This window comes from Pseudoalteromonas sp. NZS37, assembly GCF_015864265.1.
In the GTDB taxonomy this organism is placed as follows: Bacteria; Pseudomonadota; Gammaproteobacteria; order Enterobacterales; family Alteromonadaceae; genus Pseudoalteromonas; species Pseudoalteromonas arctica.
This window is the reverse complement of record NZ_JADYXL010000008.1, coordinates 1-57,671: the sequence shown is the minus strand read 5'-3', so window position 1 is coordinate 57,671 and position 57,671 is coordinate 1. Positions and strand designations below refer to the sequence as shown.

Genomic DNA, 57,671 nt, shown 5'->3' with positions numbered 1-57,671 from the left:
TAAAATCCAACGTAGTACGTCGGTATCAAACATGTTCCAGCTGCTTTCAGGTAATACACGAATACCTTGCTTAGGACGAGAAGAAATTAATCCTTTAGCAGAGAGCATTTTTACCGCTTCGCGGGTGGCGCTGCGACTTACATCATATTTTATACATAAATCGGCTTCAGAAGGCAGGCCTTCGCTTACAGGGTAAACACCACGCACAATAGCAAAACCCAAATCGTGGGTTAATTGTTGTGTTAAATTTTGACGGGGTTGGCTTTTCATTGCGCAGGATTCCGAGTTGATATATTGCTTTATTATATATCATATATCATATTAATGTACTCAAGGATATGATATAAACTTTTAATTAGCTAAATATTTTAACACAGCAATAACAGCTTAGTTTGGCTCTTTATAGTGTAAGTATAAGTTTATAAAGAGTTTAAATGAAATTGAAAATGCGCTGTATGGAGAGTTGAATTTGAACACCCTCGCTCAATATCATAGTCTTTCTGGTAAAGTTATTTTTATTACTGGTGGTGCATCAGGCATCGGCAGAGCAATGGTTAAGTCCTTTGTAAACCAAAATGCAAAAGTAGCATTTATAGATATTGATGATAAGGCAGCGCAATCGCTTATTCGTGATTTACCCAATGCAAAACTATGGTATAGGCAAGTTGATGTAACTGACTCTCATGCACTTCAGCAATCACTTGTGGATGCATGCGCCGCTTTTGGTGCTATTAATGTACTAGTTAATAATGTAGCGAACGACCGCCGGCAAGCGAGCGAAGACGTTACCGTGCAAGATTGGGATCAGTGCTTACAAATAAACTTAAACCCTGCATTTTTTGCCTCTCAAGTTGCTATGTCTTTTATGAAAGGCGATGGAGCCGGCAGTATCATTAATTTTAGCTCTATTAACGCGATTATGGGCCAGCCACAAATGGCAGGCTATGTAACCGCAAAAGCAGGGCTAATTGGTATGACTAAGGCATTGGCTCGCGATTACGGCGAGTTTGGTATTCGCGTTAACGCTATTTTGCCAGGGTGGGTGGCCACCGACCGTCAACTAGCAAGCTGGTTTACCGAAGAAGAGCAAGTTAAGTGGATGGAAGCCATGGCGCTTAAAAAATTAGTAACACCTGAAGATGTTGCTAATTTGGCACTCTTTTTAGCCGCCGATGAAAGCAGTATGATCACCGGGCAGAGTATTAAAATCGACGGTGGGAGGCTTTAAAGCTTGGCTAATTCATCTCTTTTTATTGCTGTTGACTGGGGCACGAGCCATTTACGTGCTTATTTGTGCGAAGTACAAGCGCAATCAACACTTAAATTATTAGCACAACGTGATGGCCCTGGCGTTGTTAAGGCGAATCAAAATTTTGAGCAAACCCTAATCGACACCATTGCAGTGTGGAAGCAAGAATATGGCAGTTTACCTATATATATTGCAGGGCAAATTACCTCAAGCATCGGCTGGCACGAAACGCCTTATTTAGAATGCCCAATTAATCCCGAAGGGCTACTTAATGCTGCGGTTAGCTTTGATTGCGATGGGCATACAATTAAAGCGCTACCAGGCACAAAGTGTACGCTGCAAAATAGCTTATTTGATGTAATGCGCGGCGAAGAGCTGCAAATTTTAGGGTTTTTAAAACAAAATCCAGAGTATCAACAAGGTAAAATATTATTATGTTTACCTGGTACACATACTAAATGGGTGCTTATAAACAACGGCGAAATCATTTGCTTTAAAACAGCCATGACCGGCGAGTTATATGATTTGTTATGTCATCAAAGTGTTTTAATTCCTAACGACTGTGCAGAAGGTGAGTTTGACTTTAAAGCATTTGAGCAAGGCTGTGAGCTAACTTTAGGTAGTGATAGCGGTAACTTGGCACATGGTATTTTTAGTGTGCGTACACGCCAGCTTTCAAAGGAGTTAACGCCAGTACAAGCCAAAGCCTATTTGTCGGGTGTATTAATTGGCAGCGATGTACGAGCAGCTCGCCATGCTAGCGAATGGCAATTATTGAGTGATACACAAGTTGTAGTGATTGGCACAAAGCAGCTGAATAAGTGTTTTACTACGGCGCTTAATCAAATAGGTGTGAAGTGTGTTGAGTTTGATATTAAAACAGCGACGCTTAGCGGTTTTAATTATTTATTTAATTTAGAGTCAAAAAAATAAACCCCTCTATAAAAATTAAATTATAAAGGGGTTAACAGGAAGCTATTATAACTTAATAGTTAAGCGCTTTTAGCTGCTTGGTTATGCTCAATGTAATCATTGAGCGCAGCAACTTGTGCCTCATTAAAACGTAGTCCTAATTTGCTGCGGCGCCATAAAATATTGTATGCGTTTTCTGCCCACTCTTCATTTAGCAAGTAATCTACTTCTGCTGCAAATAAACCATGGCCAAAATCTTGGCCTAAATCACTCAACCCAGTTGCACTACCTAATATATTTTTAGCACGAGTACCATAAGTGCGTACAAAGCGTTTAAGTGTTATTTCAGGTAGCCATTCATATTTTGCTTTTAGCTCTGATTTAAGTGCTTCTACAGAGCTAAAATCACCACCAGGGAGCGAGCTATGCTTGGTCCACGCTTTGCTCATTTGTGGGTAAAAGTCTTCAAGCTTATTAACCGCAGCTTCGGCAAGTTTGCGATAAGTTGTAATTTTTCCACCAAACACACTCAATAGAGGTGCTTGCTTAGCATCACTCGAAAGCTCTAATTTATAATCGCGAGTAACGGCTTGTGCATTAACTGATTCGTCATCAAGTAATGGGCGTACGCCTGAAAAGGTATGTACTATGTCTTCGCGTTTAATCGGTTGTTTAAAGTAGGTATTAGTAATATCAATTAAGTAATCAATTTCTTCATCACTAATTTTAACGTCTTGTGCTTCACCTGTGTGTTCTACATCGGTTGTGCCAATAAGTGAGAAGTCATCTTCAAACGGAATAACAAACACAATACGCTGATCTTTATTTTGTAAAATATAAGCTTGTTTCTCATCGTGAATGCGAGGCACTACAATGTGGCTACCTTTTACAAGGCGAATATTTTGTGGTGATTTTTCTGTTAGGGCTTCATCAAATAATTTAGCTACCCAAGGACCCGCAGCATTAACAATGCCTTTGGCAGAAATGGTGTATTTAGCTTTGCTCTTTTGCTGCTCAAGCGTTACCTGCCATTTACCTTGCTCACGTTTAGCATTTACACACTTAGTTTGTGTGGTAATAACGGCGCCTTTTTCCTGCGCTGCAAGGGCGTTTAAAACGACTAAGCGAGAATCGTCAACCCAGCCATCAGAGTATTCAAACCCTTTGGTAATAGAGGGTTCTAAAACACTATTTTCGCCAAATTTAATGCTTCGAGAACCCGCTAGTGTTTCGCGTTTCGCTAGGTTGTCATACATAAACAAACCAATGCGAATCATCCACGCAGGGCGTAAATGCTTTTGATGCGGCAATCTAAAGGTTAGCGGCCACATAATATGAGGTGCGTTTTTAAGTAGCACTTCTCGCTCTGCTAGGGCTTCTTTTACTAATCTAAATTCGTAATGCTCAAGGTAGCGCAGACCACCGTGGATCAGCTTAGAACTGTTTGAAGATGTTGCACAGGCAAGGTCTGATTGTTCGCACAAGAGTACTTTTAATCCTCTGCCTGCTGCATCAGCTGCTATTCCAGTGCCGTTTACACCGCCACCGATGACTAGTAAGTCATATTCGTTATCTGCTAATTCCACCGAGCTAACCTTTTTATTTGTAATATAAATAAGACATAAGCATCATAAAGCTGCTGTTTTCATTTGACAATAGAAAACCCAGATTTTTATTCGTTAATTTTGACGCCAATCCATTTTCAATTTAAAGCAGTAAAGCATGCTTTTTAAATCTAGCATTTAGCTAAGTTAAAAAAGCAAAGTGGTTAAAGTATTGGCCTTAACCACTTACTATTTACTATGGGCAGTTTTTATTCGTTAAGCATACTTGAGCTACGCAATGCTGCCATTTTGCGTATAGATCGTTACGCTCGTCGGCACTCATGGTTGGCTCAAAACGACGGTCGCATGTCCACATTTTAGATAACTGCTCAGTCGACTCATACACACCTGTTTGTAAGCCTGCTAAATATGCTACGCCTAAAGAAGTGGTTTCGGTCACAGTTGGGCGCTCAACTGTTGCGCCTAAAATGTTTGATAAAAAGGTCATAACCCAATTATTTTTTACCATACCGCCATCTACACGAAGCACACTTGGGCGAAGACCATCACGCTCCATCGCTTTTTGTAAATCTTTGGTCTGGTAACCAACTGATTGCAGCGCTGCGGCAACTATGGTGCTAATACCCGAATCGCGTGTTAGCCCTAAAATAGCGCCACGTGCATTAGGGTCCCAATAAGGAGCACCTAAACCCGTAAACGAAGGCACTAAAAATACACCATGATCGAGCGGTACATCTTTAACCATCGATTCACTTTCGCCAGCATGGCTAAGTAGTTTTAAGCCTTCAACAATCCACTGCATAGTTGCGCCAGCCATAAATATACTGCCTTCAATGGCGTAAGTTGGCTTGCCGTTTAATCTATAAGCAACAGTGGTCAATAAGCGGTTTTCTGAGGTCAGTGCTTTTTCGCCAGTGTTAAGCATTAAAAAACAGCCAGTACCATATGTACTTTTAGCCATGCCTTGTTCAAAACATGCGTGTCCTACAAGCGCGGCTTGCTGATCGCCTGCAATACCACAAACACGAATTGGCGCGCCAAAAATGTCAGCACTGGTTGAACCAAACTCGTCAGCTGAATCCATTACTTCTGGCAACATAGATTCTGGGATATCGAATAACTCTAAAAGCTCTTGATCCCACTGCTGGGTATGAATATTAAATAACATGGTGCGCGATGCATTGGTTGCATCGGTGCGGTGCTCTTTGCCGCCTGTTAGCTGCCAAAGTAGGTAAGTGTCAACCGTACCGAAGGCGAGCTCACCTGCAAGGGCTTGTTCGCGTGCGCCTTCAACGTTATCTAAAATCCAACGAATTTTAGTGGCCGAAAAATAAGGGTCGAGTAATAAGCCTGTTTTTTCGCTTATCGTTTGGCAAAGCTCATCAGTTGTTAGGCTTTCGCAATAGTCACTGGTGCGACGGTCTTGCCATACAATAGCGTTATAAATTGTTTTGCCTGTTTTTTTGTTCCACACCAAAGTGGTTTCGCGCTGGTTGGTGATACCAATGGCAATAATTTCTTCAGGCTTTACATCGTTTTTAGTTAACACTTCGCGACTAGTGCTAAGCACTGTTTGCCAAATATCGTTAGGGTCGTGTTCTACCCAACCATTTTGTGGAAAATGCTGCGAAAATTCTTGTTGTGCTGTACCAAAAACGTCTGCATCTTTTGTAAACAAGATGGCCCGAGAGCTTGTGGTTCCTTGATCAATTGAGAGTATGTATTTGGACATGATATTTGTGTTATTTATCTTATCTTATATATGACTAGATTGCCTTTAACCGAAGTTAATGGCAATGGTTTTTTCTTAAAATAGCAGATTAAAAAATAAACACGCTAATATTTTCTGGTAACTCTTTTATATAAAAGGCGTTTTATTTTTGCATTATTTTAAGGGCGTATGCGGCTATTGATTAAAACAGCCGCTTAAAGTTTATTATTACTTGGTGTGAGGTTTAGCTTGTTGCCAATCCATACCGGTAGAAAAGCGATTATCAAACCCGCGCCACTGTGGCAGCGGTTTACCATCAACAACAGCTTGGTCGCCGTTTTGTGGTAAATCTAAGTATTTACACTCGCTGGCTATGCCTTTTACGTGGCAATCCATCATGGCAAGTACAAAGTGTTTGTTGATTTCGTTTAGTGTGCGCATAGACCACGAAGGCTCATAGTAATGGCCTATATCTAGCTCACTGCTGCTTTGTGCAATAGCAGGGGCTGGGTGCGGTGCAATATTATGGCGTGCATTTTTGTAAGTAAGCATGTACTTATCTTTGCTGCCTGTTTGTTCATAAAGACTTTTAATGCCTTCATAGCCTGAAATGTCATCTAAGTTACCGGCTATATAAAGCGAAGGTACTTTAATATTTTCCATTGCTTTGGCATCAAATATAGCGTGCTGTCCGCCCCATGGTGCAAAGGCCACCATCGCTTTTATACGTGGGTCTACTTTTGGGTTTTGGTATTGCCCACCAGCGCAGCTGTTTAGTAATTGCTGTACTTGTTTAATTTGAGCTGGGTCTTTCATACCCGTAAACATAGCTGTAGTTTGCTCATTAAAAGCGTAACAACCACCTATCGTATTTACAGCGCCATAGCCACCCATTGAGTAACCAATTACGCCTGCGCTTTTGTTGTCTACTTGCTTGCTTGCAAAGCTGTTTTGCTCATTAAAGTAATTAATAACAAACTGCTGATCGCGTGAGCGATTTATAAGCGTGCTAAAAAAGCCAGAGAACGGCGCATTATTAAAATCAACATCGGCATTGGTTGAGTCAGTATGATCAATAGCTACCACAATGTAACCGTGCGACGCTAAGTGCTCGCCAAGGTAGTACATAATTGTACGATAACCGGTATAACCGTGCGAAAGCACTATCACAGGGTAGTGCTCTTTATTATTAATGGCGACATCACGCATTGCATCGGCTTGCAGAGTAAACTCTTTACCTGAGCGAGTTTCATCTGTGTAGCTGGTAAGTGGCGCTTTTGCTGTGTTTACAGCCGGATACCACACCTCTACTTTTAAAGAACGATCTTTTTGGCCTTGTGTAGCGGGGTCAAATTGCGCAGGGTTAACTAAATCAAGTGTTTGCACACCCACATTGTAATTACCTTTTGCCGCAAGTTCTGGAAGTACTTCGCTAGTGATTGGCGGATATAGCTGCTCTGGTTTATTAGATTCAGCAACAGCTACACTGGCAGATAAACTGCACGTAGCAAGTAGTATGGCTTTTGAAAGCGCCTTGAGTGTGTGTGTCATTGTGTGTCCTTGTTGTGTATTTTTATTTTTTAATTAGTCAGTTCAGCCGACTCGACGGCATTGCTATATTGCAACTGCCATTGTGCTCGTAAGGTATCCATTATGTTCATAACTCTTAAGCTAGTACCCAGTGGTAATACGCTGCTTTGGGTTTGTTTTTGTAATATACACTGCGTGACATGTGCAATTTCAAACTTAAAATTTTCATCGTCGCTAAAATCGTATTCAAAGTATTGCGGGTCTTGGTCGTTTATGTGTAGCTCTAGCGTTTTTGCACCTACAAACTGAGGTATTCGAATATAGCCAAGCTCACCATTAATACATGCTTCTGTTGGGCCGTTTTGCTGCAGTGCGCTGGTAAGAGATGCAAATTGCCCGTTACCGTAATCAACTATAGCAGTGCTTCGCTCATCAACGCCGGTTGTGCTTTTATGTACAAAGGATTTGATGTGTTCAGGGGTTTTATTAAATACCACATCAGCAATCGAAATAGGATAAATACCTAAATCGAGCAGGGCGCCACCCGCTGTTACAGGGTTCATTAATCGGTGAGTGTCGGCAAAGCTGCCAGGTAAACTAAAGTTGGCATTAACACTGTGCACATTACCAATAACACCTTCATTTAGGAGTTGTTGTAATTTTACTATGGCTGGTAAAAACCGTATCCAAACGCCTTCCATTAAAAAGCAGTTTTGTTGCCTGGCAAGCTCAGTGAGGTTTTGCAATTGCTTAGCATTAACGGTAATCGGTTTTTCGCTTAGCACGTGCTTATTGTGTTTTAAGCATTGGGCGATAGTTTTAAAGTGTTGATCGTGGGTATTGGCAATATATACGGCATCTATATTTGGGCATTGCATAAGAGCTTGATAGCTCTCATAGCCTTGAATATTGTACGGTGTGGCAAATTCTTTAGCGCGCTGCATACTCGTTGATGCAGCGCCAATAAGCTGTGCATCACTGCAATGCGCAATGCTTTTAGCAAAGGTGTGAGCTATATTGCCACACCCAATAATTCCCCAATTAACCTTTGCCATGCTTATTCCTTAAGTTTATTTAAAAAGACGTAATTTGTAATCCTGAACCCGCTGAACATACGTAAATATCAGCATTTAGGCTAAAACGCTCAAAGTAATGCTTTTCTACCGCAGCTTTAATTAGTGGTACTTCCGCATCGCGACACAAACATACAATAGCACCACCAAAGCCGCCACCCGTCATACGTACTGCGCCGCGATCGCCCATCGCTTCTTTACAAATTTCTACTAGGCCATCGGTTGCAGGTACGGTTACTTCAAAATCGTGTTTAAGCGATTGATGCGATGCAGCCATTAGCGTACGAAGTGCATCCATATCATTATTTTGTAGTGCAGTTGTTGCTGCAATTACACGGTCGTTTTCGCTAATTACGTGGTGTGCACGTTTATATTCGTTTTCGCTTAATGTCGCTTTTACTGCTTGCAGGGCAGTCATGGTTGCTTGGCGAAGTGTTTCTACACCCATTTTTACAGCAGCTTGTTCGCAGTCAATACGGCGCTGGTTGTATTCGCTATCAACTAATTTACGCGGGTAGTTAGAGTTAACAATAACAATATTTAAATCATCAGGAACTTTAACTGATTTAGTTGCTAGGTTTTCACAATCAATTAATAGCGCATGACCGTTTTCGCCTTTGGCTGAAATAAGCTGATCCATAATGCCGCATTGGCAATGCATAAAGTCGTTTTCGGCTTCTTGGCCAAATAGCGCAATTTGCTCTGGCGGTAAACCAAGCTGTGCAATATGGTTAAACATACCGCCTACAGCAACTTCTAGTGCGGCCGATGACGACAAGCCACTACCTTGCGGTAAGTTACTGTCAATTAGTAGGTCGGCACCACGCAGAGTGTAACCCGCTCTTTTAAGAACGTAAGTAACAGCACGAATGTAGTTACCCCATTGCGATTGGCCTTCAGTGATTTCTTCATCAACACTAAAGCTGTCTTTTTCGCCTGGGTAATTTAAAGAATGCACAGTGATAATATTGTCGTCGCGCTCTTTAAACATTACTTGGGTACGAAACTCTAACGAACACGGTAAAACAAAACCGTCGTTGTAGTCGGTAAATTCGCCAATGAGGTTTACACGGCCCGGTGCTGCTGCAATACCTTGAGCAGGCGCGCCATACAGTGACAAAAATTGTTGTTGGAATTCGTTAAGCTTCATCTGTGTGTCCTGCTGTATCTTTATAGTGTGTTGTACTGGCTGCTTTTAAAATAGAAGCAGCGGTTTCTGCGCTTAAATCGCGTTGGCTTTCGCCTAGCATTTCGTAGCCTACCATGTGTTTTTTAACAGTAGCAGAGCGAAGTAGCGGCGGATAAAAATGTGCATGCAAACGCCAATGTTGCTCATCAGAGCCTCTATTAGCCGGTGCATTGTGCCAACCCATTGAGTATGGGAAGCTGCAATTAAATACGTTGTCGTACTTAGTGGTTAATACTTTAAGTGCCTGAGCCAAAGAGTTGGTTTGGACATCGTTTAGCTGGCTAAAGTTTTGAATGTTATCTTTAGTTACTAGCATTGTTTCAAACGGCCATGCTGCCCAAAATGGCACCACAACAAGCCAATGTTCGTTTTCAAATACAACACGTGTTTGATCTGCTTGCTCTTTTTGCGCGTAATCGGCAAGCATGGCTGTGCCATGCTTTTTATAATAGGCGAGCTGCTGGTTATCTTCGGCTTCTATTTCGGTTGATAAATGCGAGTGAGCCCATACTTGGCCGTGAGGATGAGGTTGCGAACAACCCATGATCTCGCCTTTATTTTCAAAAACTTGTACGCATTCGTACTGCTGTGCAAGCTCTGTGTAATTTTGTTTCCAGGTTTTCACTACTTCGTGCAATGCGTTTTGGCTAAGCTCTGGTAGTGTTTTATTATGCTCTGGAGAAAAACAAATTACGCGGCATTCGCCGCTGGCTTCGTCGGCAATAAATAAATCGCTGTCTGATTCTAAGCTTTGTAATTGCTCGCTGGCATTAGGTGTTAATGCGCCAAAGTCATTTCTAAATACGTGTGTGTATTTGTAATCAGGGTTACTGTCGCCATTTGCACGGGTATTGCTTGGGCAAAGTGGGCAGCTTTCATCATGTTTTGGTAATACGTTTTCATTAACGGCTTCTGTTGCGCCTAACCATGGGCGGTTATTACGATGTGGTGACACTAATACCCAACGACCCGTTAGCGGATTTTTACGTCTGTGAGTACTTTCTAATAAAGCCATGTTAACTCTCCAACCCACTTGGGTAATTAGTTTGCCAGCGCCATGTGTCGTTTGTCATGTCGCTAAGTGTTAGTTCTGCGTGCCAGTTAAGTATGTTTTGCGCTTTCGTGGCATCGGCGTAGTTACAGGCAATATCACCTGCACGGCGTGGTGCAATCTTATACGGAATATCTTTATTGGCTGATGCGCTAAATGCCTTAATCATATCAAGCACAGAATAACCTTGCCCTGTACCTAGGTTGTAAGCATGGAAGGCGGTATCTGTTTTATGTTGCATAAATGCCGCAACATGACCTTTAGCTAAATCTAAAACATGAATATAGTCGCGCACGCCTGTACCGTCTTCGGTGTCGTAGTCGTCACCAAAAATATTAACCACGTCGCGTTTGCCTACTGCAGTTTGAGCAATAAAGGGCATTAAGTTATTAGGAATACCATTAGGGCTTTCACCTAATAAACCACTTGGGTGTGCACCTACTGGGTTAAAGTAACGAAGCGCTATGCCCATAAATTTGCTGTTGGCATTACATACATCTTGCATGGCTTGTTCAACCATAACTTTAGTCCAACCATATGGGTTAGTTGCGCGTATAGGGTGTTTTTCGTCAATAGGGAGGTAGTCTGGTTCGCCGTACACAGTAGCCGATGAGCTAAATATAATATGGTTAACGCCTTCATCTTGCATGTTTTGTAGCATGCTTAATGTGCCCGACACATTATTTTGATAATAACGCAGCGGTTGCTCGGTAGATTCGCCAACGGCTTTTAAAGCCGCAAAGTGAAAAACAGCTTCGGCTTTAGTATGTTTTAGGGCGAGTTTAAATTGTTGCTCGTCTTGAATGTCACCCAATATAAACTCAAACCGAGTACCTGTAATCTTTTCGAGTTGGTCAAGTACCCGCGCACTTGCATTAGACAAGTTATCATAAATAACAGGCGTAATACCTGCTTCATGCAATGCAATACATGTGTGGCTACCTATGTAACCCATGCCGCCAGTAACTAAAACTTTCATGTTATTTCTCGAAAAGTGTATTTATATGATAAATACTACTATTAAGGTGGTTTAAAAACAATAGTTATGATTGCTGAGTAATTCAAATAAAAGCATAAAAAACATTCAGCTTAAACACTTACCTGCCTTTTAAAGGAATGCTTTTATATTAACTAACATAGACTTAGCTTTATCAATTGATTAGATAAACTGATTCGATTATTGACCTAATTATCAGCGGTAGGGAGGCTGCTAATATAGCGAAAACAAAGTTAGGAGAGAGCAACATAAATAAAACAGTTTTACTTACCGGTGCTACCGATAGCACTGGCTAGAAACGCAAAGATGTTATTAACCCAAGCACTGTATTTATGAAACCTGTGGGTGGCTTTGTAAGGTTTAGAGAAAATAGCCATTGTTGATCTAAAGAGCTCACTTTATCAGTGAGCTCTTTTTATTTAGTTTCATTACTGCTCTTGCTGCAAGCGCTCGTATAGCCAATCTTTTAATTCTGTACGTTCGTGTTTTAGTTGATGCATTTGCTCATCGCTTATGGGCGCATCTTTGAGTTCTAACACTCTAATCTCTTTATCTAGCTTGTCGTACTTATCTGCTTTTTTTGCAAATTCAGTATCGCTTTCATTTAACTCGGCAATGGTCTTTAAGTACTCTGGAAAGTCATTAGTTAATGAGTGGTCTTCGCCTAACATATTCGCTCCTTAATAGGATATAAATGAGCTCACAAGTAAGTGAGTTGTATAAGTGAATTACTGCCTTTCATATAATACACTGGGGCTTACATAGATATAATTCAACCATTGAGCCGCTAATTTGATGTAGCGCAAACAATCTGTTTATTTTGCTCAGTAAGATATTTCACCAAAGTATTTAATAGAGCGATCAATAAACGCACGTACTTTAGAGGTCAATAATTTATTGTTGGGGTATACAGCCTAAATAGGAGTATTAACTGCTCGTGAAAAGCTTAGGATTCGATATTATTGCTCAAGCTGCAAGGAATCTCTGGCTAGAGAAAATAAATTTAAACATCATCATGATTTAATACGTTAATAAATCTCTTAAGCAGAGTTCGGGTTAAGTAAACCAGTACCCACTAGAGACTTTAAAGAGCTTTTAGCAAAAAGAGTTAATTTTTAACGCTTTTTGCTAATTTATGTTGACTAATTAATAGTGGTAGAATGCAGCGCTTAGTACCACTTGTGTGAAGTAAGTGGTCAATAATTTATAAGGTTTGTTGTGTAATGCTGTTAATGATCGATAACTACGACTCGTTTACTTACAACTTAGTGCAATATTTTCAGCGTTTAGATCAAGACGTTTTAGTGAAACGTAATGACGAGCTAAGCATTGCACAAATAAAGCAGTTGAACCCGAAACACATCGTGTTATCGCCAGGGCCATGCACCCCTAACGAAGCGGGTATTTCACTAAATGTTGTTGAGCAACTAAAAGGGCAATATCCTATTTTAGGAATTTGCTTGGGGCATCAAACTATTGCACAAGCTTTAGGTGGAGATGTAATTCGTGCTAAAAAAGTAATGCACGGTAAAACATCACCCATAGTTCACACTAATAAAGGGGTGTTTAAAGGTTTAGCTAACCCGTTAACAGTATGTCGTTATCATTCTTTAGTGGTTAAAGCACAAACTTTGCCTAAAGAACTTGAAGTAACCGCATGGACTCAGACTGAGCAAGGTGAGTTTGACGAAATTATGGGGTTACTTCATAAAGAACTAGCAATCGAAGGTGTGCAGTTTCACCCCGAAGCTATTCTAACTGATCAAGGCTTAGAACTGCTTGATAACTTTTTAACTCGCTTCTAATGTTATAATACACAGAGCATTTAATACTTTATTAATGGATGTCATGACTGAACTTGTAGCGCAACAGCGTACTGCCAAAATACTAAGCCAACGGGCTCATGACTTATTGCTTGGGCACAGCTTTGCGCATCAGCAAATTGGTTTCATTCATACATTAGATATAGATTACGGCGAACCCATGAAGCAACGTACTTTGCTTCAGGTTGAAGTGGCCGCACAGAATAAACGCCAGCAAAGCAGTACTGCACATCATAAGTACCGCGCTCAAGCGAGTGAGCAACTGCACAAAACAATTGAAACAGCTATATATAAGCAGCTCGAAGATATAGATGGCGTAATTCACAGTACTATAGGTATTGAAGATGGTATTGCCAATATACTCGATATATTAGCGGTAAAGTCAGCGTCGGTAGGGCGTTTAGAGCCACTAGTTAATGATATAAGCTGGTTGGGTAGAGAGTTAGTAACGCTTGTTAATTTACCTTACTATCGTAATCAGCGTAGTAAAAATACGTCTGTAAAAGTAGATAAACCATCGCTTGCCCTTCGTTATATTGGCCTTGATAACTTACAGCTAGTTATTCCTACATTTGCTGCGCGTCATTGGATGCCACATAGCACCGAACCATTTTCATTATTAAAACGCCGGCTACGCGACAGCGCGATGGCAAACGCGATTGCTGCGCAAAAAATTGCACAAATTAATAATGTGAATGACGTACATGCATTTACCCTTGGAATGCTTTTAGATGTAGGGCGAATTGCATTAGTGCGCTTGTACTTAAAAACGTTTGAGAAAGTATGGCAACGCAAAGTGCAGTTAGCCCGAAATGAAAACCAAAAAGATTTACACACCGCATTATTAGAGCTACAGCCCGACCCGCTATTTTTAACCACTCTACTTAGCAATAAGTCGATAGAAGTAAGCGCCAAAGTAATAGACAAAATGGCTTTTAAATATTTACCGTTTAAAGGTGTAATGCAGCAGCTAGTAAATGGGGTAGATAAGGGCGATACATTACTGCCATTAACAGAAGTAATGCTAAAGGCACGTTGCTACTCTCAATATCTTAATTTAAAAGAGCATCAACTTATTGAGCCTGATGAAACTCTAAGCTGGTTTTCGTACTTTAAGTTCACTAAAACGGAACTAAAAACCCTCCAATCGAGTAATTTTACCAATTTAGCTATTCAAATTGACTAAAAATCTGAATTTTTTGTTAATTTTTTTGCGACTAACCATTCATTCTCACTCTATTGTTATATTGCATATTTGCCGATTAAAGCGTGCTTGCCTCTGCGCTCATGCGGTTAGTTGTCTAAAACCAAGTATGAATGGCTATGCAAATAGTTATTCACTATCTATGAAATAATATCTTTAGCCCTTTATTTTCAAGGGATACATGAAAGTTTTTAACGAGACAGATATAAGTAATTCTGAAATAATGTGCGTCTGAAAATTGAACCACAAAGCAATTTTGCGCAATTATCAGGTTACTGATCTTGCCTATAAAGTTGGTTACAAATATTAACCAAACACCTATTTTGATGTTTTGTGTTGCTCACAATTAAGAGGAAATAAAATGACAGTCAATCGCGAATTATTTGATCACGTAATGGTTCCTAACTACGCACCTTCAAGCGTAATTCCTGTTCGAGGCGAAGGTTCTCGCGTATGGGATCAAGAAGGTCGAGAGTTTATCGACTTTGCTGGTGGTATTGCAGTTAACTGTCTTGGCCATTGCCACCCTGCATTAGTAGGCGCATTAAAAGAGCAAGGCGAAAAAATCTGGCATCTATCAAATGTAATGACCAATGAGCCGGCACTTCGCCTAGCTAAAAAAATGGTTGATGCTACATTTGCTGAAAAAGTTTATTTTGCCAACTCAGGCGCAGAAGCAAACGAAGCAGCGCTTAAGTTAGCGCGTCGTTTTGCACTTGATAAGTTTGGCGCAGAAAAATCACAAATCATCGCGTTCAACAAAGGTTTCCACGGTCGTACATTCTTTACCGTAACTGTTGGCGGCCAAGCTGCATATTCAGATGGTTTTGGTCCTAAGCCTGGCGACATTGTACATTGTGATTACAATGACCTAGCTGCTTTTGAAGCGCTAATCAGCGACAAAACATGTGCCGTAATGATGGAACCTCTTCAAGGTGAAGGCGGTATTGTTTCACCAACTGACGAGTTTGCTCAAGGCGTTCGCGATTTATGTACTAAGCATAACGCACTGCTTATTTTTGATGAAGTACAAACAGGTGTTGGTCGTACTGGCGATTTATACGCATACCAAGGCTTAAACATAGTACCTGATATTTTAACTTCAGCTAAAGCACTTGGCGGCGGTTTCCCTATTGGCGCTATGATCACAACAACTGAAATTGCACAGCATCTTAAAGTAGGTACTCATGGTTCTACTTATGGCGGCAACCCGCTTGCGTGTGCTGTTGCAGAAGCTGCATTTGATACAGTAAATACGCCAGAAGTACTTGCTGGCGTAAAAGCTAAAGCAGCATTATTTAATGAACTACTTACTGCGGTTAACGAAAAATATAACGTATTTAGCGAAATCCGTGGCCAAGGTTTATTAATTGGTGCAGTAGTGAACGAGCAATATAAAGGTCGTGCAAAAGAGTTTTTAGTGGCAGGTACTGAGCAAGGCCTTATGTCATTAGTTGCTGGTGCAGACGTAATACGTTTCACTCCATCTTTAGTAATTCCTGATGCGGACATTCGCGAAGGTATGGCACGCTTTGAAAAAGCAGTAGCAAGCGTAGTAAACGTATAAGCGACTTAAGCCAACCAATAAAGGGCAAGCACTGCTTGCCCTGCAATTCCTATTTACCGTTATTTATAAGGGAGCAAGCGGACTCATGATGATCCTTCGCCCAATCCAGCAAAATGATTATTCAGCATTACTGAAAATTGCCCATGAATCAGGGCATGGTTTTACGTCTTTGCCATTAAACGAAGAACTATTGCAAAAAAAGATCGACCATTCAGTAAGCTCTTTTGCTAAACAAACGTCACAACCTGGTGACGAAGGCTACCTGTTTGTTCTTGAAGATAGCGAAACCGGTGAAGTTGTAGGAACATCTGCAATTGAAGCTGCGGTAGGGCTTGATGATGCATTTTATCATTATCACTTAAGTAAAGTGATTCACTCTTCGCGCACATTAGGCGTATACAAAGCGGTTGATATTCTAACGCTATGTAACGACTACACAGGTGCTACAGAGCTTTGCACATTGTTTTTAAAAGATGGTTATCGTAAAAATTGTAACGGTAAGCTACTTTCAAAAGCGCGCTTTATGTTTATAAAACAGCATCAAGAGCGTTTTGCGCAAACAGTAATCGCAGAAATGCGCGGTGTGTCTGACGAAAACGGCAGCAGCCCTTTTTGGCAGTGGCTTGAAGAGCACTTTTTCTCAATGGATTTTCCAACAGCCGATTACCTAACAGGTATTGGCCAAAAGGTTTTCATTGCTGAATTAATGCCTAAATACCCAATTTACGTAAACTTGCTAAGTAAAGATGCGCAAGCCGTAATAGGTAAAGTACACGACAACACTCGCCCAGCAATCGAGTTATTAAAAAGCGAAGGCTTTACGTTTAATGGCTACGTAGATATTTTTGACGGCGGCCCAACGGTTGAAGCAAAAGTAGATAACATTGCGACTATTCGTAATGCAAATCACTTTAACGTTGAAATTGGCGAAATGACTGGCGACACCATGGTGTTACTAGCGAACGAAAAGCTTGAAGGTTTCAGAGCAACCGTTGCACCAATGACATTTGACGAGCGCGCAAAAAGCCTTATTTTATCGCAAGAAATAGCAGATGCACTGCATTTGCAAACTGGCGATATTGTTAGTGCAACCACGATTTAATTTAGGAGAAAGTATATGACTCATCCTGCACAATTTATAAATGGTCAATGGTCACAAGGCCAAGGCACAGAATTTAATTCAGTAAACCCTGCAAATAACGACGTTATTTGGCAGGCTTCATCGGCCACTGCGGCGCAAGTAGACACCGCAATAAATGCAGCGCGCGAAGCGTTTTATGCATGGGCTGATAAAAGCTTTACTGAGCGCTTGGAAATAATTAAAGCATTTGCAGCGCAATTAAAAGAAAACAGCGAAGAGCTCGCTATTACTATTGCACAAGAAACAGGTAAGCCATTGTGGGAAACTCGCACAGAAGCGGGTGCTATGGTTGGTAAAATTGCCATTTCTGAAAAAGCATTTTTAGAGCGCACTGGCGACGTAGAAAACGCAATGCCACTTGGCCGTGCGATGATTCGTCATAAGCCACATGGTGTTGTAGCCGTATTTGGTCCGTATAACTTTCCGGGTCACTTACCTAATGGCCACATTGTGCCAGCGCTTTTAGCAGGTAACACGGTTGTGTTTAAACCGTCTGAACTTACTCCTAAAGTAGCTGAGCTTACGCTTAAACTGTGGGAAAAAGCAGGCTTACCAGCAGGTGTCATTAACCTTGTACAAGGTGAAGTAGAAACGGGTAAAGCCCTTGCTGCTCACAAAGGTATTGATGGCTTGTTCTTTACGGGTTCTTCGCGTACTGGTCATATTTTACATGAACAGTTTGCGGGTCAACCGGGTAAAATTTTAGCGTTAGAAATGGGTGGCAACAACCCACTTATTATTACCGACGTTGAAGACACTAAAGCCGTTGTACACGATATTATTCAATCAGCGTTTATCTCAAGTGGCCAGCGTTGTACGTGTGCACGTAAACTATTTTTACCAACTGGTAGCAAAGGCGATGTGATACTTGAGCGTTTAATCACAGCAACTAAAGCGATTAAAGTAGGTAATTATGACGATGCAGACCAGCCATTTATGGGCTCTATGATCTCATCAGCTGCAGCTGCAGGCATGGTTAAAGCGCAAAACGAGCTTGTTGAGCTTGGTGGTGAAGTATTAGTAGAACTTGAGCACACAGCTAATACTGGCTTTGTAACACCAGGTATTATTGAGTGTACAAATATTAGTGACTTCCCAGATGAAGAGCATTTTGGACCACTTTTAAAAGTATTCCGCTTTGACGACTTTGACCAAGCCATTGATAAAGCAAACGATACAACCTTTGGTTTATCGGCTGGTTTATTAAGTGACAGTGCAGCAGATTACGACCATTTCTTACGTCGTATTCGTGCAGGTATTGTTAACTGGAATCGCCCAATTACTGGCGCATCAAGCGCAGCACCGTTTGGTGGTATTGGCGCATCGGGCAACCACAGAGCAAGCGCGTATTACGCAGCCGATTACTGTGCATACCCTGTAGCTTCAGTTGAGCTTGAAAAAGTTGCTATGCCAGCAACACTAAGCCCAGGCTTAAGAATAGATTAAGTAGTAATACTACTTAATTATTATAAAAGCAGCTTCGGCTGCTTTTTTTGTATTGCTAACGCGCAAAGCTAGCAATCAACAGCGCTTTCTGCTTAAATCAAAAATAATTAATTATACAAAGGTGGTACAAAAATGGTTTTAGATAGGCAAGGGTACGATGATTTGATCATGTATCTAACTCAAAATTTAGCATTGTTTGAGAAGCCAGGCGAAATAAAACCAGGTGCCCCAACAGTAATGGAATTAATCGAAGACGTTATTGCACAAAATGTGATGCTTATTTGCGAGCAGCACACAAACCTCAACACAGAGCAGCGTAGTCAAATTGTACGTGAAGTTGATGGCATAGTTTACGATTTAGAAGAAGTCCTCAGTAGCATCACCTCACAGCCTGTCACGGTTGAACAGCATGCCTTTATAGATGAATTTGCAGGTTTAGTAAAAAACCTCTTTGATAGCGCTTTAACGCAACAATCTTAGTCATTTTATAGCCCTGCGTTGCATTTTCATTTGCAACTACGGCTAACTTGCTTACAATCAAGAAAATATTTTTTTGAGATATAACAATGCAAGCAAATGTAAAATGGGTTGAAGGCGATACGTTTATTGGTCGTTCTAATTCTAACCACAATGTTGTGTTTGATGGCGGCAGCGATAGTGCAGCACCAAGCCCAATGGAAATGGTTTTAATGTCAGTTGGCTGTTGTTCATCAGTTGATGTGGTTAGTATTTTAAAAAAAGCCAAACAAGATTTTTCAGATGTACAAGTACAACTAAGTGCAGAGCGCGCCGAAACAGCCCCACGTGTGTTTACCAAAATCAACTTACACTTTGTTGTTAAAGGCAATAATGTGTCTGAAAAGCATCTTGCACGCGCGGTTTCACTCTCTGCTGAAAAGTATTGCTCAGTTGCATTAATGCTTGATAAAACAGTAGAAATTACGCATAGCCACGAAGTTGTGCAAGATCAAGCAAAATAACGCTTTTTCCACGAGGGAAATTCGTATAAAATCCGCGAACTTTTCATTCTGCAGGTGCAGAACCCACTAATTTATAGGTTGGTTTATTATGAACAAACCCTTCGATAAACTTAAACTTCATGGCTTTAACAATTTAACCAAAAGTTTAAGCTTTAGTATTTATGATATTTGTTACGCAAAGACCGAGCAACAACGTAAAGAATATATTGAATATATCGATGAGCAGTACAGTGCAGATAGACTAACCGACATTTTAGGTGAAGTTGTTGATATTATTGGTGCTAACATTTTAAATGTAGCGCGCCAAGATTATGAACCGCAAGGCGCAAGTGTAACTATTTTGGTTTCAGAAGAACCAGTAGAAGAGCAGCAAAATTACGATGCTGACGAAGCACCAGGCCCATTACCTGATTCAGTTGTTGCGCACCTAGATAAAAGCCACATTTGTGTACACACATACCCAGAAGCTCACCCTGATGATGGTATTTGTACATTCCGTGCTGATATTGAAGTGTCTACTTGTGGCATTATTTCGCCACTTAAAGCGTTAAACTTCTTAATTCATAGCCTTGAATCAGACGTAGTAACAATTGACTACCGCGTTCGTGGTTTTACCCGCGACATAAACGGTGTTAAGCACTACATTGATCATGCTATTAGCTCGATTCAAAACTTCATGACAGAAGATACAAAAGAAGCGTACCAAATGATGGACGTGAATGTGTATCAAGAAAACCTGTTCCATACCAAAATGATGTTAAAAGAAACCGATCTAAACACGTATTTATTCGGCCTTTCTACGGCAGATTTATCAGAGGGCGAAGAAGACGAAATTCGCTCAAAGCTGACCCGTGAAATGCAAGAAATATTCTATGGCCGTAACCTGCCAGATACAGAATAATAGCAACGAATTAAATTAAAAATGGCGCTCAGTGAGCGCCATTTTTTATGCTTTATTTTACAAGCAATAGCTGTGTTTGTCGGCCATTTAAATACCAGATACCGCTTTTATCAAAAATAGCATCTTCCTCTAGCATTATTCTTATTTCTTTATTCCACTGTTTTATAAACACAGCATTGTTAAGCTCAATTGAGTAAGCCGTATTTAAATGCAGCGGATAGTCACCATCTCCCGGTACACCTTGCTGAGAATCCCACATACCTAATGTAGTGCCAGCAGCGTGGCCATGATAGCCAAGAGGATGAGTATAAATAGTGGGTTTTAATCCCTGATCAATAGCGGCTTTTCGTGCTGCAGCTAAAACCTCATTACCGGTTTTACCTACCGCAAATTGACTGGTAAATATGTCTTGTAGTTTATTACCGCTTTTTAGTGCTTCAACTAAGTAACTAGGCGCACTCGTTTCGTTTTCTTTGAGCACATACGCATGCTGCTGCGTGTCGGTATTTAAGCGTAAATAAGTAATCCCAAAATCTACATGAAGCAAGTCACCGGCTTGTATAACGTTATCATCGTAGCCATTGGTAAAGCTTTCTTCATGATCGAACGACTTCGCATCGGCGCGCTGAATAGCAATACTTGGGTGAAACCATGTTTGTAGTTTTAGCTCTTTTACGCGCTCTCTAAACCACCATACCAAGTCATCGCTAGTTGTTTTACCCACCGTAATAGTTTTACCCGAAAACCCCTCTGCAATAATATGATGGGCAATAGCGACAATATGTTTATACATTTTAACTTCTTCAGGAATGCGTTGCTCTAACCACGCAACAGCAAGCGGCTCTGCAGAAATTATTTTATTGTGATAAGCGGCGGGCAAGTTAGCCATTAAGGTTTTGTAATCGCCTAGCACAAGGCCATCGGCATGTGCCCAGTCGGTAGAAGTATTAAGCGCAATGTTGCGAGGTTTGTATTGCTCAATAAGTGTATTGAGTGCTTCCCACTGGCTTGGTTGTGTTTGTTTATCCCACCCTTTTTTAAATACGTTACCTATTTTATAAGGCGCAATAGCGTAAGCATCAACACCACCTTGTTTATTAAGTGCAAATAGCAAAATAGTGGTGCGTCTGGCTGAAAGCCATGTTGCTGGCAGCATTGTTTTTAATATTGGATCTTCGTTATATTCTCGACTTATAAGTAGCCACATATCAGTGTTGTGCTGCTTCATTAACGAGGGCATTAAGGTATTAACTCTAAGCTCAGTTATTTTATCTATAAACGTAGCGCGCTCTTTCATCGATAAAATAGCGGGAGCGTCATCAGCTTTAACAAAGAGGCTTAAAACAAGCGTAGTTAGCAAGCTTACGTAAAGTAGGAGTTGTTTAGTAAAGTGCATAATTGTTTTATTTTTAGGCTAGTTAATTTATAACATGCCTGAAGAGCGACTATAAAAAAACAATTTGAGATAAACAGCACACAAAAAAGCCCAGCTAAAAAGTAGCCGGGCTTTTGTATAAACAGCTTTATTACTTAAGCATGCTGTATAAAAGTGCAAATACAGCAAGCGAGCCAACCGCTAATATAAATAGCGTGCTAAAGCGATTTCGGTATTTATTAAGTGCAGGTACTTTATAAACAGCAATCATTGGCATAATGAATAAAATCATCGCAATGATAGGGCCCGATAACTGATCCATCATGTCTAAAATACTTGGGTTTTTAACAGCACAAAACCAAATAGCTAAAAACATGATTAACACACCAATTTTATCGGTAACGCCAGCGCTTAAGCCTGTTTGTTTAGTTACTAATCCTGTAAAGCTTTCGCGTGCACCTAAAAAATGACCCAAAAACGACGATGTAATAGCAATAAAGGCAACAAGTGGCCCAAGTGTGGCAATAAACGAGTTATCAGTAATATTAGCAAGGTAGGATAAAACCGATACGTTAGCCGCTTTAGCCGCTGCCATTTGCTCGCCTGTAAGCGACAGCACGCAAGAGAACACAAATAACAGTACAAAGGTAATAAGTAGCAAGCTAGTGCGCTTTAAAATCGCCTCAGACTTACGTGTAGCTTGTTCGCCGTAATGACCGCGTTGCACATTTACAAAGCTTGAGATAGCCGCTGCGTGGCTAAACGAAAACACAATAATAGGAATCGATAACCACAACGTTTTACCAAAGCTGCCTATTTCAGGCACCGTCATATCTGGCATTTGCCAGCTAGGGATTAAATAAAGTGATAAAAAGAACAATATGCCCACAAGCGGATACACTAAAATAGCAAAGGCACGTAGCATTAAGCGCTCGCCGCCCATCATTAAGCTAATCATGCCTGCAACTAATACGCCCGAAAGTAGCACGCGAGAAGGTGATTCCATCCCCATTTGATTAACCATAAAGCTATCAACGGTATTGGTTAAGCCCACACCGTAAATAAGCAAAATTGGGAATATAGATAAAAAGTACAACAAGGAAATTAACCGGCCCGCAGTCACACCAAAGTGCTCTTCAACTACATCGGTAAAATCGGCATCTTTATTTTTTGATGAAAGTACAAAGCGCGCTAATCCACGGTGCGCAAAAAAGGTCATTGGGAACGCTAAACACGCCATAATAATTAACGGCCAAAAACCGCCAATACCAATGTTAATAGGTAAAAATAAAATACCCGCACCAACGGCGGTACCAAATAAACTTAATGTCCACTGCGTATCGTGCAGGTTCCATTTAGTTTTTGTATTTGAATTTTTGCTTGAATTTGTGTGTGTGTTTGGTGATGCATTTGAAAGCGTTGCATCTTGAGATGTTGTCATGTGTGTGTGCTCATCCATTATTTAAATAATAACTGCGCCGAAGGGTATAGTTTTTAGAGACATTTTTCATGTTTTGAAGAGATTTTTAGACTAATTAATTAGGCTCAATTGGAGGGTAAGTGTCATGAATACGAAACAGTGGTGTAAAAGTGAGCAAAAGCCATAAATGGCAAGCCACATTATAGAGTTACTGTACGGGGTAGGTTGGTTAGAGCGAAACCCAACACGCTATAGCGTCATGCTAGCAGGAAAGCCGAGGAAGGCGGTTTTCATAACGTAAAAATAGGGGAAGGTCATTTTTATTGGTTTTCATTTAAAAATCAAAATCTGCTCCCAAAAGCTGTTAAGTAGAAGCCATTGATCTCAACTTCATAAGAGATTTTTATTAAACTCCGTTATACTTCCTACAATTGAATATGCCAAACGAAGTAAATAGGCCGCTAACTGCAATGAGCAAAGAAATTCTTTTCCATACTACTTTTGCGCACGAAACCAGTAAAACATGGGTTGTATTTGTCCATGGAGCAGGTGGTAGTTCGGCAATTTGGTTTCGTCAGCTTAAAGCCTATAAAAAAGAATATAATGTATTGCTGCTAGATCTTCGTGGTCACGGTAAATCGAATAACTTAGTACAAAACTTTGTTGATAATAATTATTCATTTAATAATGTCTCTAAAGACATTATCGATGTGTTAGATCATAACAATATCACCAGCGCACACTTTGTTGGCATTTCATTGGGCACAATTATTATTCGAAATATTGCTGAAATTGCGCCGCAATATGTTTCTAGCATGGTGCTAGGTGGAGCGGTTACTCGTTTTAATACGCGCAGTAATACATTGGTTTATTTAGGTAATACTTTTAAACACTTCCTTCCTTATATGTGGCTGTATCGCTTATTTGCTTTTATTATGATGCCGAAAAAGCGTCATAAAGAATCTCGACTTTTGTTTGTTCGTGAAGCAAAACGCTTGTGCCAAAAAGAGTTTATAAAATGGTTTAAATTAGCCATGGACGTAAATCCTTTAATGCAATATTTCAAAGGAAAAGACATTGATATTCCCATTCTGTACATTATGGGTAAGGAAGATCATATGTTCCTTGGCCCTGTTAAAGAAATGGTTAAGCGTCATAAAAACAGCGTACTGCAAACTATTCACCATTGCGGCCATGTCTGTAATGTGGAGCGCCCAGACTTATTTAATCAACACTCGCTTGCTTTTATCGCCCAGCAAAATCGTTAAGGGTTGTAGAAGGAATAGGGTCGGTACATTCTTTTTTGACTTTCGCCCTAAACTCAAAACAAGACCTAAAGTAATAAAACTTCATTTTTATATCAAAACGTAAGTTGGGTAGAGCGAAGTGAAACCCAATAAGCCATAGCGTCATTCGAGTGGTAAAGGCAAGAGGCGACTTTATTTCTTAAACTTGCTTATCCAATAATATTCAATTGATATACACTGGCAAGGTAACGTATTGATAAGGATATTAAGTTGTCACAAGTTAAAACTCTCCCCATTACAGCCACGCGCTGGCTCTCTCTTTTATTGTGCGCAATTACTGCTGCAACAATTACTGTATTTTTAAGCAAAGTTGGTCTTGTACAAAAGGCATATTCAAGTTGGAGCGCTATTTTAAATGCGAATCCGGTTTTGCATTACAGCAGCGCATTTTTAGCGGGTATTGGCATAAAACTCCTGCTTGATAAGTTTTATATATCGCATACTAAACGCAGTATTGAGTTTAACTGGCGATATCCGCCTGTGACAATTGCTGTATTAGCATCATACTTTCTGACTGCTTTTTATATGCTAAGCACAGCACCAAAATTTGATGAAGCTGCGTTATACGCACAAAGCTTTATGAGCTTAAAATACCTAGCACTTACGTTTATTGGCATGCTCATAACCGTCATTTATCAGGCAAAGCTTTATACCCAAAAGCCAATTTTTACTGCTGTATTAGTTGCTCTATCGACTATGTATGTAGGTTTTGCTGTTGGTCTTGCTTATATAGCAGCAGCTTTTTATGTATTTATCAACCTAGCAGCTAGTTATTTAATTTTAGCGATTTACTTATTGTGCGATGAACACAGGCAAAGCAAACAACAAAACTTTACTTCTGAAATTGAGCCGATTGAAACTAAAGAAAGCCCAGAACTAAAAACGTTAGACGATTTCAGAGAATGGTTCAAAGATGATTCAACTATCAAAAGTATAGAAATGTTAGAGCCCGACCTACAGGTGTATGCAAAGCGTATCACCGAGCGGCTAAAAAATGGTGGTGATAAGTATGAAAAAGATTTAGCACAACACATAGCGCTATGTGGGCCTTATGGTTGCGGTAAAAGTAGTATCGTCGAAAGTATTATGAATGGTTTGGCAAAAAAACCTGAAAAAGAGAGTGTTTGGATACACAGCGATATATCTACTTGGGGCGCAGCAACTGGTAGCGTTGCGCATGTTGTATTGAGCCATATTATCGACGATATAAGTCAGCACATTGATATGTGCGCTTTTCGTGCCTTACCGAAGCATTACACCGAAGCGTTAAAGTCAGGCGGTAGCTTTTTCCAGTTTGCATCCACCTTACTCGCAGGCCCTGTTGATACAGATACACGCTTTCAAAAACTTAACGATGTACTAAAAAAAACAAACCATAAATTATTGATTACTCTGCAAGATGTTGATCGTGGTACTGATGAAGAAAGTGAAAAACGTTTAAATGCTATAGCCGCGCTACTAGATAGATTGAAAAATAGAAACTTAAGTCATATCAATTTTATCGTTGCGATGGGTAATACTAAAATTGAGCATATTGAGGTGTTGAGTAAGATAGCTGACTATGTTGAGACGATTGTAGAGCAAGATTTTAGAGATAAGTTATGTAAGTGGGCTGAATTAAGTACTAAAGAGATATTTAATAAAGAAATGGTTTTAACAAATGAACCATTTATTACTAATTTTAATAGATACAAAAAATTAACCTCTGATATTTTTAGTGAAAAGCGTTACCTCCCTGGAATTATTGCTAGCAATTTAATTATTTCAATGCGCATGCTCAAGCGTGTTATGCGCCGAGTTGATAAGTGTTGGGTAAATGAAAAACTTCTAGGAGAAGTGGCATTTGATTCTTTAATGTTACTAATGACTTTAAGAGAACTAAAACCAGTATTATTCAATCAGTTTATCAGTAACTATCCGAGGCTACTAAATGGTACAGGTTCCAATATAAATCCAGTTGAAGGCGGTAGAAGTATTAAAGAAATGTTACACGACCTAGTTACTAATAACTCCTCCCCCATTGAAAATAAAGCATTAACTTCACTTCTTGAGTGTTTAGTTGATTTACCTGACCACTTGATGGAAGCTAAAGGTAATTTCGCTAAAAAAGATGGGAGAGGTTATCTTCAAGGAGTCGGTAATTCGCAAGATACAGTGAATTATTTAAATAGAATTTTATTAGAAACCGTTCCTAAAAATGAACTAAGAGATCAGGAAGTGTTGAAATGTTTTAAAACGATATCCCCTGAAAACGTAGCAGAGTTAGCTAATTATATATGCTCAGATCATCGGTGGTTAGTTAGTTTTGAGCGTTTTAATGGTGTTTTTGGAGTTGGTGATGACATTGAAAGTAAGAATAAGAGAAAGTTGTTAGCCTTTGCTGTTTTAGACAATAAGCAGGCTGAAAAGGCAGGTCTATTTTTACACCTCAGTATTTTAGAAGATCCATTATTACGAACTGTCATTTGTGAAGGCCATTTTAAAGAAGTACTAAGTAAACTAGTCGGGATTGAATCAGCTCAACCTTTGTTATTCAGGATCCTTACTTGGCATTACGATTATCTTTTTATAGACCAAGAGTTACCTAGTTTATTTGTTAAAAAGGATTCTAATGGTCATTATTTTGATGTTGAAGAGATAGAAGAACGCCGGAAGATCGCTGAGAAAGCCAAAAGTTTTACACAGGGCATAGATTTTAGAAAGTTTTTACTTGAAAACTTAGACGAACTAAGTATGAATTCAATTGAGTTAACAATACATTATTTGGTATTTACACAATTCGATGACTCAAAATTCAATTTTGATGAAAAGAGAATGGAAAATATTTTAAGTATTTGTCTAGCTAGTGTTTCAGCAAATGCGACATTACTCCTTATAAATAATGCTAAGTTTGCTGAACCTGAAGCTATTTATTTTCGACAGCACCTACTAAAAGTTACGACAGATGAAAAGGTATACTTAAAAAACAAAATTCAATGTTTTCAACATCAAGATATTACAGAAGATCAGAAATTTAAAGTCATCGATAATTTAGGTTTATCAGAAGAGTAAGTTAGAGTTGAGCTTAGGCGAGATTCCGACTTATGTTTTTAGCTTAGGTTTCAAACCTCTGTGTAGCGAAGCGACTCTGTGCTCTCGGTGGTGAAATTGTTTTTTAATAGAATCCAGAGCATAATTAGTTACAGGAGCACTATTCGTGGTTTAAGCTATCTTATTACGAGTGAAAATCCAGACTTATTGGCGTCTGCTTAAAGCTCATGATTTAAAGATGTTGGGTTTCGTTTCACTCAACCCAACCTACGCTAAACCGTGCTTACTCTTCTATCGCACTTACAATAAAATACGGATTTAAGTATTCATCTTTGGTGTTATAAATAAGCGGGCTGCCATCAAGCTTAGTGACTTTAGCACCGGCTATTTCGGCGATTGCATGGCCTGCGCCTGTATCCCATTCACATGTTGGACCTAAGCGCGGGTAAATATCGGCGCTGCCCTCGGCCACTAAACACAGCTTTAGTGAGCTGCCTTTAGACACCATTTCAACCTCATCAAAGCGTTTTACAAACTCAGCTAAATCGGGTGATGGGTGCGAGCGGCTGCCTACAACACGAATTAACCCTTTGTTAGGTTTGGTGGTTACTTTAAGTTCTATTCGTTCATCGCCTTTATCTTTAAATGCGCCAATGGCTTCGGCGGCTAAGTACGATACGCCAAGGGCAGGTGCATCTACTACGGCTAAAATAGGAATGCCGTTTTTAATTAGGGCGATGTTTACGGTAAATTCACCGTTCTTTTTAATAAATTCTTTAGTGCCGTCGATTGGGTCAACTAACCAGTAGCTTTTCCATGTTTGGCGTACATCCCAGCTTATGTCGGCGTTTTCTTCACTGAGTATTGGAATGTCGGGTGTGAGCTGTTGAAGCCCTGCTACAATCAGTTTGTGAGCTGCTAAATCGGCGTCGGTTACGGGGCTTTCGTCGGCTTTATACTCAACGTTAAAGTCCTTTTCGTAAATTCCCATTATCGCTTGGCCTGCTTTGCGGGCAAGGATGAGGGTTTCTTCTAGCAGTTCGGTTTGATTCATGGGGTTAACCTATATTATGTGCTTTTGTTTTAGATACGTTATCAGTTGTGTAACCGATTGGTCTAGGGTGTTTTTACTTGTATCTAAAATTATTTCTGGATTGTTTGGCACTTCGTAGCTTGAATCGATACCCGTGAAGTGTTTTATCTCTCCAGCGCGGGCTTTTTTGTATAAGCCTTTTGGATCGCGGCTTTCGCATACATCCAGTGGGGTATCGATAAATACTTCGATAAATTCGCCTTCGTCTACTAAGCTGCGCACCATGTCGCGTTCTGCTCTAAAAGGCGATATAAACGCAGTGAGTACTAACAAGCCAGCGTCGGTCATTAGCTTTGCGGTTTCGCCCACGCGGCGTATGTTTTCAATGCGGTCTTCGTCGCTAAAGCCTAGGTCTTTACATAAACCGTGGCGTACGTTGTCGCCATCTAGCAGGTAAGTGTGCGTACCTTGTTGGTTAAGCGCTGCTTCTAATGCGTTTGCTACAGTACTTTTGCCAGAGCCTGAAAAGCCGGTAAACCATAAAATAGCGGGCTTATGTTTTTTTTGCTCACTACGCTGTGCTTTTGTAGTTGCGTAGTTATGCCAAACTATATTTTCGTCCATAGTGAGAGTCTCTCATGCTGTGAGCGCTAGTATTAAAATGGAAATACCAACGGGATCAAGGTTAATACCGTGATTGAATAAATAATAGAAAGGGGTAAGCCCATCACTATGTAATCTTTTAAGCGATAGTTACCCGCGCTATAAACCATTAGATTAGTTTGATACCCAAATGGCGATATAAAGCTGGCTGATGCGCCAAAGGCAACCGCCATAATAAACGGTAGCGGATCTACATTAAAACCAACCGCGAGCGAGTAAGCAACAGGGAACGACAAGGCAGCTGCTGCGTTATTAGTTATGAGCTCGGTAAATAATACGGTCATTAAAAATATGGCAATAAATGCGCCGTACGGGCCAAAATCCCCAAGTACCATAAACAGGGCGCTGGATATTTGCCCGGCAAGTCCGGTGCCTATCATTAACTTGGCAAGGCCAATGGCACTACCTACGACTACGAGTAACTCGATAGGAAAACGGCGTTTTACTTCGTTAAGTTTTATGGTACCACTGAGCATTAAGCCAATCAGTAATACTAATAAGCCTTTAACCAGCGGCACTATGCCAATAATGCTTAAACCCAGTACTGCGGCAAAGCTTAGTAGCACAATGTTTGATTGTTTAGGTGCAAGGTGGGCTTGTAAGTCAAACCCTGAAATATACACAAATTCGCGCTTTAAATTAGGCAAGGTGTAAAAGTTTTTGCCTGGCGCGAGTATTAGTGAGTCGCCAGCTTGTAGTTGTACTTGCCCAAGGCCGCCTTGTAAGCGGTCGTGCCCACGGCGAATGGCAATAACAGCAGCATGAAATTGCTCTCTAAAGCGGGCTTCTTTTACGGTTTTACCAATAAATTTTGATGACTGACTTACGACTACTTCTACTAAGTGTTCTATGTCTTTTTGATGATTCTCGTGCACTACTTTTAGGCCGTCGAAACGGGTAAGTAATGGCACCGATTTTATGTCACCTACAAACAGCAGCACGTCATCTTTTTGAATAATTTGCTGCGGGGTGACTGCGCAAATGCGGCTGCCATCGCGAATGATTTCAGCAAGGAATAAGTCTTTTAAATCACGCAGGCCGTTTTCTTCAACGGTTTGACCTATTAATTTTGAGTTTGCTTGTACTTTGCCTTCTAGGTAAAAAGGCACGACTTCTTGGTCGCTTTTACCGTTGTCGGGTAAGTATTTTAGCATTACTAAAATGGTAATTAGGCCTACGCTTAGCGCGCCTAAACCCACTAAGGTAAAGTCAAAAAAGCCCAGCGGTTCCATGCCCGCATCAACTGCAAAGCCATTGACGATTAAGTTGGTTGATGTACCAATAAGCGTAATAGTGCCGCCCAAAATAGCAGTGTACGACAGCGGTAATAATAGCTTTGAAGGGGAGTGATTAGGGTTGTCTTTTATCGCGGTAATAAGCGATGCAACAACGGCGGTATTGTTAGTAAACGACGATAAAAAGGCGGTTGATAACCCCAATTTTGTTACCGATTTTACTAAACTACCTTTAGATAGCGATTGCGCTAATTTTTGAATTAGGGTGGTTTTTTCTATTGCGGTCGACACTAACACCAATAGTACTAAGGTGATAAGCGACGGGTTAGCATAATTAATTAGCATGCTTTCAAGATCGATTAGCCCTGCTAAGTAGCTGGTGCCAATGGCGCTTACAAATAACCATGCTGGATTAATACGGGTGCCAAAAAGGCACCCGACTAAGGTAAGCATAATGCCTGTTAAAACGAGCTGTTCTACCATGCTTTTAAATTCCTAACAGGCTAAAGTTAACTTATAACTTAGAAATATCAAGCGCTTGCCAATGCGGAAAGTGCTTGCGTACTAAGCTGTTAAATTCAACTTCAAATTCGCTAAAGTTACTTTGCTGTGCTTGGCTTTGCAGTACTTGTTCAATCATGCCCGCAGCAACCGTTAGGTTTGATAAGCGATCGATTAGTATAAACGAGCCTGTTTCGTGATTGCTGTGGTACTCGTCTGCCAAAATAGTTTCGGTTAGTTCAAGCGTCACAATTGCAATTTCGTTTAACTGCAGTGAGTCGCTAGTGCCGTGTTCAAGCGTATTCACATCAATTGTGTAATCAATTTTTGTAACAATAGCTGAGGTGTTTTTGCTGCCTAGTTTTAGGTTATAGCTTTTACCTAATACTAATGGCGACTCATGCATCCACACAATTTTAGCTTGCAGCTGGTTAGTCACAACGGCCGTTGAATCTGCAGGTACTATTACATCCCCTCGGCTAATATCAATTTCGTTATTTAGGGTAACGGTAATTGCTTGGCCCGCTTCGGCGCTGTCTAGGTTGCCATCAAAGGTAACAATTTCTTTAATGCTTGATGTTTTACCCGACGGTAATACTTTTATTGCATCGCCTACGTGTATCTTGCCTGATGTAAGTGTGCCCTGAAAACCACGGAAGTTTAAGTTAGGACGCACTACATATTGCACTGGTAGGCGGGCTTCAAAGCCTGTATCTGTTTCGGCTGCTGGCGAATCTTCTAGTAATTCAAGTAGCGGCTTGTCGGTGTAATACGGTGTATGTGCAGAGCGTGTTACTACGTTGTCGCCTTTAAGCGCCGACATAGGCACAAACTTAATGTTTGATACGTTAAGTTGCTCAGCAAATTTAAGGTAATCAGCCTTAATTTTTTCATACACGGTTTCGTCAAAATCAACGATATCCATTTTATTAACGGCAACAACAAACTGCTTAATGCCCAGCGAGTCACAAATAAAGCTATGGCGCTTAGTTTGTACTTGTACGCCGTAACGCGCATCAACCAAAATAATGGCGACATCGCTTGTTGATGCACCCGTTACCATGTTGCGCGTGTATTGCTCGTGCCCAGGTGTGTCGGCAATAATAAATTTACGCTTAGCCGTTGAAAAGTAACGGTACGCTACGTCAATGGTAATGCCTTGCTCGCGCTCAGCTTGTAGGCCATCAACTAATAATGCAAGGTCAAGATCTTCACCTGCATTACCTACTTTTTCGTTATCTTTATGAAGGGCTGCTAGCTGATCTTCATAAATTTGGTGGCTGTCGTGCAGTAGGCGGCCAATCAATGTTGATTTACCGTCATCTACGCTGCCACACGTAAGCATGCGTAATAAGCTTTTGTCTTGTTGGCGTGCTAGGTAGGCGTCTATGCCTATTTCTTTTACTTCGTTAAATGTATCGTTATTTTGGCTAGACATTAAAAATACCCCTCACGTTTTTTCTTCTCCATTGAGCCGGCTGAATCATGGTCGATAACACGACCTTCACGTTCAGATGACGTAGATAGCAGCATTTCTTCAATAATTTCGGTTAAAGTACTAGCTGTAGACTCAACTGCACCGGTAAGTGGGTAGCAGCCTAATGTACGAAAACGTACAGATTTCATTTGCGGTACTTCACCTTCGTTAAGTGGCATACGCTCATCGTCAACCATAATTAAAGTACCGTCGCGATCAACAACAGGGCGCTCTTTTGCTAGGTAAAGCGGTACCATGTCGATGTTTTCTTGGTAAATGTATTGCCAAATATCAAGCTCAGTCCAGTTAGACAAAGGGAAAACACGAATGCTTTCGCCCGGATTAACTTGGCTGTTATAAGTATTCCAAAGCTCAGGACGTTGGTTTTTAGGGTCCCAACGGTGGTGTTTGTCGCGGAACGAGTAAACACGTTCTTTTGCGCGTGACTTTTCTTCGTCGCGGCGTGCGCCACCAAATGCAGCATCAAAACCATATTTGTTAAGTGCCTGCTTTAAGCCTTGGGTTTTCATTATATCGGTATGTTTACCCGAGCCATGCGTAAACGGGCCTACACCCATTTCAATGCCTTCTGGATTTTTGTGTACCAGTAGGTCAAAACCGTATTCTTTAGCTATACGGTCGCGAAACTCAATCATTTCACGAAACTTCCAATTGGTGTCTACGTGCAATAACGGAAACGGAATTTTTGCAGGGTAAAATGCTTTACGCGCTAAGTGCAAAAGTACCGACGAATCTTTACCAATAGAGTAAAGCATTACTGGGTTCTCAAACTCAGCGGCGACTTCGCGCATGATTTTGATACTTTCAGCTTCAAGTTGCTGAAGGTGAGTTAAAGCCATTGTTAGTCGTCCTACTAAAATGATTAAAAGTTACAAATTTAAAATTCGGTTATGTATTTGATACATCTGTTAGCGGCTGTGCAAAGCTACTTGTTTGTTCGTTTTTCCCAAACCATGCTAGTTGCGAGTGCAGGGCGGCTACTTCGCCAATAATGAGTAGCGCAGGCGATATAATGCTGTTGCGTTCAATTAAGTCGGCAAGTTCGCCTAATTGGCCTGTGACTACACGCTGATTTTTACGTGTACCATTTTCGATAATGGCAACAGGCGTGTCGGCTTTGCGGCCATGCTTTAAAAGCTCGCTTTGTATGTGCGGCGATTTAATTACGCCCATGTAAATAGCAAGCGTTTGATTTGCTTTTGCCAGTGATTGCCAATCAAGTTCTTGACCGTCTTTTTTACAGTGGCCCGTTACAAATTGAATGGCTTGTGCATGGTCACGATGCGTAAGCGGAATACCCGCATACGCACTACAACCTGCAGCAGCTGTAATACCCGGTACAATTTGATAATTTACGTTGTTAGCAGCCAGTACTTGTACTTCTTCGCCACCACGACCATAAATAAACGGGTCGCCACCTTTAATGCGGCACACTTTTTTGCCTTGTTTAGCAAGGTCGACCAGCATTTGGTTGGTGTCGTCTTGAACAACACTATGATCGCCTAAACGTTTGCCTACACAAATAAGGTCAGCATCGCGGCGCACTAATTCCATAATTTCGTCAGACACTAAAAAGTCGTATACAACCACATCGGCTTGTTGCATAAGTTGCAGTGCTTTAAGTGTTAAAAGCTCTGGGTCGCCTGGGCCTGCACCTACTACATATACTTCGCCTTCAGGTTCTGCTTTAGCATCTAGCATTTGCTCTAGTTGCTGCTGTGCGGCTTGAGTGTCACCAGTTTGTACTTTACTCACGACAGATGAGTCGAACACGCCTTCCCAAAATTGGCGGCGGTCTGAAAAATGTTTAAAGCGTTTTTTTACTTTGTCTCTAAAGCCACCGACAAGTGTTGCAAGTGGGCCAATATGATGCGGAATAAGGGTTTCGAGCTTTTCGCGTAAGCGACGTGCAAGTACCGGCGCTGTGCCTGCACTTGATATAGCAATCGTAATTGGGTCGCGGTCAACAATGGATGGGAATATAAACGTACATTTAGGTTGGTCATCAACCACGTTTACAAATACATTGCGGGCATTGGCAAGTTCAAATACGTCGTTGTTTACTTCATCGCGGTCGGTTGCTGCAATAACAAGCATTTTGCCATCGAGATGCGACTCATCAAAATAAGCATCAATAAGCGTTACTTCATTATTATGCGCATGCTCTTTTAGTTCGTTGCAAAACCAAGGCGCTACTAAAGTAACGCTCGCTCTCGCTTTTAAAAACGCGCGACATTTGCGTAATGCGACCTCTCCACCGCCAACAACCAATACTGGTTTGTTGTCGAGTTTGGTAAAGATAGGTAAATACTGCACGTTAATAAGACCCCTAAACAAATTCAAATATAAGAAAACGCTTTATTCTGATAAGCAGAATATAGCGGCTATCAATAAGTAAAAAATAATTAAAACCAAGTTGATATAACCAAAAGTTATAATAGGTGGGCTTTTTAGGCCTAAGAGTTAGTTAACAAGGGATTGCGCCGAGTTACAAGTAAAATAAACAGCTTATAGTGTTTGGTTATGAGCTATAGCGAGTTTGGTTTAATTTGTTAATATGGAAGCATATTCTATTTTGTACTTATACCAATTGCATTAAATTAGTGATCTATAATAGCGACGAGAAAATAGCTCAATAACAAGGCTAAAATTATGATACATAGTTGTTCTATATAAATAATTTTTAACGTAGTTAGTGAGTTATTTAATACGCTAAAATGATCATGTTTTTAATAAAATTGGTATTACATAAGCAACGGAGCTCTAATGACACAACACCAAAAAGATACCGCATTAGCAGTCGCACTGATGGATTTAACAAGCTTAAACACCAGCGATACCACCAAAAGCATTCAAGCACTTGTTGATAGCATAAACCCGACGCTGGGCATGCCTGCCGCAGTATGTGTTTATAGCGACTTTGTTGATGATGCAAAAATAGCACTCTCAGCGCGTGAGCTTAACCACATAAAAGTTGCAACAGTCACTAACTTTCCAACAGGTGATGCGCCACTGAGTGATGTAATTAACGAAACACTTATTGCAATAGAGCGCGGCGCTGACGAAATTGATTTGGTTATTCCTTACAAAAAACTCATAGCGGGCGATGCTCAAACAGTACTTAGTTATGTAAGCGAAAGTAAAAAAGCATGTGGGTCGCGCGCGCAACTAAAAGTAATAATAGAAAGCGGTGAGCTTAAAACTGAAGCACTTATAACGCAGGCTACTCAATTGGCAATTGAAGGTGGTGCCGATTTTGTAAAAACCAGTACGGGTAAAGTGGCCATTAATGCAACCCTTGAATCAACAAAAATTATGCTAACAGCCATTAAAAACTCGGATAAACGTGTGGGCTTTAAAGCTGCCGGCGGTGTTAAAACTGTTGCCGATGCCAGTGATTATTTAGCGCTAGCACGCGCAATAATGGGTGATGATTATTTGCAAGCAAATACATTTAGATTTGGTGCTTCAAGCTTACTGAATGATGTTTACAAGGTGTTGAATGAAACGCAGCAGTGATGAGGAAAAACGTCAGTTAGAGCATGATGCTGCTAAATTGTTTTTACGTTGCTATGAGCAGCAGTTGGGTGTTCATATGCGCAACATTTGGCATAATGAGCCTAATAAACCTGACGTTAGTTGTTATCAAGAGAGTGAACAGCTTGATATAGAAATTGCTCATTTATATGCCAGCGAAACAGAAGCGATGGCTGTTTTAGGACGATCGTTGTCAATGCAAATGCAACGAGATTTGGCAGATATGGCACAAAAGCCAAGTGAACAGAGGTTGCGGGCTGCATTAGAGCGGTTGCTGAAACAAAAAGCGAAAAAACGTTATTATTCAGAGCGTACTTGGCTTGTTATTCGTAACGCCAGTACTATTTGGCACAAAGCTGACTTTGAAGCTGTGATCAATGACCTTAACTTTCCAAGAACCTATCAATTTGAGCAAATTTGGTTAGTGTGTGATTTTTATCGTGGTGAGTTATTACGTATAGATTGAAAAACGGCTCTAAGTAACAGCCGTTTTTCATTTTAAACTTAAAGATAATATTTATTAATTAAACTTAAACATGTTGCCTATACTTTCGAGGCTTGATTTGTTCGTTTTAGCAATACAACCACTATCATCAAGTGACTTTTTAGTTGTTTCATCAGCTAAACCCGTTACCTTTAGTTTTTTGTCTTGTTGGTACTCACGAAGTGCGATAACTGTTTTACGATCGTACTCAACATCCTGTGTTTCAAATTCTTCGTAATCAGGCTGGTTTCTTAGGTAACCCAAACATACTAAGCTTAGGCGCGACATTGCTAAATCCATCTTTTCATAATGTGGCATTCTATGGGTTGGTACATCAACTGTTACAGCGCTCTTGCTGACTGTTTTTGCTTGTACAGCTGCCGGTGGCGGCGCAGTGTAACCCGATGCTAAAGTGTTGTTACTGTTATAGCGATAGTAAGTATCTGGAATTTTAGTTTCTAAAAACTCAACTGCTTTAATAATAACTTCACGAAGGGCTTTTTCTTTAGGGGTATCAGACCATCCACTAATATTACCGCCAACAAGTGCGCCACCAAAGTTGGTTGCGGCTCCAGTAAAGTCAAAATCTTTACTGCCACCTTCAACACTTGTTGCAGCTAAAATGCGTGATGTGCGTGTATCTATTAGACGAAGATCAATCGCCATATGCGAGCCTGAGAAACCAGCGGATACAGAGCTAAATACATCACCCATAAAGCCGCCACTGCCAACACTTGCACCAGAGCTATCGTCATCAAATTCAGTTACCGCTGCAATAACGACTATTTCAGCGCCTTCAATCTCACCATAAGCGGCACCCGATGATGCACTAACGCGACCTGAGGCTGCTAGGTCTTGTTCTGATAAAACAGCATCAAGCGCTTGGCGCTCTAAAACAATAAAGCGATTTGTTGATACGAGTGCCGTAGTTAATTGATCAGCCATACCGTCCCCTATTTCTTTACGCCACCATTTTGAGTTGTTTGATTTGTCGGTAAAGCGTGCAACAGCAATACGAGCTTTGGGCCCATTGTATTGTTCTTGGGCGACAGTGTTTATGTCTGGTGAATTTTGACCTGACGTAACATTTGTGGAGGTGCTTTGACAAGCGCTCAGAGTGGTAGTTAATAGTGCCGTTAATAATAGTTTTTGTGGTGCTTTTAACATATGACTGTCCTTAATTAATATGCTTAAAGGAAATGCAGTGCATTACCTTTAATATTTAAATTCATGTTAATTTAGTTAAATCAGTAGGTTAATAATAGTACTGGTGCGAAATGTTTAGTCACACAGGCGAAATTTATCAGGATTGTTCGCGAAACTGTTTTGGGGACATATTATATTTTGCTTTAAAGCACCGGGCAAAGTAGCTTTGTGAATTAAAGCCAACTTGCTGTGCTACTAGGCCAATTGCAAGCTCACTATTTTTTAAAAGCTCTTGTGCAAATTCTAAACGAATATTTCGAATGTAATCGCTTGGTGTTAGGTTGTACAAGGCTTTCATTTTTAATTGTAAAGCGCGAGGGCTAAGGTAGAGCGCTGCTGCAAATTCTTCTACGCTAAATGCTTCGTCTTGGTAATGCTCTTTTACTGTCGTTTTTACACGCTCGGTAAATACATAATCTTTACTTTGCGCCATTTGTGGGTCGAGCTGGGTTGTTTGTGATAAAGCAGGTAGTTGTTGTTTTAAATGTTGATTAAGTACTTCTCTAATCGTTAATAACCCTTGAACACGGCTGAGTAACAGCTGCGGCTCAAAAGGTTTACTCAAATAGTCATCAGCAAGTAAGTCTAGGCCCTTTAATTTACTGTGCGTATCTGCCTTTGCTGAAAGTAATAACACCGGAATATGGCTAATAGCCGTGTCGGTGCGCAGTGCTTTAATAAACTGATAGCCATCCATAACGGGCATCATTACATCACTTATTACCAAGTCAGGCATTTCGTTTTTACATAAAGCTAAACCTAGCTCTCCGTTAGCTGCACTTATACACGTGAAGCTACTAATAAATAGTGACGTTATTAAATCACGCATTTCATCGTTGTCTTCAATAATAAGAATCTTATTACTTTTTACTGCACATAGATTATTGTTTTTAGACACAGCAAGAGCTGTAAGGGCAGAGGTTTCGTCTATTTGAGTTGTTGGGAGTGAAACAGTAAAACAACTGCCTTTGTTTAATTCACTTTTAAGTTCAATAGTTCCTCCATATTGCTCAACTAGCTGCTTCACCAGCGCTAAGCCAATACCGCTACCGCTTTGATTACTCGTATCTATGCGTGTAAATCGTTGAAAAACGGTCTCAAGGTGCTCTTTATCTATACCAACACCAGTATCTGAGACTGTGATGATTAATTTTTGTTTTTGAGTTAATAGCTGAAGTAATACTTTGCCAGTGTTTGGAGTGTATTTTTGTGCGTTACTCAATAAGTTACTGATAATAGAAATTGTATGATTTAGCTCTAATTTAATGGGAATAGTTTTTTGTGTTAAATCTTCAAACTCGAACGTAATATTTTTTTGTTTAAATAAAGGGGTGAAATCTTCAATTAATTGTTCAACTACCGGCTTTATAGCATAGGGTGTGACGTGTTTCACTGCTGTGCTTGGGCGCTGACTGAGCTGTAAAAGTTGGTTTATTTGATCCAATAGCTTATAGCTATTACGTTGAATCATCGCTAGTTTTTGTTGGGTGTCTGAATCCTTATGGCTTTTTTGTAAACTCTCAAGTGGCGCTAATATTAAGCTCAATGGTGTTTTAAGTTCATGGCTAACATTATCTAATAGTTGGGTTTTTAAGTTGCTAAGTTCTTTCTCTTTTAAGTTTGCTTGCTCTGCAACGTTAGCTCTATACCTTGCTGTTATAATTAACCACATTATAAATAATACGATAATGATGTAAGTGACATAGGCAACATTGTTCTTCCACCAAGGTGGAGTAACTTTAAGCGCAACCATTGTTTTATCATCACTCCATTGACCGTATTGATCTTTAACTTTTACAATAAAGTGATAGCTTCCAGCGGGAAGTTGAGAATAACTAACTTGCCTCTGGTTTTTGTTTGCGTATAAAAACTGCTTATCTAACCCAGCTAACTTGTAAGCATATTGGTATTGAGAAGGGGGCTCTGCACTGTTTAAAGCAGAAAATTTAAAGCCGATAACACCATCTTCTTCTTTAAAAAAGAGTCTGTCTGTATAGCTTATAAGCTTAGCCGTTTGGGTCTTGTTTTTTATATATTGCTGCGTCGCGACTGACTGGTTATAAATAAGTAAGTCTGTAATAACGGGTTCTGGGGGTTGAGTTGCTAGGGTTAGTTTTAACGGATCAAATTGATTAAAACCGTTAATACCACCAAAAAATAGCTCGCCGTCATCTGCTTGAAAAGCGGCACCTAAAATAAAAGAATGATGCTGTATACCGTTTGCGGGTAAAAAATGCTGCATTTGTTGGGTTTGAGGAGCGTAACGGGTTAGGCCTTGGTTGCTGCTTAGCCACAAGTAACCGCTGCTATCTTGTTTAATTGCAAAAATATTATCGTTAAGTAAGCCATCAAACTCTGTAATGTTTATTACTTTGTTTGTTTGGATATTTAACTTATTGAGCCCGCCAAAAGTACCTACCCATAAAGTGTTTTTATCTTGTAAATGCAAGGATGTAACCATGTCATGCGTTAAACTATTAGGCTTTTTAAGATCGCTTTGGTAATGGGTGAACGTTTCATCATGTAAAGAAAGTTTATTTAACCCTGCGCGGGTTCCTGCCCATATAGCGTTATTGTCGCTGTCATAAGTAATACTAAAAACAGTATTATTTGAGATACTATTTTTATCTGCGGTGTATTTAAAATTTGTAACCTGTAATGTATCGGGATTAAATCGCGTTAAGCCTTCGTTACTGCCCAGCCATAAATTACCACTTAGATCACCTTCGATTGCATAAATACGGTTACTACTGAGTTGATGGCTTTGCACAGTAAAAGCCGAAAAGTTATCATTAATTGGGTTGTAAAGCAGTAAACCACCTCCGTATGTGCCTATCCATACGCGTTTATTGGCATCTTCATAAAGACTAAATATATTGTTATTAGTTAAGCCTATATCTTGATTTTTATCTGTTTTATAGCGTTTAAATCCTGTGTCAGTTTGTTTGTTAAGTCCGTCGCGCGTACCCACCCAAAGTAAGTTGTTACTGTCTTTGAGTATTGCTCTTACAAAGTCATTCGAGATAGAAGCTGGGTTATTGCTTTGATGTTTTTGATGACCAAACTGAGCCTGCCTTTTATCATAGCGATGTAATCCATAGCCGTCTGTACCAATCCAAATAATGCCTTGAGGGTCTTGGTAAAGTGACAATAGGTGATCGTTAGCTAAGCCATGTTTTAAATTTGGAGAGTGAGTAAGTTGACGAAACTCGCTACTTAATAAATTATCTGTAGCTTGGTAATAAAGACCATGACCATAAGTGCTTACCCATAATTTTTTTTCATCATCAAAAAGTATATCTGTGACCCAAACATTTTTGAGTTGCTCAAAGTTATGAAATGCGAGTGTGTTTGAGTCAAAAACACTTAGACCAGTCTTACCTCCTATAATAAATTTGCCGTTTGTTGCTTTTTTTAATTGCCAGAGCTGTTCAGGGCTATTAGGTATATGTTCGAACCGATGTGTTTGTGTATCGAACTTAATTAGCCCGATACTACTTGCTAACCAAAGGTTTTTTTGATCATCAAAAAGCACATCCTTAAAAACAACATTTAAGTGATTCGTGCCCTGATAAGAAAATAATTCGGTAGTACCTGTGTATGTATCTAAACGAGTAAGTTGCCCTTTATCGTGACCAATCCAAATGATTTGTGGCGAATTAGAAGAAATTGATGAAATACGTTCGTTTGTAATAGGGGGAGCTGAGTACTGGTTAAAAACACTAAAACTTCCTGTTTCAGTATTTAATAAGTTAAGCCCATTACTTGTTGTAGCAAACCAAATGTGGCCGTTTCCTAAATTCAGGCAGTCCGTAATCCAATTTCCCGAAATACTAGGTTGTGAAGGATTGAATTTATAGTGCTTAAATTCATACCCATCAAATCGGTTTAAGCCACCTTGGGTGGCAAACCAATGAAACCCTTTTTCATCAGTGGTACTGCAGGTAATTGAATTTTGTGATAAACCTTGTTCATTTGTATATGTATCTAAGTACAATGGCAGGGCATAAGAACTAATATGAAATAATAATAAAAAGCTAATAATTTTATATCTTATGATTGTTTTTATTGCTTTCACAGACTTCCCATCTAATTGTGAGTCCCTATAATTTGGACAATCATAAACTGCTTTTTAATCAATGTTAAGATTGATTTTTTAATGCAATGCCGAGATTTTCCAATGTGGGTATCTTTTAGGCTTGTGTTAATGGACTGCGTAAGTATAATAGGCATCCACTTTGCAGGGGCGTAGTTCCAATTGGTAGAACAGCGGTCTCCAAAACCGATGGTTGGGAGTTCGAATCTCTCCGCCCCTGCCAGTTTTACTTGTGGTTTGAGTAGTCTGAGATTAAAAACCGGTTTAAATTAAGTCTGTTTTTAAGTTTAGATTTTAATGGATTAACCTTACCGTAGTGTAGGGTTGTTGTGTCTGTAGTTAAGGTAATAATATTATGAGCACGAATGTAGAAACACCATCAAGTGCGATGGAGTCAGTAAAGTGGTTAGTAGCAATCGCGCTACTTGCAGGCGCAGTTGTTGGTAATCACATGTATGCAGATCAATCTGTACTACTACGTGCTATCGGCGTTGTTGTTGCAATAGCGGCCGGATTAGCAATTGCCTCGCAAACATTTAAGGGACGTAACTTTCTTGCTTTCGCTAAAGAAGCTCGAATTGAAGTACGCAAAGTTATTTGGCCAACGCGCCAAGAAACTACCCACACGACATTAATTGTAATGGTTGCAACAGTGATTATGGCACTTATCCTTTGGGGATTAGATGGCATTTTATTCCGCGCTGTAGGCTTTTTAACTGGATTGGAGATCTGATCCCATGTCGGATGAGAACGAGAACAAAGAAATTAAGTTACGTTGGTATGTAGTACAAGCCTTTTCTGGTTACGAAAAGCGTGTAGCTCAAACGTTAACTGAACACATTAAAATCGAAGGTCTTGAATCGAGCTTTGGTGAGATACTAGTACCAACTGAAGAAGTTGTTGAGATGCGCGCTGGCCAAAAGCGTAAATCTGAGCGTAAATTCTTTCCAGGTTATGTATTAGTACAAATGGATATGAATGACGCAAGCTGGCACTTAGTGAACAGCACTGAACGTGTAATGGGCTTTATTGGTGGAACGTCTGATCGTCCTGCTCCAATAACTCCTAAAGAAGCAGAACGCATTCTTAATCGCCTTCAAGAAAATGCTGAAGCACCTAAACCTGCTACATTATTTGAACCAGGTGAAGTTGTTCGCGTTACAGACGGACCATTTGCAGATTTCAGTGGTGTAGTTGAAGAAGTTGACTACGAAAAGAGCCGCGTAAAAGTATCTGTACTTATTTTTGGTCGTTCTACGCCAGTTGAGCTTGAATTCGGTCAAGTTGAGCAAGATAAGTAATTGATTAAAAAAGCTTCGCTAATTTTTATTTAAATTTTGGCATGAAGCTTGAAAAAGGCCGCTGATTAACTTATAATCAGCGGCCTTTTTGTATTAAGGTAAAATTTATTTTTACTGTGCAAAAAGTACGAAACCAATTTTTAAACTGGGAAGCCGTTAGAGTACGCGTCCTCGCGCGCACAAGGCTGAGACCCACCAAATGAGGTATTTATAATGGCTAAAAAAGTTGAAGCTCTAATCAAGCTACAAGTTGCCGCTGGTATGGCTAATCCTAGTCCTCCAGTAGGTCCTGCACTAGGTCAACACGGTGTAAACATCATGGAATTCTGTAAAGCGTTTAACGCACGTACAGAGTCTATCGAAAAAGGCGCTCCAGTTCCTGTAGTGATCTCTGTTTACGGTGACCGTTCATTTACGTTCGACATGAAAACGCCACCTGCTGCTTACTTACTTAAGAAAGCTGCTGGTATCAAGTCAGGCTCAGGCCGTCCTAACACTGATAAAGTAGGCACAGTAACTCGTGCTCAACTTGAAGAAATTGTTGAGACAAAACGAACTGACCTTACAGCTGCCGATATGGACGCAGCGGTTCGCACTATCGCAGGTTCTGCGCGTGCGATGGGCTTGAACGTAGAGGACTAAGAAATGGCTAAATTAACTAAACGTATGCGTACTATCCGCGAAAAAGTGGAAGTAACAAAAGATTACGAAATCAATGAAGCAGTTGCTCTTTTAAAAGAGTTAGCGACAGCTAAATTCGTAGAAAGTGTTGACGTTGCCGTTAACCTTGGTATCGATGCTCGTAAATCTGATCAAAACGTTCGTGGTGCTACTGTACTACCTAACGGTACTGGTCGTGACGTTCGTGTTGCTGTATTCACACAAGGCGCTAATGCAGAAGCTGCAAAAGAAGCCGGTGCTGAATTAGTAGGCATGGAAGATCTTGCTGAACTAGTTAAAAAAGGCGAGATGAACTTTGACGTTGTTGTTGCATCACCAGACGCTATGCGTGTTGTTGGTCAACTAGGTCAAATCTTAGGCCCACGTGGTCTAATGCCAAACCCTAAAACTGGTACTGTAACGCCTAACGTTGCAGAAGCAGTTAAAAATGCTAAAGCAGGTCAAGTACGTTACCGTAATGACAAAAATGGCATCATCCATACTACTATTGGTAAGGTTGATTTCACTGCAGAGCAATTACAACAAAACCTTGAGTCTCTAATTGTTGCGCTTAAGAAGGCTAAACCTTCTCAAGCTAAAGGTGTTTACTTGAAGAAAGTAACTATCTCTACAACAATGGGCGCAGGCGTTTCTGTTGACCAAAACACTTTAAGCACAACTGTAGCTTAATCAGTGTTTACATGGCGTGAAATTTGTACTATAATTTTGCGCCATTTTGTTGATTAATTTATTAATTGGCAAAGTAAAGAATTCGGGTTGAAGTCCATAATTTCGTTAAGCCTTCAGGGTTAACGATAAATTGGGCTTCCGTCCAAGACCGTAGGTGGCTTCGGCCTTAATATTCACCTACGTAGACGGTGTAGACCCCAGATAGATTTTTCCTAATCCTTCTGGCTCTCGCCGTAAAAAGCATCTCTACCTTGTTTGGTAGGGAAGAGTAGAACAGGGGAATCCGATAATCGGTATCCCCATTAAACCAGGAGTAACACCCATGGCTTTAAATCTTCAAGGCAAAAAAGCAATAGTTGCTGAAGTCAACGAAGCAGCCAATGGTGCTCTATCTGCAGTTGTTGCAGATTCTCGTGGTGTAACAGTTGGCGCAATCACTGCCCTTCGTAAAGAAGCTCGTGCAAATGGTGTTTGGATGAAAGTTGTCCGTAACACTTTAGCAAAACGTGCTCTTGAAGGAACAGATTTTGAGTGTCTTTCTGATTCATTTGTTGGTCCAAGCTTAATCGCTTTCTCATCAGAGCACCCAGGTGCTGCTGCGCGTATCTTTTCAGATTTCGCGAAAAAGAATGAGAAATTCGAGCTTAAAACGGCCGCTTTTGAAGGAAATGTTGTTGATGCAGCAATGCTTGCTACATTACCTACATACGACGAAGCTGTTGCACGCTTAATGAGTGCTATGAAAGAAGCGTCTGCTGGCAAATTGTGTAAAACAATTGAAGCAGTACGTGTACAGAAAGAAGAGCAAGCTGCTTAGTTTTAAGCTGTTTAATCTCACTTTCGGTGTAAAAATTTATTTGGACGTAATGTCCGTTAATTATTAGGAAATTTGTAATGTCTGTATCTAAAGACCAAATCCTTGACGCAATTGCTGAAATGTCAGTAATGGACGTTGTTGCTCTTATCGAAGCAATGGAAGAAAAATTCGGCGTAACTGCTGCAGCTGCAATGGTAGCTGGTCCAGCTGCTGAAGCTGCTGAAGAGAAAACAGAATTTGACGTAATCCTTACTGGCGCTGGCGCTAACAAGGTTTCTGCAATCAAAGCTGTTCGTAGCGCAACTGGCCTTGGCCTTAAAGAAGCGAAAGCTCTTGTTGAAGCTGCTCCTACACCTGTTAAAGAAGGTGTATCTAAAGAAGAAGCTGAAGCACTTGCAAAAGATCTTACTGAAGCTGGTGCTGAAGTTGAGGTTAAGTAATTTAGCTTTTGCTAAGTTCGCTGCCTGAGAAATCAGGCAAGGGCTGGTGATTATTTAATCACCGGCCTTTTTGCGCTATAGAGTGATGCACTCTTTTAGCTCAAATAAAATCTGATTTTTTCTTTACTTTCAACGCTTTATAGTTTGCTAGTGTTAAAGTGGGATCTAATTAGAACAACAGTTAAATGTTGTAAAATCTTGGCATAGCTGCCAGTTAAGTCTGTTCTTACAAGAACAGGTCGGGTCAAAGATCAGCAAGCTGAGGAACCCCATGGCTTACTCTTATTCTGAAAAGAAACGTATCCGTAAGGATTTTGGTAAACGTCCACAAGTTTTGGATATACCTTTTTTACTGTCTACACAGTTAGAATCGTTTAAAAAATTCTTAGTGCCGGACGCTGATGGCGATCATGGTTTGGAAGCTGCCTTCCGTTCTGTGTTCCCTATTAAAAGCTACTCGGGAAATTCTGAGCTTCAATACGTAAGTTACCGTATTGGTGAGCCAGTTTTCGATGTAAAAGAATGTCAAATTCGCGGTGTGACTTATTCTGCTCCACTTCGCGTGAAACTGCGTCTTGTTGTTATGGACAAAGAAGCACCAGGCACAGTTAAAGACATTAAAGAGCAAGAAGTTTACATGGGCGAAATTCCGCTCATGACAGATACCGGTACTTTTGTAATCAATGGTACAGAGCGTGTTATCGTTTCTCAGCTACACCGTAGCCCTGGTGTATTCTTTGATAACGACCGCGGTAAAACCCATTCATCGGGTAAAGTATTATATAACGCACGCGTTATACCTTACCGTGGTTCATGGTTAGACTTCGAATTTGATGCAAAAGATAACTTATATGTACGTATTGACCGTCGTCGTAAATTACCGGCGTCTATCATCCTACGTGCACTAGAGTATTCTAGCGAACAAATCCTAGATATGTTCTTCGATAACACTACGTTTGAAGTAACGAATGGTAAAGTTCTTATGGAACTTGTACCTTCGCGTTTACGTGGTGAAACTGCCGCTTTTGATATCAAGAGCGAAGACGGTGAAGTATTTGTTGAAAGCGGTCGTCGTGTTACGGCTCGCCACATCAAGAGCATCGAAAAGAAAGGCATTAAGCAATTAGAAGTACCACATGAGTACATCATTGGCCGTATTGTAGCTAAAAACTATGTTGATGAGTCAACTGGTGAAGTTATTGCAAATGCAAATGACGAGCTAACTCTAGAGCTAATGGCTGAATTGGTTAAAGCCGGTTACACTAAAATTGATACGTTATATATCAATGAAGTGGACAGCGGTGCTTACATGTCAAATACATTAAACATTGACTCTGCAAGCAGCCGTTTAGAAGCACTAGTAGAAATTTACCGCATGATGCGCCCAGGCGAGCCACCGACGAAAGACGCGGCTGAAGCCTTATTCCAGAACTTGTTCTTCTCTGAAGAACGTTATGACTTATCTACTGTAGGTCGTATGAAGTTCAATAGCCGTGTTGGTTACGATACAGACACAGGCCCTGGCACATTAAGCAAAGAAGACATCGTGTCTGTTATGAAAGTATTAATTGCTATTCGTAACGGTCAAGGCGATGTTGATGATATCGATCACTTAGGCAACCGTCGTATACGTAGTGTTGGCGAAATGGCTGAGAACCAATTCCGTGTTGGTCTAGTACGTGTTGAACGTGCTGTACGTGAGCGTTTAAGCTTAGGTGACCTTGACGCGATAATGCCACAAGATCTTATTAACGCTAAGCCTATTTCGGCAGCTGTTAAAGAGTTCTTCGGCTCGTCTCAGTTATCACAGTTTATGGACCAAAATAACCCACTATCAGAAGTTACGCATAAACGTCGTATCTCTGCATTAGGTCCGGGCGGTCTAACTCGTGAACGCGCAGGCTTTGAAGTACGTGACGTTCACGTAACTCACTATGGTCGCGTATGTCCAATCGAGACTCCTGAGGGTCCAAATATCGGTCTAATTAACTCGTTGTCTACGTACGCACGTACAAATGACTACGGTTTCTTAGAAACACCTTACCGCAAAGTGGTAGACGGTGTTGTAACTGATGAAGTTGATTATTTATCAGCCATTGAAGAAGGTCAGTTTGTTATCGCACAGGCGAACTCAAACTTAACTGAAACCAATGAGTTTGTTGATGAACTTATCCCATGTCGTCACAAAGGTGAATCTACCTTTATGGGTCGCATGGACCAGCAGTATATGGATGTATCACCACAACAGGTGATCTCTGTAGCGGCAGCACTTATCCCGTTCCTAGAACACGATGATGCTAACCGTGCATTGATGGGTTCAAACATGCAACGTCAAGCAGTACCAACATTGAAAGCGGATAAGCCGTTAGTAGGTACTGGTATTGAGTTAACACTAGCGAAAGATTCTGGTGTAACTATCGTTGCTAAACGTGGTGGTGAAGTAATGTATGCTGACGCAAGTCGCATCGTTGTAAATGTACATGAAGAAGAACGCATTCCTGGTGAAGCGGGCATCGACATCTACAACTTAACCAAATACACACGTTCAAACCAAAATACATGTATTAACCAAAAACCAACTTGTATGGTTGGCGAACCGGTTACTCGTGGTGACGTGTTAGCAGATGGTCCTTCGACTGACTTAGGTGACTTAGCCCTTGGTCAAAACCTTCGCGTGGCATTCATGCCATGGAACGGTTATAACTTCGAAGATTCAATCTTGTTATCAGAGCGCGTAGTTGAAGAAGATCGTCTAACGACTATCCATATTCAAGAACTACAGTGTGTTGCCCGTGATACTAAATTAGGTCCAGAAGAGATCACTGCAGATATCCCGAATGTGGGTGAGTCTGCGCTAGGCAAGCTTGATGAATCAGGCGTTGTATATATTGGTGCTGAAGTTAAAGGCGGCGATATCCTAGTAGGTAAAGTGACTCCTAAAGGCGAGACACAGCTTACACCTGAAGAGAAGCTACTGCGTGCTATCTTCGGCGAAAAAGCGTCTGACGTTAAAGACAGCTCTTTACGTGTACCAAATTCTGTAACTGGTACTGTAATTGACGTGCAAGTTTTCACCCGTGATGGTGTTGAAAAAGATAAACGCGCGTTAGAAGTTGAAGACATGCAGCTTCGCGAAGCGAAGAAAGACTTCAACGAAGAGTTCCGTATTTTAGAAGCAGGCGTTTTAGACCGTGCACGTAAGCTACTTATAGCTGCTGGTTTTGATGAAGATAAACTTGCATCTCTAAATGCTGAAAAAGTACTTACGCAAAGCCTTGCTGAAGAAGACAAGCAAGCTGAGCTTGAGCAACTAGCTGCACAGTACGATGAACTTAAAGCTGAATACGATAAGAAGTTTGAAAACAAACGTCGTAAAATTACCCAAGGTGATGACTTAGCACCAGGCGTACTTAAGATTGTTAAAGTATACCTAGCTGTTAAACGTCGTATCCAACCGGGTGATAAAATGGCGGGTCGTCATGGTAACAAAGGTGTTATCTCGACTATCGTACCAGTAGAAGATATGCCTTACGATGACAAAGGTCGTACGGTAGATATCGTATTGAATCCACTAGGTGTACCATCACGTATGAACATCGGTCAGATCCTTGAAACACATATGGGTCTTGCTGCACGTGGTATCGGTGAACGTATTGAAGAGATGATGAAAGAGCAACGTGAGCTTCATGAGCTACGTGACTTCATCAAGCAAGCATACGAAATTGGCGAATCTCGCCAAGTTGTAGATATTGCTAGCTTCACTGATGACGAAATTCGTCGTCTAGCTGAAAACTTAAAAGGTGGTTTACCAATAGCTACTCCTGCATTTGATGGCGCGAAAGAAAGCGAAATCAAAGACATGCTTGAGCTTGCGGGCTATCCTCGTAGTGGTCAGGTTACACTTTATGATGGCCGTACTGGCGATCAGTTTGAACGTCAAGTAACTGTTGGTTACATGTACATGCTTAAACTTAACCACTTGGTTGACGATAAGATGCACGCACGTTCTACTGGTTCTTACAGCCTTGTTACTCAGCAGCCGCTGGGTGGTAAAGCACAGTTCGGTGGCCAGCGTTTTGGTGAGATGGAAGTATGGGCACTTGAAGCTTATGGTGCTGCTTACACTCTACAAGAAATGCTAACAGTGAAATCGGATGACGTGAACGGTCGTACTAAGATGTATAAAAACATCGTTGATGGTAACCATAAAATGGAACCAGGTATGCCAGAATCGTTCAACGTATTGTTGAAAGAAATCCGCTCACTGGGTATCAACATCGAGTTGGAAGAAAATTAAGCCAATTAGATGCTGCAGTTAACGCTGCAGCATCTGTTACGGCTGAATAGAATGTAGGGACGAGATTATCCGTCCTCAAGATTAACTCCGACAGGAGAGCTAAGGTGAAAGACTTACTTAAGTTTCTGAAGCAACAAAATAAGACCGAAGAATTCGATGCAATTCGCATTGGTCTTGCTTCACCAGACATGGTTCGTTCATGGTCATACGGTGAAGTAAAGAAACCTGAGACTATTAACTACCGTACTTTCAAGCCTGAGCGCGATGGCTTATTCTGTGCCCGTATTTTCGGCCCAGTGAAAGATTATGAGTGTTTATGTGGTAAATATAAACGCCTTAAACACCGTGGTGTGATCTGTGAAAAGTGTGGCGTTGAAGTAACACTCACTAAAGTGCGACGCGATCGTATGGGTCATATCGACCTTGCGAGCCCAGTTGCACATATATGGTTTTTAAAATCATTACCGTCACGTATTGGCTTAATGCTAGATATGACGCTTCGTGATATTGAACGTGTTCTTTACTTCGAATCATTCGTAGTAACTGAACCTGGTATGACAACGCTTGAGCGTGGTCAGTTATTAGGTGAAGAAGAATACTTAGATTCACTAGAAGAGCACGGTGATGAGTTTGAAGCTAAGATGGGTGCTGAAGCAGTTTTAGACTTGCTTCGTGAACTTGATCTTGCTCAATTAATTGCTGAGATGCGTGAAGAGTTACCAACAATTAACTCTGAAACTAAGCGTAAAAAAATCACTAAACGTCTTAAGTTAATGGAATCGTTCCACCAATCAGGTAATAACCCTGAGTGGATGATCATGACAGTACTTCCAGTATTGCCACCTGATCTACGCCCATTAGTACCATTAGACGGTGGTCGTTTTGCGACATCTGATCTAAATGACCTTTACCGTCGTGTTATTAACCGTAATAACCGTCTTAAGCGTCTACTAGATTTAGCAGCACCAGACATTATTGTACGTAACGAAAAACGTATGTTACAAGAAGCGGTAGATGCGCTACTTGATAACGGTCGTCGTGGTCGTGCAATTACAGGTTCTAACAAACGTCCTCTTAAATCTCTTGCTGATATGATCAAGGGTAAGCAAGGTCGTTTCCGTCAGAACTTACTTGGTAAGCGTGTAGATTATTCAGGCCGTTCTGTAATCACAGTTGGTCCTACACTTAAGCTTCACCAATGTGGTCTTCCTAAGAAGATGGCACTAGAGCTATTCAAACCATTCATCTATGGCAAATTAGAACGTCGCGGCATGGCTACGACAATCAAAGCTGCTAAGAAGATGGTTGAACGTGAAGTTCCGGAAGTATGGGATGTACTTGACGAAGTAATTCGTGAACACCCAGTATTACTTAACCGTGCACCAACACTTCACCGTTTGGGTATCCAAGCGTTTGAACCTGTGCTTATCGAAGGTAAAGCGATTCATTTGCATCCATTAGTATGTGCGGCTTACAACGCCGATTTCGATGGTGACCAAATGGCGGTACACGTACCGTTAACAATCGAAGCGCAGCTTGAAGCTCGTGCATTGATGATGTCAACAAACAACATTCTATCTCCTGCGAATGGTGAGCCAATCATCGTTCCTTCACAGGATGTTGTATTGGGTCTTTATTACATGACTCGTGACCGCATTAACGCTAAAGGCGAAGGCGCGATATTTAAAGATCCAAAAGAAGCAGAAAAAGCATACCGCAGTGGCAATGCAGACCTTCACGCAATTGTGAAAGTACGTATTAGCCAATCAGTTAAAAACGAAGACGGCGTAGTAGAAGATACTATTACTGTTATCGATACAACTGTTGGTCGTGCGATTCTATCTCTAATTTTACCTAAAGGCATGCCGTTTGCGTCAATCAACCAGCCGCTAGGTAAAAAGCAGATTTCTGGCTTATTGAATGAGTGTTACCGTCGTCTAGGTCTTAAAGATACAGTTATCTTTGCTGACCAAGTTATGTACACCGGTTTCCATTATGCAATGAAGTCAGGTGTTTCTATCGGTATTGATGACTTAGTTATCCCACCGGTTAAAGCACAGATAATTGAATCAGCTGAAGCTGAAGTTACTGAAATCAACCAACAATTCCAATCAGGTCTTGTAACGGCTGGTGAAAAGTACAACAAAGTTATCGATATCTGGTCACGTGTAAACGAAAACTTATCACGTGAGATGATGTCTAACTTGTCGAAAGATACAGTTATCAATGCACAAGGTGAAGAAGTAGAGCAACCGTCATTTAACTCAGTGTTTATGATGGCCGACTCAGGTGCTCGTGGTAGTGCTGCACAGATTCGTCAGTTGGCGGGTATGCGTGGTCTAATGGCACGTCCAGATGGTTCAATCATCGAGACTCCAATCACAGCTAACTTCCGTGAAGGTCTAAACGTACTTCAGTACTTCATCTCAACGCATGGTGCGCGTAAAGGTCTTGCCGATACAGCACTTAAAACAGCAAACTCGGGTTACCTAACGCGTCGTCTAGTAGACGTTGCACAAGATTTGGTAATCAATGAAGATGACTGTGGCACAGAAGATGGCTTAACAATGAAACCGCTTATTGAAGGTGGTGATGTTGTAGAAGCACTTCGTGAACGTGTTCTAGGTCGTGTTGTTGCTGAAGATATTGTGATTCCAGGTACTAATACAGTGCTTGTTGAACGTAATATCATGCTAGACGAAAAACTGTGTGATCTTTTAGAAGAGCATTCAGTAGATGAAGTTCGTGTACGTTCTGTTATCACTTGTGATAATGACTTCGGTGTTTGTGCTAACTGTTATGGTCGTGACCTAGCACGTGGTCATATCATCAACGCTGGTGAATCAGTGGGTGTTATCGCGGCACAGTCAATTGGTGAGCCGGGTACACAGTTAACAATGCGTACCTTCCACATCGGTGGTGCGGCATCTAGAGCGTCTGCAGAAAATAATGTACAAGTTAAAACTAACGGTACATTAAAACTTCATAACTCTAAGTACGTATTAAACACAGACGGTAAGATTGTTATTACCTCTCGTTCTACGGAAATTACTATCATTGATAGTCATGGTCGTGAGAAAGAGCGTTATAAAGTACCTTACGGTGCGGTATTAACAGTGCAAGACAATGCTGAAGTTCTAGGTAACGATATCGTTGCTACTTGGGACCCGCATAGTCACCCAATCGTTCTTGAGCATAAATCAAAAGTATCGTTCAGCGATATCGATGATTCAAATACTGAAGCACAGACTGATGAGCTAACTGGTTTAACCCGTGTAGTTGTAAAAGATCTTGCTAAAGTAAATACGAAAGAACCAAAGCTTATCATCGAAAGTGAAGAGCGCGGTCTGCAAGAAACACGTCTTCCTTCATTCACGACGATTGAAGTTATTGACGGCGTTACAGCAAACCCAGGTGACGTGTTAGCACGTATTCCGCAAGAAGGTTCGAAAACTCGTGATATCACGGGTGGTCTACCACGCGTAGCCGACTTATTTGAAGCTCGTAAGCCAAAAGAACCAGCTATATTAGCTGAAGTAACTGGTACAATTAGCTTCGGTAAAGAGACTAAAGGTAAGAAACGTTTAGTTATTACTCCAGCTGAAGGTGATCATTACGAAGAGATGATTCCTAAATGGCGTCAACTTAACGTGTTTGAAGGTGAGCAAGTGTCTAAAGGTGAAGTTATCGCCGATGGTCCTGAATCACCGCATGACATCTTGCGCCTACGTGGTGTGACTCATGTTGCTAACTATATCGTTAACGAAGTGCAAGAGGTTTACCGTTTGCAAGGCGTTAAGATCAATGACAAGCACATTGAAACAATTATCCGTCAAATGTTACGTAAATGTACCATTATGCACGGCGGTGATACTGACTTCTTAGCCGGTGAGCAAATCGAAGTGGCGCGCGTTAATATCGCAAACCGTGACCTTGAAAAACAAGGTAAGATACCAGCTAAGTTTGAAATCCAGTTAATGGGTATCACAAAAGCATCACTAGCAACAGAATCTTTCATCTCTGCAGCGTCTTTCCAAGAGACAACACGTGTTCTTACAGATGCGGCAGTGAATGGTAAGAGCGATGAGCTTCGCGGTCTTAAAGAAAACGTAATTGTGGGTCGTTTGATCCCAGCCGGTACCGGTTTTGCGTATCATCAAGAACGTATGGCTCGCCGTAAACAAAGCAAAGTAGTAGTAGAAGAGCAAACAGTAAGTGCAGAAGAGGCAACTCAAGCACTTACAGACGCTCTAAATGCTGATTTGTCTGGAAATCAATAAACTGTTCTTAATCAATAGATTAAGTGATCGCAAGTCAGTTATATGCTGTCTTGCGGTTAGTTTAGGTTGACAGGTTAAACTTTGCTCATTAAAATTCCGCCACCCATTTACTTGTGTGCTTAATGCAGGCTCGTAAATAAAGGGCGGATTTTTTATTTTTTTCAGTAGTAATTTTAATTTCAGGAGCTATTTAAATGGCAACTATTAACCAGCTAGTGCGTAAGCCACGCCGTAGCAAGGTTACGAAAAGTAACTCAGCTGCACTAAAAGCGTGTCCGCAAAAGCGCGGTGTATGTACTCGCGTATATACAACTACACCTAAGAAACCAAACTCGGCGTTACGTAAAGTAGCACGTGTACGTTTAACTAACGGTTTCGAAGTAACTTCATACATTGGCGGTGAAGGTCATAACCTTCAAGAGCATAGTGTAATCCTAATCCGTGGTGGTCGTGTTAAAGATTTACCAGGTGTGCGTTTTCACACTGTTCGTGGTGCACTTGACTGTGCAGGCGTTAGCGATCGTCGTCAAGCTCGTTCTAAATACGGTGCAAAACGCCCTAAAGGCTAATTGTTTTCCGTTAGTAAGGCCAAGCACTAAATATTTATAATTATTGTTTTGGGTGATTGACTCGAAAGAGCAAACCTGAATAAACCGGAGATACAAAATGCCTAGAAGACGCGTAATCGGTCAACGTAAAATTCTTCCAGATCCTAAGTTCGGATCGGAACTTCTTGCTAAATTCGTTAACATCGTGATGTTAGACGGCAAGAAATCTACTGCTGAAAAAATTGTTTATGGTGCGCTAGACGTGGCTGCTGAGAAATCAGGCAAGTCGCACCTAGAAATCTTTGAAACTGCACTTGATAACATCCGCCCACAGGTAGAAGTTAAATCTCGCCGTGTTGGTGGTTCAACTTATCAAGTACCAGTTGAAGTACGTCCAGTTCGTCGTAACGCATTAGGTATGCGTTGGTTAGTAGACGCTGCACGTAAGCGTGGCGAAAAATCTATGGGCTTACGTTTAGCTCAAGAAATCGTTGACGCTTCTGATAATAAAGGCACTGCGGTTAAGAAACGTGAAGACGTTCACCGTATGGCTGAAGCGAATAAAGCATTCGCTCATTACCGTTGGTAATCTGTCTTTAACCTTTAAGAGGATCATATGGCACGTACAACTCCACTTGAGCGCTATCGTAATATAGGTATTGTCGCTCACGTAGATGCAGGCAAAACCACCACAACAGAACGTGTTCTGTTCTACACGGGTCTTTCTCATAAGATCGGTGAAGTACATGATGGCGCTGCAACTATGGATTGGATGGAGCAGGAACAAGAGCGTGGTATCACAATCACTTCTGCTGCAACAACGTGTTTTTGGAAAGGGATGGATGCTCAATTTGACGCCCATCGTATCAATATTATTGATACTCCAGGACACGTAGATTTCACTATCGAAGTAGAGCGTTCTTTACGCGTATTAGATGGTGCGGTAGTTGTTCTTTGTGCTTCATCTGGTGTACAGCCGCAAACTGAGACAGTTTGGCGTCAAGCGAACAAATACGAAGTTCCGAGAATGATCTTCGTAAATAAAATGGATCGCACGGGCGCTGACTTCTTAGCTGTGGTTAGCCAGGTGAAATCTCGTCTTGGAGCAACGCCTGTTCCAATTCAGTTGCCTGTAGGCGCTGAGGACGACTTTAAAGGTGTTATTGACCTTATAAAAATGAAAGTGATTAACTGGAACGAAGCGGACCAGGGTATGACTTTCTCTTATGAGGCAATACCGGCAGAACTTCTGGAATTAGCTGAAGAATGGCGCTCTCACTTAGTTGAAAGCGCTGCTGAAGCAACAGAAGAACTAATGGATAAATACTTAGAAGGTGAAGAGTTAAGTGAAGCAGAAATTAAAAATGCTTTACGCCAACGAACATTAGCTAATGAGATTGTTCCAGTTACTTGTGGTAGCGCATTTAAAAACAAAGGTGTTCAAGCTGTGCTTGATTGCGTTGTTGAATATATGCCCTCACCAGAGCAAGTGAAACAAATCCAAGGTATCTTAGAAAATGGTACTGAGGAAGAACGTCCAGCTAATGATAAGGCGCCGTTTGCTGCACTCGCTTTTAAGATTGCAACAGACCCGTTTGTTGGAACCTTGACCTTTTTCCGTGTTTACTCTGGTACTGTTAAACAGGGTGACACGGTATATAATCCAGTAAAAAGTAAGCGTGAGCGACTTGGCCGTATCGTACAGATGCATTCAAACTCTCGTGAAGAGATCAAAGAAGTTTTCGCAGGCGACATCGCGGCAGCTATTGGTCTTAAAGACGTAACAACAGGTGAAACACTGTGTGATCCGAATTCTATTATTACGCTTGAGCGTATGGAATTCCCTGAACCAGTAATCTCTATTGCGGTTGAGCCTCGCACTATAGCTGACCAAGATAAGATGGGTATCGCGCTGGGTAAACTAGCTGCTGAAGACCCTTCTTTTCGAGTACAAACTGACGAAGAATCAGGCCAGGTTATAATCTCTGGCATGGGTGAACTTCACCTAGATATCATCGTCGACCGTATGAAACGTGAATTCAGTGTTGAATGTAACGTTGGTAAGCCGCAGGTCTCATACCGAGAAGCTATTCGTTCAACTGTTAAGGTTGAAGGGAAGTTTATACGTCAGTCAGGTGGTCGTGGTCAATATGGTCACGTTTGGATTAAACTTGAACCGATGGATATTACGGATGATGAGTCACCAATTTACGAGTTCGTTAACGAAACCGTAGGTGGTTCTGTTCCTAAAGAGTTCGTCCCTGCGGTAGACAAAGGTATCCAAGAGCAAATGTCTCAAGGTGTACTGGCAGGCTACCCATTACTTGGCGTTAAAGCGACTTTATATGATGGTTCATTCCATGATGTAGATTCGAATGAAATGGCATTTAAAATAGCAGGTTCACTGGCAATGAGAGATGGGGCGCTTAAAGCTAACCCTGTACTACTAGAGCCAGTAATGAAGGTTGAAGTACTCACTCCTGATTCAAATATGGGTGATGTAGTTGGCGACTTAAACCGTCGCCGCGGCATAATCGAAGGCATGGAAGATGCATTAGGTGGACTTAAGCAAATTAATGCGCAGGTTCCTCTTTCTGAAATGTTTGGTTATGCAACTGCTTTACGATCTGCAACACAGGGCCGTGCCTCATACTCTATGGAGTTTGTGAAGTACGCTGAAGCCTCTAAAAACGTTGCAGATACAATAATTTCAGCTCGCGCTGTTATATAATTTTAGCTTGTCTGGCTCAATAGTGAGTCAGGCTTTAATTTCTTTATTAGGAATTTTTTAAGATGGCAAAAGAAAAGTTTGAACGCGTAAAACCGCACGTAAACGTTGGTACAATCGGCCACGTTGACCACGGTAAAACTACACTAACTGCAGCAATCACTAACGTACTTGCAAAAGTATACG

Annotated in this window: 45 protein-coding genes and 1 tRNA gene (1 of these 46 running past the window's edge); 27 read left to right on the top strand and 19 right to left on the bottom strand. The window is 40.9% G+C overall.

Features of this window, described 5'->3' with window-relative positions:
• Nucleotides 1–270 carry the 5' end (the start) of a FadR/GntR family transcriptional regulator gene (locus I6F47_RS15265; protein ID WP_007580047.1) on the bottom strand. Its footprint begins 432 nt before the window's first position, so 270 of the gene's 702 nt are visible here — the first part of the coding sequence; the start codon lies at nt 268–270; its stop codon lies off the left edge, out of view.
• A gap of 199 nt (nt 271–469) precedes the next feature.
• Here I6F47_RS15265 and I6F47_RS15260 point away from each other — a divergent pair, with 199 nt between their 5' ends.
• Complete coding sequence (locus tag I6F47_RS15260) at nt 470–1,228, top strand: SDR family NAD(P)-dependent oxidoreductase (protein WP_002958845.1); 759 nt, start codon at nt 470–472, stop codon at nt 1,226–1,228.
• Nucleotides 1,229–1,231: 3 nt separating this feature from the next.
• Nucleotides 1,232–2,182: a 2-dehydro-3-deoxygalactonokinase gene (locus I6F47_RS15255; RefSeq protein WP_024593412.1), complete on the top strand. Its 951-nt coding sequence runs from the start codon at nt 1,232–1,234 to the stop codon at nt 2,180–2,182.
• 59 nt (nt 2,183–2,241) lie between these two features.
• Here I6F47_RS15255 and glpD read toward each other — a convergent pair whose 3' ends face one another.
• From glpD to I6F47_RS15215, 8 genes are all read right to left on the bottom strand, one after another.
• On the bottom strand, nt 2,242–3,747 hold the full coding sequence (gene glpD, locus I6F47_RS15250; protein ID WP_165722202.1) for a glycerol-3-phosphate dehydrogenase: 1,506 nt from the start codon (nt 3,745–3,747) through the stop codon (nt 2,242–2,244).
• Between the two features lie 214 nt (nt 3,748–3,961).
• Nucleotides 3,962–5,458, bottom strand: coding sequence for a glycerol kinase GlpK (gene glpK, locus I6F47_RS15245; RefSeq protein ID WP_032826852.1), 1,497 nt, complete (start codon nt 5,456–5,458; stop codon nt 3,962–3,964).
• A 207-nt stretch (nt 5,459–5,665) separates the two neighbouring features.
• Entirely contained in the window at nt 5,666–6,988 is a 1,323-nt protein-coding gene (locus I6F47_RS15240) for an alpha/beta hydrolase family protein (protein ID WP_197184142.1), read from the bottom strand.
• A gap of 29 nt (nt 6,989–7,017) precedes the next feature.
• Entirely contained in the window at nt 7,018–8,022 is a 1,005-nt protein-coding gene (locus I6F47_RS15235; protein ID WP_197184141.1) for a Gfo/Idh/MocA family protein, read from the bottom strand.
• Between the two features lie 19 nt (nt 8,023–8,041).
• The gene (galK, locus tag I6F47_RS15230; protein ID WP_182716031.1) at nt 8,042–9,190 is read right to left on the bottom strand and encodes a galactokinase; all 1,149 of its coding nucleotides are present in this window, start codon (nt 9,188–9,190) and stop codon (nt 8,042–8,044) included.
• A complete protein-coding gene (locus I6F47_RS15225) occupies nt 9,180–10,244 on the bottom strand; it encodes a UDP-glucose--hexose-1-phosphate uridylyltransferase (protein ID WP_197184140.1) in 1,065 nt (354 codons plus the stop codon). Before I6F47_RS15225 ends, galK begins: the two co-directional genes overlap by 11 nt.
• Before the next feature lies 1 nt (nt 10,245).
• Nucleotides 10,246–11,259 carry a UDP-glucose 4-epimerase GalE gene (gene galE / locus I6F47_RS15220; RefSeq protein WP_197184139.1) on the bottom strand — a complete coding sequence of 338 codons (1,014 nt, stop codon included), beginning with the start codon at nt 11,257–11,259 and terminating at the stop codon, nt 10,246–10,248.
• Between the two features lie 446 nt (nt 11,260–11,705).
• Nucleotides 11,706–11,948 carry a YdcH family protein gene (locus I6F47_RS15215; protein WP_007580070.1) on the bottom strand — a complete coding sequence of 81 codons (243 nt, stop codon included), beginning with the start codon at nt 11,946–11,948 and terminating at the stop codon, nt 11,706–11,708.
• Between the two features lie 552 nt (nt 11,949–12,500).
• Here I6F47_RS15215 and I6F47_RS15210 point away from each other — a divergent pair.
• The 8 genes from I6F47_RS15210 (at nt 12,501) to speD (ending at nt 20,339) form a co-directional block, all read left to right on the top strand.
• Entirely contained in the window at nt 12,501–13,082 is a 582-nt protein-coding gene (locus tag I6F47_RS15210; RefSeq protein WP_101164425.1) for an anthranilate synthase component II, read from the top strand.
• A 43-nt stretch (nt 13,083–13,125) separates the two neighbouring features.
• Nucleotides 13,126–14,286: an HDOD domain-containing protein gene (locus I6F47_RS15205; RefSeq protein ID WP_024593401.1), complete on the top strand. Its 1,161-nt coding sequence runs from the start codon at nt 13,126–13,128 to the stop codon at nt 14,284–14,286.
• A gap of 379 nt (nt 14,287–14,665) precedes the next feature.
• Nucleotides 14,666–15,871, top strand: a complete 1,206-nt coding sequence (locus I6F47_RS15200; protein ID WP_101164427.1) for an aspartate aminotransferase family protein — start codon at nt 14,666–14,668, stop codon at nt 15,869–15,871.
• Between the two features lie 85 nt (nt 15,872–15,956).
• On the top strand, nt 15,957–16,973 hold the full coding sequence (astA, locus tag I6F47_RS15195; protein WP_024589579.1) for an arginine N-succinyltransferase: 1,017 nt from the start codon (nt 15,957–15,959) through the stop codon (nt 16,971–16,973).
• Nucleotides 16,974–16,988: 15 nt separating this feature from the next.
• Nucleotides 16,989–18,458 (top strand): succinylglutamate-semialdehyde dehydrogenase, encoded by a 1,470-nt coding sequence (astD, locus tag I6F47_RS15190; RefSeq protein WP_197184138.1) that lies wholly within the window; start codon nt 16,989–16,991, stop codon nt 18,456–18,458.
• A 132-nt stretch (nt 18,459–18,590) separates the two neighbouring features.
• A complete protein-coding gene (locus I6F47_RS15185) occupies nt 18,591–18,938 on the top strand; it encodes a DUF3802 family protein (protein WP_007580087.1) in 348 nt (115 codons plus the stop codon).
• A gap of 86 nt (nt 18,939–19,024) precedes the next feature.
• Nucleotides 19,025–19,438, top strand: coding sequence for an OsmC family protein (locus tag I6F47_RS15180; RefSeq protein ID WP_002958863.1), 414 nt, complete (start codon nt 19,025–19,027; stop codon nt 19,436–19,438).
• An 88-nt stretch (nt 19,439–19,526) separates the two neighbouring features.
• Nucleotides 19,527–20,339, top strand: coding sequence for an adenosylmethionine decarboxylase (gene speD, locus I6F47_RS15175; protein WP_007376266.1), 813 nt, complete (start codon nt 19,527–19,529; stop codon nt 20,337–20,339).
• Between the two features lie 52 nt (nt 20,340–20,391).
• On the opposite strand, the gene I6F47_RS15170 is transcribed toward speD, so the two are convergent.
• On the bottom strand, nt 20,392–21,735 hold the full coding sequence (locus I6F47_RS15170; RefSeq protein WP_197184137.1) for a M24 family metallopeptidase: 1,344 nt from the start codon (nt 21,733–21,735) through the stop codon (nt 20,392–20,394).
• A 130-nt stretch (nt 21,736–21,865) separates the two neighbouring features.
• Nucleotides 21,866–23,155, bottom strand: a complete 1,290-nt coding sequence (locus I6F47_RS15165; protein ID WP_007580094.1) for an aromatic amino acid transport family protein — start codon at nt 23,153–23,155, stop codon at nt 21,866–21,868.
• A gap of 449 nt (nt 23,156–23,604) precedes the next feature.
• Here I6F47_RS15165 and I6F47_RS15160 point away from each other — a divergent pair, with 449 nt between their 5' ends.
• Nucleotides 23,605–24,402, top strand: a complete 798-nt coding sequence (locus I6F47_RS15160; protein WP_197184136.1) for an alpha/beta fold hydrolase — start codon at nt 23,605–23,607, stop codon at nt 24,400–24,402.
• Between the two features lie 249 nt (nt 24,403–24,651).
• Complete coding sequence (locus I6F47_RS15155) at nt 24,652–27,492, top strand: P-loop NTPase fold protein (RefSeq protein ID WP_197184135.1); 2,841 nt, start codon at nt 24,652–24,654, stop codon at nt 27,490–27,492.
• Between the two features lie 262 nt (nt 27,493–27,754).
• Here the strand turns inward: I6F47_RS15155 and cysQ are convergent, their stop codons facing one another.
• The 6 genes from cysQ to cysG are packed head-to-tail and all read right to left on the bottom strand — an operon-like array spanning nt 27,755 to nt 34,717.
• Entirely contained in the window at nt 27,755–28,525 is a 771-nt protein-coding gene (gene cysQ / locus I6F47_RS15150; protein WP_024589584.1) for a 3'(2'),5'-bisphosphate nucleotidase CysQ, read from the bottom strand.
• Nucleotides 28,526–28,534: 9 nt separating this feature from the next.
• The gene (gene cysC / locus I6F47_RS15145; RefSeq protein WP_007378439.1) at nt 28,535–29,128 is read right to left on the bottom strand and encodes an adenylyl-sulfate kinase; all 594 of its coding nucleotides are present in this window, start codon (nt 29,126–29,128) and stop codon (nt 28,535–28,537) included.
• A 32-nt stretch (nt 29,129–29,160) separates the two neighbouring features.
• Nucleotides 29,161–30,885: an SLC13 family permease gene (locus tag I6F47_RS15140; RefSeq protein ID WP_197102948.1), complete on the bottom strand. Its 1,725-nt coding sequence runs from the start codon at nt 30,883–30,885 to the stop codon at nt 29,161–29,163.
• A gap of 31 nt (nt 30,886–30,916) precedes the next feature.
• Nucleotides 30,917–32,341 (bottom strand): sulfate adenylyltransferase subunit CysN, encoded by a 1,425-nt coding sequence (gene cysN / locus I6F47_RS15135; protein ID WP_197184134.1) that lies wholly within the window; start codon nt 32,339–32,341, stop codon nt 30,917–30,919.
• Nucleotides 32,341–33,240: a sulfate adenylyltransferase subunit CysD gene (cysD, locus tag I6F47_RS15130; protein WP_008133447.1), complete on the bottom strand. Its 900-nt coding sequence runs from the start codon at nt 33,238–33,240 to the stop codon at nt 32,341–32,343. The genes cysN and cysD overlap by 1 nt, the downstream gene beginning before the upstream one ends.
• Before the next feature lie 49 nt (nt 33,241–33,289).
• Nucleotides 33,290–34,717: a siroheme synthase CysG gene (gene cysG / locus I6F47_RS15125; RefSeq protein ID WP_197184133.1), complete on the bottom strand. Its 1,428-nt coding sequence runs from the start codon at nt 34,715–34,717 to the stop codon at nt 33,290–33,292.
• A 450-nt stretch (nt 34,718–35,167) separates the two neighbouring features.
• On the opposite strand from cysG, the gene deoC reads away from it, so the two are divergent.
• Together deoC and I6F47_RS15115 are read left to right on the top strand one after the other, a co-directional pair.
• Nucleotides 35,168–35,920: a deoxyribose-phosphate aldolase gene (deoC, locus tag I6F47_RS15120; protein ID WP_197184132.1), complete on the top strand. Its 753-nt coding sequence runs from the start codon at nt 35,168–35,170 to the stop codon at nt 35,918–35,920.
• Entirely contained in the window at nt 35,904–36,404 is a 501-nt protein-coding gene (locus I6F47_RS15115) for a hypothetical protein (protein ID WP_024589590.1), read from the top strand. Before deoC ends, I6F47_RS15115 begins: the two co-directional genes overlap by 17 nt.
• Before the next feature lie 54 nt (nt 36,405–36,458).
• Here I6F47_RS15115 and I6F47_RS15110 read toward each other — a convergent pair whose 3' ends face one another.
• Nucleotides 36,459–37,589: a CsgG/HfaB family protein gene (locus I6F47_RS15110; protein WP_197184131.1), complete on the bottom strand. Its 1,131-nt coding sequence runs from the start codon at nt 37,587–37,589 to the stop codon at nt 36,459–36,461.
• Between the two features lie 136 nt (nt 37,590–37,725).
• Nucleotides 37,726–41,706, bottom strand: a complete 3,981-nt coding sequence (locus I6F47_RS15105) for a hybrid sensor histidine kinase/response regulator transcription factor (protein WP_197184130.1) — start codon at nt 41,704–41,706, stop codon at nt 37,726–37,728.
• Nucleotides 41,707–41,870: 164 nt separating this feature from the next.
• Between I6F47_RS15105 and I6F47_RS15100 the strand changes: the two genes are divergently transcribed.
• From I6F47_RS15100 to I6F47_RS15040, 13 genes are all read left to right on the top strand, one after another.
• A tRNA-Trp gene (locus I6F47_RS15100) sits at nt 41,871–41,947 on the top strand.
• A 132-nt stretch (nt 41,948–42,079) separates the two neighbouring features.
• Nucleotides 42,080–42,457 (top strand): preprotein translocase subunit SecE, encoded by a 378-nt coding sequence (secE, locus tag I6F47_RS15095; protein WP_002958877.1) that lies wholly within the window; start codon nt 42,080–42,082, stop codon nt 42,455–42,457.
• Nucleotides 42,458–42,461: 4 nt separating this feature from the next.
• Entirely contained in the window at nt 42,462–43,025 is a 564-nt protein-coding gene (gene nusG, locus I6F47_RS15090; RefSeq protein WP_007580122.1) for a transcription termination/antitermination protein NusG, read from the top strand.
• A 213-nt stretch (nt 43,026–43,238) separates the two neighbouring features.
• Nucleotides 43,239–43,667: a 50S ribosomal protein L11 gene (rplK, locus tag I6F47_RS15085; protein WP_002958879.1), complete on the top strand. Its 429-nt coding sequence runs from the start codon at nt 43,239–43,241 to the stop codon at nt 43,665–43,667.
• A gap of 3 nt (nt 43,668–43,670) precedes the next feature.
• The gene (gene rplA, locus I6F47_RS15080) at nt 43,671–44,375 is read left to right on the top strand and encodes a 50S ribosomal protein L1 (protein WP_007580124.1); all 705 of its coding nucleotides are present in this window, start codon (nt 43,671–43,673) and stop codon (nt 44,373–44,375) included.
• A 322-nt stretch (nt 44,376–44,697) separates the two neighbouring features.
• On the top strand, nt 44,698–45,192 hold the full coding sequence (gene rplJ / locus I6F47_RS15075) for a 50S ribosomal protein L10 (RefSeq protein WP_002958881.1): 495 nt from the start codon (nt 44,698–44,700) through the stop codon (nt 45,190–45,192).
• A gap of 77 nt (nt 45,193–45,269) precedes the next feature.
• Nucleotides 45,270–45,632 (top strand): 50S ribosomal protein L7/L12, encoded by a 363-nt coding sequence (gene rplL, locus I6F47_RS15070; protein WP_002958882.1) that lies wholly within the window; start codon nt 45,270–45,272, stop codon nt 45,630–45,632.
• Between the two features lie 271 nt (nt 45,633–45,903).
• Nucleotides 45,904–49,929: a DNA-directed RNA polymerase subunit beta gene (gene rpoB, locus I6F47_RS15065; protein ID WP_007580127.1), complete on the top strand. Its 4,026-nt coding sequence runs from the start codon at nt 45,904–45,906 to the stop codon at nt 49,927–49,929.
• A 104-nt stretch (nt 49,930–50,033) separates the two neighbouring features.
• Nucleotides 50,034–54,209, top strand: coding sequence for a DNA-directed RNA polymerase subunit beta' (gene rpoC, locus I6F47_RS15060; RefSeq protein ID WP_007580130.1), 4,176 nt, complete (start codon nt 50,034–50,036; stop codon nt 54,207–54,209).
• 194 nt (nt 54,210–54,403) lie between these two features.
• Nucleotides 54,404–54,778: a 30S ribosomal protein S12 gene (gene rpsL, locus I6F47_RS15055; RefSeq protein WP_002958885.1), complete on the top strand. Its 375-nt coding sequence runs from the start codon at nt 54,404–54,406 to the stop codon at nt 54,776–54,778.
• Between the two features lie 97 nt (nt 54,779–54,875).
• The gene (gene rpsG / locus I6F47_RS15050) at nt 54,876–55,346 is read left to right on the top strand and encodes a 30S ribosomal protein S7 (protein WP_010555004.1); all 471 of its coding nucleotides are present in this window, start codon (nt 54,876–54,878) and stop codon (nt 55,344–55,346) included.
• A gap of 27 nt (nt 55,347–55,373) precedes the next feature.
• Nucleotides 55,374–57,488, top strand: coding sequence for an elongation factor G (gene fusA / locus I6F47_RS15045; protein ID WP_007580132.1), 2,115 nt, complete (start codon nt 55,374–55,376; stop codon nt 57,486–57,488).
• Between the two features lie 62 nt (nt 57,489–57,550).
• Nucleotides 57,551–57,671: GTP-binding protein (locus I6F47_RS15040; RefSeq protein WP_021031985.1), on the top strand; the 121-nt coding region annotated here is incomplete at its 3' end.

Excerpts from the sequence above, each read along its gene's own strand:
- glpK (WP_032826852.1), bottom strand. The coding sequence starts at position 5,458 with ATGTCCAAATACATACTCTCAATTGATCAAGGAACCACAAGCTCTCGG.
- I6F47_RS15240 (WP_197184142.1), bottom strand. The coding sequence starts at position 6,988 with ATGACACACACACTCAAGGCGCTTTCAAAAGCCATACTACTTGCTACG.
- I6F47_RS15235 (WP_197184141.1), bottom strand. The coding sequence starts at position 8,022 with ATGGCAAAGGTTAATTGGGGAATTATTGGGTGTGGCAATATAGCTCAC.
- galK (WP_182716031.1), bottom strand. The coding sequence starts at position 9,190 with ATGAAGCTTAACGAATTCCAACAACAATTTTTGTCACTGTATGGCGCG.
- I6F47_RS15225 (WP_197184140.1), bottom strand. The coding sequence starts at position 10,244 with ATGGCTTTATTAGAAAGTACTCACAGACGTAAAAATCCGCTAACGGGT.
- galE (WP_197184139.1), bottom strand. The coding sequence starts at position 11,259 with ATGAAAGTTTTAGTTACTGGCGGCATGGGTTACATAGGTAGCCACACA.
- I6F47_RS15215 (WP_007580070.1), bottom strand. The coding sequence starts at position 11,948 with ATGTTAGGCGAAGACCACTCATTAACTAATGACTTTCCAGAGTACTTA.
- I6F47_RS15210 (WP_101164425.1), top strand. The coding sequence starts at position 12,501 with ATGCTGTTAATGATCGATAACTACGACTCGTTTACTTACAACTTAGTG.
- I6F47_RS15205 (WP_024593401.1), top strand. The coding sequence starts at position 13,126 with ATGACTGAACTTGTAGCGCAACAGCGTACTGCCAAAATACTAAGCCAA.
- I6F47_RS15200 (WP_101164427.1), top strand. The coding sequence starts at position 14,666 with ATGACAGTCAATCGCGAATTATTTGATCACGTAATGGTTCCTAACTAC.
- astA (WP_024589579.1), top strand. The coding sequence starts at position 15,957 with ATGATGATCCTTCGCCCAATCCAGCAAAATGATTATTCAGCATTACTG.
- astD (WP_197184138.1), top strand. The coding sequence starts at position 16,989 with ATGACTCATCCTGCACAATTTATAAATGGTCAATGGTCACAAGGCCAA.
- I6F47_RS15185 (WP_007580087.1), top strand. The coding sequence starts at position 18,591 with ATGGTTTTAGATAGGCAAGGGTACGATGATTTGATCATGTATCTAACT.
- I6F47_RS15180 (WP_002958863.1), top strand. The coding sequence starts at position 19,025 with ATGCAAGCAAATGTAAAATGGGTTGAAGGCGATACGTTTATTGGTCGT.
- speD (WP_007376266.1), top strand. The coding sequence starts at position 19,527 with ATGAACAAACCCTTCGATAAACTTAAACTTCATGGCTTTAACAATTTA.
- I6F47_RS15170 (WP_197184137.1), bottom strand. The coding sequence starts at position 21,735 with ATGCACTTTACTAAACAACTCCTACTTTACGTAAGCTTGCTAACTACG.
- I6F47_RS15165 (WP_007580094.1), bottom strand. The coding sequence starts at position 23,155 with ATGACAACATCTCAAGATGCAACGCTTTCAAATGCATCACCAAACACA.
- I6F47_RS15160 (WP_197184136.1), top strand. The coding sequence starts at position 23,605 with ATGAGCAAAGAAATTCTTTTCCATACTACTTTTGCGCACGAAACCAGT.
- cysQ (WP_024589584.1), bottom strand. The coding sequence starts at position 28,525 with ATGAATCAAACCGAACTGCTAGAAGAAACCCTCATCCTTGCCCGCAAA.
- cysC (WP_007378439.1), bottom strand. The coding sequence starts at position 29,128 with ATGGACGAAAATATAGTTTGGCATAACTACGCAACTACAAAAGCACAG.
- I6F47_RS15140 (WP_197102948.1), bottom strand. The coding sequence starts at position 30,885 with ATGGTAGAACAGCTCGTTTTAACAGGCATTATGCTTACCTTAGTCGGG.
- cysN (WP_197184134.1), bottom strand. The coding sequence starts at position 32,341 with ATGTCTAGCCAAAATAACGATACATTTAACGAAGTAAAAGAAATAGGC.
- cysD (WP_008133447.1), bottom strand. The coding sequence starts at position 33,240 with ATGGCTTTAACTCACCTTCAGCAACTTGAAGCTGAAAGTATCAAAATC.
- deoC (WP_197184132.1), top strand. The coding sequence starts at position 35,168 with ATGACACAACACCAAAAAGATACCGCATTAGCAGTCGCACTGATGGAT.
- I6F47_RS15115 (WP_024589590.1), top strand. The coding sequence starts at position 35,904 with ATGAAACGCAGCAGTGATGAGGAAAAACGTCAGTTAGAGCATGATGCT.
- I6F47_RS15110 (WP_197184131.1), bottom strand. The coding sequence starts at position 37,589 with ATGTTAAAAGCACCACAAAAACTATTATTAACGGCACTATTAACTACC.
- secE (WP_002958877.1), top strand. The coding sequence starts at position 42,080 with ATGAGCACGAATGTAGAAACACCATCAAGTGCGATGGAGTCAGTAAAG.
- nusG (WP_007580122.1), top strand. The coding sequence starts at position 42,462 with ATGTCGGATGAGAACGAGAACAAAGAAATTAAGTTACGTTGGTATGTA.
- rplK (WP_002958879.1), top strand. The coding sequence starts at position 43,239 with ATGGCTAAAAAAGTTGAAGCTCTAATCAAGCTACAAGTTGCCGCTGGT.
- rplA (WP_007580124.1), top strand. The coding sequence starts at position 43,671 with ATGGCTAAATTAACTAAACGTATGCGTACTATCCGCGAAAAAGTGGAA.
- rplJ (WP_002958881.1), top strand. The coding sequence starts at position 44,698 with ATGGCTTTAAATCTTCAAGGCAAAAAAGCAATAGTTGCTGAAGTCAAC.
- rplL (WP_002958882.1), top strand. The coding sequence starts at position 45,270 with ATGTCTGTATCTAAAGACCAAATCCTTGACGCAATTGCTGAAATGTCA.
- rpoB (WP_007580127.1), top strand. The coding sequence starts at position 45,904 with ATGGCTTACTCTTATTCTGAAAAGAAACGTATCCGTAAGGATTTTGGT.
- rpsL (WP_002958885.1), top strand. The coding sequence starts at position 54,404 with ATGGCAACTATTAACCAGCTAGTGCGTAAGCCACGCCGTAGCAAGGTT.
- rpsG (WP_010555004.1), top strand. The coding sequence starts at position 54,876 with ATGCCTAGAAGACGCGTAATCGGTCAACGTAAAATTCTTCCAGATCCT.
- fusA (WP_007580132.1), top strand. The coding sequence starts at position 55,374 with ATGGCACGTACAACTCCACTTGAGCGCTATCGTAATATAGGTATTGTC.